At 68.1% G+C, this 44,026-nt stretch carries 31 protein-coding genes and 3 pseudogenes; 16 read left to right on the top strand and 18 right to left on the bottom strand.

The features are described from left to right. Window positions 1-6: 6 nt before the first annotated feature. A pseudogene (locus tag A5697_RS27280) lies at window positions 7-192 on the top strand (hypothetical protein); the annotation flags it as partial. A 15-nt stretch (window positions 193-207) separates the two neighbouring features. Here A5697_RS27280 and A5697_RS16755 read toward each other — a convergent pair. Both A5697_RS16755 and A5697_RS16750 read right to left on the bottom strand, forming a co-directional pair. After that, window positions 208-2,088 (bottom strand): annotated as a pseudogene (locus tag A5697_RS16755) (multifunctional oxoglutarate decarboxylase/oxoglutarate dehydrogenase thiamine pyrophosphate-binding subunit/dihydrolipoyllysine-residue succinyltransferase subunit); the annotation flags it as partial. 184 nt (window positions 2,089-2,272) lie between these two features. Continuing rightward, window positions 2,273-3,049 (bottom strand): hypothetical protein, encoded by a 777-nt coding sequence (locus A5697_RS16750; RefSeq protein ID WP_067946001.1) that lies wholly within the window; start codon window positions 3,047-3,049, stop codon window positions 2,273-2,275. A 223-nt stretch (window positions 3,050-3,272) separates the two neighbouring features. Here A5697_RS16750 and A5697_RS16745 point away from each other — a divergent pair, with 223 nt between their 5' ends. Beyond that, window positions 3,273-5,240, top strand: a complete 1,968-nt coding sequence (locus tag A5697_RS16745; protein ID WP_067945999.1) for an MFS transporter — start codon at window positions 3,273-3,275, stop codon at window positions 5,238-5,240. A gap of 14 nt (window positions 5,241-5,254) precedes the next feature. Here the strand turns inward: A5697_RS16745 and A5697_RS16740 are convergent, their stop codons facing one another. Continuing rightward, window positions 5,255-8,662 carry a TM0106 family RecB-like putative nuclease gene (locus A5697_RS16740; RefSeq protein WP_068011433.1) on the bottom strand — a complete coding sequence of 1,136 codons (3,408 nt, stop codon included), beginning with the start codon at window positions 8,660-8,662 and terminating at the stop codon, window positions 5,255-5,257. Between the two features lie 40 nt (window positions 8,663-8,702). Then, window positions 8,703-9,302 (bottom strand): LppP/LprE family lipoprotein, encoded by a 600-nt coding sequence (locus A5697_RS16735; RefSeq protein ID WP_067949413.1) that lies wholly within the window; start codon window positions 9,300-9,302, stop codon window positions 8,703-8,705. A 97-nt stretch (window positions 9,303-9,399) separates the two neighbouring features. Between A5697_RS16735 and A5697_RS16730 the strand changes: the two genes are divergently transcribed. Together A5697_RS16730 and A5697_RS16725 are read left to right on the top strand one after the other, a co-directional pair. Continuing rightward, window positions 9,400-11,103 carry a DEAD/DEAH box helicase gene (locus A5697_RS16730; RefSeq protein WP_068011432.1) on the top strand — a complete coding sequence of 568 codons (1,704 nt, stop codon included), beginning with the start codon at window positions 9,400-9,402 and terminating at the stop codon, window positions 11,101-11,103. Beyond that, window positions 11,100-12,248 (top strand): acyltransferase, encoded by a 1,149-nt coding sequence (locus tag A5697_RS16725; RefSeq protein WP_067949409.1) that lies wholly within the window; start codon window positions 11,100-11,102, stop codon window positions 12,246-12,248. The genes A5697_RS16730 and A5697_RS16725 overlap by 4 nt, the downstream gene beginning before the upstream one ends. 15 nt (window positions 12,249-12,263) lie before the next feature. On the opposite strand, the gene A5697_RS16720 is transcribed toward A5697_RS16725, so the two are convergent. The 3 genes from A5697_RS16720 to A5697_RS16710 form a co-directional block, all read right to left on the bottom strand. Further along, on the bottom strand, window positions 12,264-12,845 hold the full coding sequence (locus A5697_RS16720) for a TetR/AcrR family transcriptional regulator (RefSeq protein WP_156673335.1): 582 nt from the start codon (window positions 12,843-12,845) through the stop codon (window positions 12,264-12,266). Beyond that, window positions 12,842-14,083 (bottom strand): cytochrome P450, encoded by a 1,242-nt coding sequence (locus tag A5697_RS16715; protein ID WP_197501035.1) that lies wholly within the window; start codon window positions 14,081-14,083, stop codon window positions 12,842-12,844. The genes A5697_RS16720 and A5697_RS16715 overlap by 4 nt, the downstream gene beginning before the upstream one ends. Before the next feature lie 118 nt (window positions 14,084-14,201). Further along, on the bottom strand, window positions 14,202-15,569 hold the full coding sequence (locus A5697_RS16710) for an FAD-binding oxidoreductase (protein WP_068011431.1): 1,368 nt from the start codon (window positions 15,567-15,569) through the stop codon (window positions 14,202-14,204). Window positions 15,570-15,634: 65 nt separating this feature from the next. Here A5697_RS16710 and A5697_RS28105 point away from each other — a divergent pair, with 65 nt between their 5' ends. Continuing rightward, the gene (locus A5697_RS28105; RefSeq protein ID WP_068011430.1) at window positions 15,635-16,231 is read left to right on the top strand and encodes an SHOCT domain-containing protein; all 597 of its coding nucleotides are present in this window, start codon (window positions 15,635-15,637) and stop codon (window positions 16,229-16,231) included. 4 nt (window positions 16,232-16,235) lie between these two features. Here the strand turns inward: A5697_RS28105 and A5697_RS16700 are convergent, their stop codons facing one another. Further along, window positions 16,236-17,483: an MFS transporter gene (locus A5697_RS16700; protein ID WP_068011429.1), complete on the bottom strand. Its 1,248-nt coding sequence runs from the start codon at window positions 17,481-17,483 to the stop codon at window positions 16,236-16,238. A gap of 84 nt (window positions 17,484-17,567) precedes the next feature. Between A5697_RS16700 and A5697_RS16695 the strand changes: the two genes are divergently transcribed. The 3 genes from A5697_RS16695 to A5697_RS16685 are packed head-to-tail and all read left to right on the top strand — an operon-like array spanning window position 17,568 to window position 20,583. Beyond that, window positions 17,568-18,395: a uracil-DNA glycosylase gene (locus tag A5697_RS16695; RefSeq protein ID WP_067949421.1), complete on the top strand. Its 828-nt coding sequence runs from the start codon at window positions 17,568-17,570 to the stop codon at window positions 18,393-18,395. Beyond that, window positions 18,392-19,510 carry an FAD-binding protein gene (locus A5697_RS16690; protein WP_068011428.1) on the top strand — a complete coding sequence of 373 codons (1,119 nt, stop codon included), beginning with the start codon at window positions 18,392-18,394 and terminating at the stop codon, window positions 19,508-19,510. The genes A5697_RS16695 and A5697_RS16690 overlap by 4 nt, the downstream gene beginning before the upstream one ends. A 41-nt stretch (window positions 19,511-19,551) precedes the next feature. After that, window positions 19,552-20,583 carry an LLM class flavin-dependent oxidoreductase gene (locus A5697_RS16685; RefSeq protein ID WP_068011427.1) on the top strand — a complete coding sequence of 344 codons (1,032 nt, stop codon included), beginning with the start codon at window positions 19,552-19,554 and terminating at the stop codon, window positions 20,581-20,583. A gap of 26 nt (window positions 20,584-20,609) precedes the next feature. Here the strand turns inward: A5697_RS16685 and A5697_RS16680 are convergent, their stop codons facing one another. The 3 genes from A5697_RS16680 to A5697_RS16670 form a co-directional block, all read right to left on the bottom strand. Then, complete coding sequence (locus A5697_RS16680; RefSeq protein ID WP_082953440.1) at window positions 20,610-24,503, bottom strand: bifunctional diguanylate cyclase/phosphodiesterase; 3,894 nt, start codon at window positions 24,501-24,503, stop codon at window positions 20,610-20,612. A gap of 91 nt (window positions 24,504-24,594) precedes the next feature. After that, the gene (locus A5697_RS16675) at window positions 24,595-25,041 is read right to left on the bottom strand and encodes a nitroreductase family deazaflavin-dependent oxidoreductase (RefSeq protein ID WP_067949385.1); all 447 of its coding nucleotides are present in this window, start codon (window positions 25,039-25,041) and stop codon (window positions 24,595-24,597) included. A 10-nt stretch (window positions 25,042-25,051) separates the two neighbouring features. After that, window positions 25,052-25,480: an HIT family protein gene (locus A5697_RS16670; RefSeq protein WP_067949382.1), complete on the bottom strand. Its 429-nt coding sequence runs from the start codon at window positions 25,478-25,480 to the stop codon at window positions 25,052-25,054. A gap of 47 nt (window positions 25,481-25,527) precedes the next feature. Here A5697_RS16670 and A5697_RS16665 point away from each other — a divergent pair, with 47 nt between their 5' ends. Further along, window positions 25,528-26,919, top strand: a complete 1,392-nt coding sequence (locus A5697_RS16665; RefSeq protein WP_082953439.1) for an amidase — start codon at window positions 25,528-25,530, stop codon at window positions 26,917-26,919. On the opposite strand, the gene A5697_RS16660 is transcribed toward A5697_RS16665, so the two are convergent. After that, a complete protein-coding gene (locus tag A5697_RS16660) occupies window positions 26,914-27,411 on the bottom strand; it encodes a DNA-deoxyinosine glycosylase (protein ID WP_067949378.1) in 498 nt (165 codons plus the stop codon). The two genes, A5697_RS16665 and A5697_RS16660, sit on opposite strands and share 6 nt — an antisense overlap. A 140-nt stretch (window positions 27,412-27,551) precedes the next feature. On the opposite strand from A5697_RS16660, the gene A5697_RS16655 reads away from it, so the two are divergent. Together A5697_RS16655 and A5697_RS16650 are read left to right on the top strand one after the other, a co-directional pair. Beyond that, window positions 27,552-28,679, top strand: coding sequence for an adenylate/guanylate cyclase domain-containing protein (locus tag A5697_RS16655; protein ID WP_068011426.1), 1,128 nt, complete (start codon window positions 27,552-27,554; stop codon window positions 28,677-28,679). A 278-nt stretch (window positions 28,680-28,957) separates the two neighbouring features. Then, entirely contained in the window at window positions 28,958-29,539 is a 582-nt protein-coding gene (locus A5697_RS16650) for a hypothetical protein (RefSeq protein WP_067949374.1), read from the top strand. A 36-nt stretch (window positions 29,540-29,575) separates the two neighbouring features. On the opposite strand, the gene A5697_RS16645 is transcribed toward A5697_RS16650, so the two are convergent. The 4 genes from A5697_RS16645 to A5697_RS16630 form a co-directional block, all read right to left on the bottom strand. Further along, a complete protein-coding gene (locus A5697_RS16645) occupies window positions 29,576-31,354 on the bottom strand; it encodes a serine/threonine-protein kinase (protein ID WP_068011425.1) in 1,779 nt (592 codons plus the stop codon). A 135-nt stretch (window positions 31,355-31,489) separates the two neighbouring features. Then, on the bottom strand, window positions 31,490-32,641 hold the full coding sequence (gene embR / locus A5697_RS16640) for an ATPase/transcriptional regulator EmbR (RefSeq protein WP_068011424.1): 1,152 nt from the start codon (window positions 32,639-32,641) through the stop codon (window positions 31,490-31,492). Between the two features lie 138 nt (window positions 32,642-32,779). After that, window positions 32,780-34,687 (bottom strand): ABC transporter ATP-binding protein, encoded by a 1,908-nt coding sequence (locus A5697_RS16635; protein ID WP_068011423.1) that lies wholly within the window; start codon window positions 34,685-34,687, stop codon window positions 32,780-32,782. Continuing rightward, window positions 34,684-36,441: an ABC transporter ATP-binding protein gene (locus A5697_RS16630; RefSeq protein WP_067949365.1), complete on the bottom strand. Its 1,758-nt coding sequence runs from the start codon at window positions 36,439-36,441 to the stop codon at window positions 34,684-34,686. The genes A5697_RS16635 and A5697_RS16630 overlap by 4 nt, the downstream gene beginning before the upstream one ends. Window positions 36,442-36,613: 172 nt before the next feature. Between A5697_RS16630 and A5697_RS16625 the strand changes: the two genes are divergently transcribed. Both A5697_RS16625 and A5697_RS16620 read left to right on the top strand, forming a co-directional pair. Further along, entirely contained in the window at window positions 36,614-37,171 is a 558-nt protein-coding gene (locus A5697_RS16625) for a DUF3558 domain-containing protein (protein ID WP_066952984.1), read from the top strand. Beyond that, window positions 37,168-37,710 carry a DUF3558 domain-containing protein gene (locus A5697_RS16620; RefSeq protein WP_068011422.1) on the top strand — a complete coding sequence of 181 codons (543 nt, stop codon included), beginning with the start codon at window positions 37,168-37,170 and terminating at the stop codon, window positions 37,708-37,710. Before A5697_RS16625 ends, A5697_RS16620 begins: the two co-directional genes overlap by 4 nt. Window position 37,711: 1 nt before the next feature. On the opposite strand, the gene A5697_RS16615 is transcribed toward A5697_RS16620, so the two are convergent. After that, window positions 37,712-38,212 (bottom strand): histidine phosphatase family protein, encoded by a 501-nt coding sequence (locus A5697_RS16615; protein ID WP_156673334.1) that lies wholly within the window; start codon window positions 38,210-38,212, stop codon window positions 37,712-37,714. Window positions 38,213-38,496: 284 nt separating this feature from the next. Between A5697_RS16615 and A5697_RS16610 the strand changes: the two genes are divergently transcribed. From A5697_RS16610 to A5697_RS16600, 3 genes are all read left to right on the top strand, one after another. Further along, window positions 38,497-39,648: an exonuclease SbcCD subunit D gene (locus A5697_RS16610; RefSeq protein WP_068011421.1), complete on the top strand. Its 1,152-nt coding sequence runs from the start codon at window positions 38,497-38,499 to the stop codon at window positions 39,646-39,648. Continuing rightward, complete coding sequence (locus A5697_RS16605; RefSeq protein WP_068011420.1) at window positions 39,645-42,266, top strand: ATP-binding protein; 2,622 nt, start codon at window positions 39,645-39,647, stop codon at window positions 42,264-42,266. The genes A5697_RS16610 and A5697_RS16605 overlap by 4 nt, the downstream gene beginning before the upstream one ends. A gap of 98 nt (window positions 42,267-42,364) precedes the next feature. After that, a complete protein-coding gene (locus A5697_RS16600) occupies window positions 42,365-43,606 on the top strand; it encodes an alpha/beta hydrolase (protein ID WP_068011419.1) in 1,242 nt (413 codons plus the stop codon). On the opposite strand, the pseudogene A5697_RS16595 reads toward A5697_RS16600, so the two are convergent. After that, window positions 43,593-44,026, bottom strand: a pseudogene (locus A5697_RS16595) (ABC transporter family substrate-binding protein); the annotation flags it as partial. The gene A5697_RS16600 and the pseudogene A5697_RS16595 sit on opposite strands and share 14 nt — an antisense overlap.

Raw genomic sequence — 44,026 nt, 5'->3', positions numbered from 1 at the left:
CTGCAGATGTTCGGCGACAACGACATTCAGGTCTCGTTGACCGCGAACCCCTCGCACCTGGAGGCCGTCGACCCGGTGCTCGAGGGCCTGGTCCGGGCCAAGCAGGACCTGCTGAATCGCGGCGCCCACGACGACGGTGACGAGAAGGCCTTCTCGGTGGTGCCGATGATGCTGCACGGCGACGCCGCCTTCGCGGGCCAGGGCATCGTCGCCGAGACGCTCAACATGGCGGACCTGCCCGGTTACCGGGTCGACGGCCTCCAGGTGCGAGGGGTTCGCGGTCAACGAGACCTGAATGTCGTTGTCGCCGAACATCTGCAGGTAGACGCCGGTGGCGCCGAGGTGGTACTTGACGTCACCGGAACCGTGCGCCTGCGACGGGTTGAGGTTGCCCTCGAACTCGCTGAAGATCTGCGAGTAGGGCTTGCCGACGATGTTGGCCAGCACGTTGAGCCGGCCGCGGTGCGGCATCCCGATGACCACTTCGTCGAGACCGTGCTCGGCGCACTGGTCGATCGCCGCGTCCATCATCGGGATCACGCTTTCCGCACCTTCTAGCGAAAACCGTTTCTGCCCAACGTACTTTGTCTGCAAGAACGTCTCGAATGCCTCGGCGGCGTTCAGCTTGCTCAGGATGAATTTCTGCTCGGCCACCGTCGGTTTGACGTGTTTGGTCTCGACGCGCTGCTGCAGCCACTCTTGCTGCGAGGGCTCGAGGATGTGGGTGTATTCCACGCCGATGTGGCGGCAGTAGGCGTCGCGCAGCAGGCCAAGCACGTCGCGCAGCTTCTTGTACTCGCAGCCGGCGAAGCCGTTGACCTTGAACACCCGGTCGAGATCCCACAGCGTCAGCCCGTGGTTGAGGATTTCGAGGTCGGGGTGGCTGCGGAAGCGGCTGCCGTCCAGCCGCAGCGGGTCGATGTCGGCCATCAGGTGGCCGCGGTTGCGGTAGGCCGCAATCAACTCCATCACCCGGGCGTTCTTGTCGACGATCGAGTCCGGGTTGTCGGTGCTCCACCGCACCGGCAGGTACGGGTTGCCCAGTTCGCGGAAGATGTCGTCCCAGAACGCGTCCGACAGCAGCATCTCGTGGATGGCGCGCAGGAAGTCGCCGGATTCGGCACCCTGAATGATCCGGTGGTCGTACGTCGAGGTCAGCGTGATCAGCTTGCCGATTCCCAGCTCGGCGATGCGCTCCTCGCTCGCGCCCTGGAATTCGGCGGGGTATTCCATCGCGCCGACGCCGATGATGGCGCCCTGGCCGGCCATCAACCGCGGCACCGAGTGCACGGTTCCGATGGTGCCGGGGTTCGTCAGCGAAATCGTCACGCCCGCAAAGTCTTCGGCGGTCAGCTTGCCGTCGCGGGCCCGGCGCACGATGTCCTCGTAGGCGGAGACGAATTCCGCGAAGCGCATCGTCTCGCAACCCTTGATGCCGGCCACCACCAGCGAACGCTTGCCGTCCTTGCCCTGCAGGTCGATGGCCAGGCCCAGATTGGTATGGGCGGGTGTGACCGCGGTGGGCTTGCCGTCGATCTCGGCGTAGTGCCGATTCATGTTCGGGAACTGCTTGACCGCCTGCACCAGCGCGTAACCCAGCAGGTGGGTGAAGGAGATCTTGCCGCCACGGGTGCGCTTGAGCTGGTTGTTGATGACGATCCGGTTGTCGATCATCAGCTTGGCCGGGACGGCCCGAACGCTGGTGGCGGTCGGCACGTCCAGCGAGGCGGACATGTTCTTGACGACGGCGGCCGCGGCGCCGCGCAGGGTCTGCAGTTCGTCGCCTTCCGCGGGCGGGGGAGTCGGGGCTTTGGCTTTGGCCGGTGCTGCCGCGGGGGCGCTGGCGGCACCGTTGCCCGCGGCGGGCTGGGCCGGCGCCGCGGTCTGGGCGACCGGCTCGGGTTTTGCTTGCGCGGCGGGTTGGCCGTCGCCGGCGCTCGAGGCCGATTCGCCGGTCGGCTCGGGGTTGTAGTCGACGAGGAACTCGTGCCAGCTCGGATCCACCGACGAGGGGTCATCGCGGAACTTGCGGTACATCTCCTCGACCAGCCATTCGTTCTGCCCGAATGGTGAACTTATGTTGCTCACGACCGCTGTTCGCCTCAATTCCTCTGTCCTGCAAGCGCTTACGCAGCTGTTGCACGGCGCCTGTACATTTCTCGGCCCCCGGATTGTGGAGCATGTCACAGCAGTGGCGATGCTCTACGTTTCCCGCCCTATAAAGGCTAACCTTTCGCCAGCAATTCGCCAGGGAGACGGGGGTCGCAGGGCGCTAGCCGGCTTCGTGGAACGGCGGCACCAGGTGCAGGGCGCGCGGCCACCGCACGGGCGGGGCGCCGAATGCCCGATCGGCGTTGCGGACGATCTTCTTGCCGGCGAAGTAGTTGCCCACGGCCCCGACGACGATCCCGATGCCCACCGGGAGCACCTTGCCGAACACCAGGGCGCCGCGCCGCAGCGTGTATCGCTTGACCCACGATTTGAACAGTCGCGAGTTCAGCCGTGACATCGACGACAGCGGCACGGCGGCCACGCTCTCGGAAATCCAGCCACCGTTGGTGCGGCTCGGGCCGAAGAGTTGGGCGACCGCTGCCTTACTGTTGTCGCCGACCAGCACCGACAACACCAGGGCCCGGCGGCGTTCCCGGTGGTCGGCGGGGATGTCGTACACCACCGCGACGGCCAACACGAAGAATGCGGTGGCTTCCAGGAACGTCACCGTTTCGGCCGCGGCGGCAGACAGCGCGCTCAGCGTGCCGATGCCGGGGATCGTCGCGACCGCGCCAACCGCCATGCCGCTGGCCGTCACCATGCCCACGTAGCGCTTCTGCAGCTTGGCGAGGATGTCGGCCGGGCTGCTGCTCGGGTGGGCGTTGCGCAGCCGGGACACATAGGCCTCGGCAGCCGGTCCCTGAATCCGTGAGCTCCGCTCGATGACCTGCGCCAAAGCCCGCGCGGAGGTCTTGGGCCGGCCGTTGGTGGGCGGCGCCTGGTCGTCGTGCGACATGCTGAAAAACCGGTTCGAAGACCGCTTCCGTCGGGCCCGCATCTTGCCTCTCCTGCAAATGGCGTCTTACCAGGCTAACGTGCGCGCTCCGGAACGCCGACCGAACTTGAAACCTCCGCGTGGTGTACCCCGGATCGGGTCCGTCGCTGCCCTCAATTGCGTCAGCGGCCATAATGCAGGCTGGATGTCCGTGACGGTCCGGGGGCCCGTCGACAGACCAGCCCCCGCAGCCGGGCATCCTCGGAAGCTGAAACGAGGTGGGTAGATGACCGCGGCGACGCCTCCGTCGTCCGGGGTAACCCGGCGCGCGGCGCCGAACCCAGCCCACCTCACGAAGCGCTGGAACTTCCTCACCCAGAACTCGCCGCAATCCCAGAGGCCCTGGAACGCGCTCTGGGCGATGATGATCGGCTTCTTCATGATCATGGTCGACTCGACCATCGTCGCCATCGCGAACCCGACGATCATGACCAAGTTGCACATCGGCTACGACACGGTGGTCTGGGTGACCAGCGCCTACCTGCTGGGTTACGCGGTCGTGTTGCTGGTGGCCGGGCGGCTCGGTGACCGGTTCGGCCCCAAGAACCTGTACCTGATCGGCCTGGTGGTGTTCACCGTCGCCTCGGTGTGGTGCGGGCTGTCGGGCAGCGCCGCCATGCTGATCGCCGCCCGGGTGGTGCAGGGTGTCGGCGCCGGGGTGCTCACGCCGCAGACCTTGTCGACGATCACCCGGATCTTCCCGGCGGAGCGGCGCGGCGTCGCGGTCAGCCTGTGGGGGGCCACGGCCGGGGTCGCCAGCCTGGTGGGCCCGCTGGCCGGCGGTGTGCTGGTCGACGGGCTGGGGTGGCAGTGGATCTTCTTCGTCAATGTCCCCATCGGCGTGGCCGGGCTTGCGCTCGCGTACTGGTTGGTCCCGGTGCTGCCCACCCAGTCGCACCGGTTCGACGTGGTCGGCGTCGCGCTGTCCGGTGCGGGGATGTTCCTGATCGTGTTCGGGCTGCAACAGGGCCAGGCCGCGCACTGGCAGCCATGGATCTGGGCGATGCTGGTCGCCGGAGTCGGGTTCATGACGGTGTTCGTGTTCTGGCAGTCGATGAACACCGACGAGCCACTGATTCCTCTGGTGATCTTCCGTGACCGCGACTTCGGCCTGTGCAACGTCGGGGTGGCCATCGTCTCGTTCGCCGCGACCGCGATGATGCTGCCGTTGACGTTCTACGCGCAGGCCGTGTGCGGGTTGTCGCCGACGCGCTCGGCCCTGCTGATCGCGCCGATGGCGATCGCCAACGGAGCGTTCGCCCCCTTCGTCGGCAGGATGGTCGACAAATACCATCCACGCCCGGTCCTCGGGTTCGGCTTCTCGGTGCTGGCGATAGCGCTGACCTGGCTCACCTTCGAGATGTCCCCAACGACACCGGTCTGGCGGCTGGTGTTGCCGTTCTTCGCGTCGGGCGTCGGGATGGCGTTCGTCTGGTCGCCACTGACCGCCACCGCGACGCGCAACCTGCCGCCGCGCCTGGCCGGCGCGGGCTCCGCCGTGTACAACTCGGTCCGCCAGCTCGGCGCGGTGCTCGGAAGCGCGGGCATGGCCGCGTTCATGACCGCACGGATCGGCGCCGAGATGCCGCCGCAGCCGTCCGGCGGTGTCGGCGAGGAGACGCCCGCCACGCTGCAACTGCCCGAGTTCCTGCGCGACCCGTTCGCGGCCGCCATGTCGCAATCGGTGCTGTTGCCCGCGTTCGTCGCGCTGTTCGGGATCGTGGCCGCCTTGTTCTTGATCGGCTATGCGCCGTCGGCCGTGGCCGGCGGCCGGTCGGAGGCGGGCGACCTGCTCGGCGACGACTATGACGACGACGACTACGTCGAATTCATCCTTCTTCGGGAACCCGAGGCCGCCCCGGCATCGCGCGCGGCATACGGGCGCGAAAGCGGTGCCGGGACGCCGGCCGATCGGCCCGCGCGCCCGCGCCCGCCGTCCGCGTGGCACAGTCGGCGCGACAAACCCGCTCCGAACGGTGGCCCAATCGGTTTCGCGCACAACGGCTCCCATGTCGACACCCGCGAGCGCTTCCGTCCGGTAACCGAACTCTCGGCGCGCCCATACCGGTCCACCCCCCGCGATCGGCCCGCGCCGCCGCCACGGCCGCAGAACGGCTCCGCGCGCGGTCACCGGCACCGCCGCGATGCCGACGACGACCCGACCGGCTACGGTCGCCACTCGTCCGGCGACTAAGGCCGGGCCGGTCATCAGGCCGGCTGCGTCAACGCCAGAAAAGCGCCCAGCTCGATCAGCCCCGCGGGCGTGCTGGGCAGGTACTCGGTCAGCGACCCCGAGCGCACGATGACCGCGGCGTACTGGGCCCGGCTGATGGCGACGTTGAGCCGGTTCCTGTTGAGCAGGAACGACATTCCGCGTGGCACCACGTCCGCGGAAGAGGCCGTCATCGAGATGAACACCACCGGCGCCTGCCCACCCTGGAACTTGTCGACCGTGCCGACCCGGATCCCGCCGAGCCCGGCGGCGGTCAACCGCCGGCGCAGCAGCGCCACCTGGGCGTTGTAGGGCGCCAGCACCAACACGTCGGAAGCGGTCAGGGGCCGGGTGCCGTGCTCGTCGGTCCAGGGCATGCCGAGCAGTCGTTCGATTTGGCCGGTGATCGCCTCCGCCTCCTCAAGGCTCTCCGTCGAGTTGCCGTGATGCCCTACGGTGAGCGTCCGCACGCCGGGCGGGTATCCGGCAAGGCGCCGGGCGGCGGTGCACTCGTGGGAATGCAGCCTGCCCTCGTAGGACAGAGCCGACACCGCGGCGCACACCGCCGGGTGCATCCGGTACGAGAGGTCCAGGAAATATCCTCGTTCGTCGGGCAGCGTGCGCTGGCCGTCCACCAGCCAGTCGAGGGCGGACGTGTCGACCGGGTCGGGATGCGTTCCCTGGCTCACCTGCGGCAGCTGCTGGGGGTCGCCGAGCAGCAACAGGTTGGCGGCGGCCGGCGCCACGGCGATGGTGTTGGCCAGACAGAATTGGCCCGCCTCGTCGATCACCAGCAGGTCCAGGCTGTCGCGCGGGACCCGATTGGCGTTGGCGAAATCCCATGCGGTTCCGCCGACTACGCAGCCCGCGGTGTCGGCGATGAAACTGGCGTAGGCGCCGCCGTCGATCTCCTGCCAGCGCGGGGCGCTGTGGTCGTTGCGCTTCTTCGCCACCCGTGCCGGCTCCAGCCCGGCGTCGATGACACAGTCCAGCAGGTTCTCGACCGCGGCATGCGATTGCGCCACCACGCCGACGCGCCAACCATGCTCGGTGACCAGGCGCTGGATCACGCGGGCGGCGGTATGCGTTTTTCCGGTGCCCGGCGGTCCATGCACCGCCAGGTACGACGAGTCCAAATCCATTACCGCGGTAGCGATGTCGGCTACCGTGTCGCCGCAACGCGGCAGCGCGGTCCCGCCGCGTGTGCGGGGCGCGCGGCGCAGCAGAATGTCAACGACGGCGTTGCGGGGTAGCTGCGGCAAGCCGGCCGCGACCGCGGCGGCCGTCGCCTCGATCGACTCGCGCAGTGCGGTCGTCGGAATCGGCGGGCCCGGGGTGAGCGCGAACGGGAGTTGGTGGAATGGCTTGCCGTCGTTGCCTACTCGCTCGACGATGGTTACCTCGGCGGGCAGCGCCGGATCATCGGCCGCGACGACCGTCGCGCGTGCGGCCGCGCGCCGCTCGGGATCGTCGGACATCCCCGGTGGCGCCGGCGGGTTGTAGAGCGCGAAGACGTCGGTCATCAGCTCCCCGCGCGCCAGTTCGCCGTGCAACCGCACCCGTCGCTGCGGCTTGCGCGCGCGGGGCGGCGTGTTCCAGTCGACGCTGACCGACGCGCGCTCGGCGACGAAGACGTCGGTGTTGTCCGCCCACTCCTCGACGGGGAAGTTCAGCCGGTCAAAGTGTGCCCACCAGAACGGCTTGTCCTCGCGCCGGTGGTAGCCGCGCGCCGCGGCCAACAGTGCCACCGCCGTCTGTTCGGGCGTGCGCTCACCGACGGCGGCGTCACCGGTGAACGCCGACAAGGTCGTCGCCAACTGGTCACGGTCCTCGACGGTGTTGCCGTCCCGGACGGGCTGGGCGCCGACCGGTACGACGCCGGATTCGTAGGCGCGCAACATCAGCCAGTTACGCAGCTCCTGGGTCGAGCGGCAGTCGTAGTGGTTGTAATCCTCGATCTCCTTGAGCACCGAGGCGGCCTCGTCGCGGCGGCCGTCGGCCTGCAGTTCGCAGTACCTGGCGTAAGAGGTGATCGAACCGGTGGCCGTGGTGACGTCGCCGGCCCGCAGCTGCGCTCCCATGTAGAGCGGTTCCAGCGCCTTCAGGCTGAACGACTCCGCACCCACGCGAATGCTCTTGCGCACCAACGGATAAAGGTCTACGAGCGTTCCGCTGCGCAGCAGTTCGTCAACCTGGTCCTCGCCCACCCCGTAGCGGCCGGCGAGCCGCAGCAGCGCGGTCTTCTCGTACGGCGCGTAGTGGTAGATGTGCATGTGCGGACGGCGCTTGCGGCGCTTGGCCACCATCGCCAGGAAATCGGTCAGGGCCTTGCGCTCGTCAACCCGGTTGTGCGCCCACAGCGGGCGGAACGCGCCGGCCGGTCCCGCTTCCAGGACGCCGAACAGGTATTCCAGACCCCACTCCCGCCCGTCGACGGTCCACAGCGGGTCGCCCTCGAAGTCGAAGAACAGGTCGCCCGGGTCCGGTTCGGGTAGCAGCGTCAGCGGCTGCGGGTCGACGATCTCGAACAGCGGCGCGCCGGTTTCGCGTTGCCGGACTTGAAGTTTCGCCTGGGCAGTCAGTTTGCCGATGGCACCGGACGACAGTTCCGGCAGCGAGCCGGTGTGCCGGGCGAGATCGGAGACCGTCGTGATTCCGGCGTCGATCAACTTGTCCCGCTGGCCCAGTCGCATGCCGGCGACCAGTAGCAGATCGTCGGTGGCCCGCAATTGCTCGGTGCACAACGGGCAACGCAAACAGGCGCCCACGCCCTCGTCGTCCCAGCGAACCGCGGCGCCCTTGGCATGGTGCTCGTCGAGAAGCCGCTGCAATCGGGCGCGCTCGGAGCGGTAGACAGGAACGAGGTCGCGGACGCGGTAACGCGCCGCCGTCCCGTCGCCCAGGTGCAGCTCGGCCTCGGGAGCCACCGGCACACCCGAGGCGGCCAGCGCGTCGGCGTACGCGGCCAGCTGCAGCAGCGCGGTGACGTTGGCCGAACGGGCCAGCTTGGTGTCGATCACTCGGTAGTGCTCGCCGTCTCGGACCAAGAAGTCGGCGAAACCGAGGAAGCGGCCGTCGAACATGGCGGCCTGGTAGACCGCGGGCGCGCCGCCGGCGATGGCGCGCCGGGTCGCCCCGGCGGCCGCCGCGAGGCCGGCGAGCGTGTAGGCCGGGCGGCCGATGACCGCGACGTTATCGCCGAACTGGTCGCGCAGCCGGTCCAATTCGCGTCGCTCGTGTTCGTTCCCGAGGACGGCGGTCCGCGCGAGCAGGTCATCCTCGACGGTGGCCGCGGGTCCCCGGCCCAGCTTCGCGTCGAAATCCCGCAATAGCGCGTACTCGCAGCGGGCCGCGGCGGCCAGGTCCGACGCGCTGTACACGATGCTGTCGCCGGTGACGAACACAGCAGCAACTGTAGGTGAGGGGACCGACGGAACGGCGGGGTCAGTGACCCGGTGCGTTACCGATCAGCTCGACGCCGTTGCCGTTCCAGTGGAACCGCACATCGGTGTTCAACCCGTTGATGCCGCTGGGGTAGGTCAGCGCCACCGTGTCGCCGGTGGTCTGCGACGCGTCGACGCCGTTGAACCCGTAGGTGTCGGGAACCCCCTGCGGGATGAACTGCCCGAGGTGGAACAGCACCGCTCGGGTGGTGGGGTTGACGGCGTTGGTGTTGGCCTTGATGATCACGGCCGACAGCTGGGCGCACTGGTTGTAGTTGCCGGCCAGGGGCTCCGGGTTCCAGCCTTGCTGGCTGCGCGGGTCGCGCGGGAGCTCGGAGACCACCTTCGCGATCGTGGGGGAGGCGAGGTTGACCGCGCACGGGTCCGCCGGCGCCGCGCTGCTGCCGGGCGGCGCGGCGGCGCCGGAGGGCTGAGCCGGGGCGGTGATGGACGGGGTGTCCGTAGTCGTCGTGGCCTGCGGCGTCTTGGCGACCGTGGAGTCTCCCGAACCACAGCCGGTCAACGTCATGGCGATCAACGCGAGAGCGGCCGAGCCGGTCAGTGGCTCGGTACGGCGGGGTATCGACCACACATCGCGCACCGTACCGTCATCCCGCGCGCCGGTGTGACAGGCATGGCCGGGCCCGGCGCAGCTGTGCTCATGATCACGGGGCCACGACCACTAGACTCCTTGGACGATGACCCTCCCGGACACCTCGCCTGAGGCTGCCTCTCCGACGTTTGCCGACCTGCAGATCCACCCCTCGGTGCTGCGGGCGATCGCCGACGTCGGCTACGAGTCACCCACGGGCATCCAAGCGGCGACGATTCCGGCGCTGATGGAGGGCTCGGACGTGGTCGGTCTCGCCCAGACCGGCACCGGCAAGACCGCGGCATTCGCGATCCCGATCCTGTCCAAGATCGACGCCACCAGCAAGGCGACTCAGGCGCTCGTGCTGGCGCCCACCCGGGAGCTGGCCCTGCAGGTGGCCGAGGCGTTCAGCCGGTATGGGGCCCACCTGCCGAAGATCAACGTGCTGCCGATCTACGGCGGTTCCTCCTACACGGTTCAGCTGGCCGGGCTGCGGCGCGGCGCCCAGGTGGTGGTCGGTACTCCCGGCCGGGTGATCGACCATCTCGAACGCGGGACGCTGGACCTCTCGCACGTCGACTACCTGGTGCTCGACGAGGCCGACGAGATGCTCACCATGGGCTTCGCCGAGGACGTCGAACGCATCCTGGCCGACACCCCCGAGTACAAACAGGTCGCTCTGTTCTCGGCGACCATGCCGGCGGCGATCCGCAAGCTCACCACCAAGTACCTGCACGATCCGCTCGAAGTCACCACCAAAGCGAAAACGGCTACCGCGGAGAACATTTCACAGCGCTACATCCAGGTCGCCGGTCCGCGCAAGATGGACGCGCTGACCCGGGTGCTGGAAGTCGAGCCGTTCGAGGCGATGATCGTCTTCGTGCGCACCAAGCAGGCGACCGAGGAAGTCGCGGAAAAGCTAAGGGCCCGAGGCTTTTCGGCGGCGGCCATCAACGGCGACATCCCCCAGGGGCAGCGGGAGCGGACCGTCGCCGCGCTGAAAGACGGCGGAATCGACATCCTGGTCGCCACCGACGTGGCCGCGCGGGGGCTGGACGTGGAGCGGATATCGCACGTCCTCAACTACGACATCCCGCACGACACCGAGTCCTACGTGCACCGCATCGGACGCACCGGGCGGGCCGGGCGCTCGGGGACGGCGCTGCTGTTCGTCTCCCCGCGGGAGCGCCACCTGCTCAAGGCGATCGAAAAGGCAACGCGCCAAACGCTCACCGAGTCCGAGCTGCCCACCGTCGAGGACGTCAACGCCCAGCGGGTGGCGAAGTTCGCCGATTCCATCACCACCGCGCTGGGCCGTCCGGGAATCGAGCTGTTCCGCAAGCTGGTCGAGGACTACGAACGTGAGCACGACGTCCCGTTGGCCGACATAGCCGCTGCCCTGGCGCTGCAGTCCCGCGACGGCGAAGAGTTCTTGATGTCGCCCGAGCCGCCGCGCGGCGAGCGGCGCGAGCGGCACACCGAACATCGCGAGCGTCCCGAAAAGCCAAGGCAAACAAAGCCCTTCACCACCTACCGCATCGCGGTGGGCAAGCGGCACAAGATCGGCCCCGGCTCGATTGTCGGCGCCATCGCCAACGAGGGCGGCCTGCATCGAAGCGATTTCGGCCACATCGCGATCGGCCCGGACTTCTCGCTGGTGGAGTTGCCGGCCAAGCTGCCCAAGTCGACGCTGAAAAAACTTGAGCACACCCGCATTTCGGGCGTGCTGATCAACCTTCAGCCGGATCGGTCGGCGAACAAGCCCCGCAGCCGGGACGGCGGAAAGCCGCGCAGGAAACACACCGGATGACCCTGTCCGAAGAAGAATCCGAAGAAGACGCCCAGGGCGGACTTGAGCAGACCGCCCACGTCGACCGGGTCGCCTCCCTCACCGGAATCCGTGCCGTCGCCGCGCTTCTCGTCGTCGGCACCCACGCGGCCTATACCACCGGCAAGTACACCCACGGCTATTGGGGCCTGGTCGGCTCCCGGCTGGAGATCGGCGTACCGATCTTCTTCGTGCTGTCCGGCTTCCTGCTGTTCCGGCCGTGGTTGAAATCAGCCGCTACCGGCGCGCCGCCACCGTCGCTGAGTCGCTATGCACGGAACCGGGTTCGGCGCATCATGCCGGCCTACGTCGTCACCGTGCTGTTCGCCTACGTGCTGTACCACTTCCGCGAGGCGGGACCCAACCCCGGACACACTTGGCTCGGCCTGGTGCGCAACCTGACGCTGACGCAGATCTACTGCAACGGCTACCTGGGGAAGTACCTCCATCAGGGCCTGACGCAGATGTGGAGCCTCGCGGTGGAAGCGTCCTTCTACGTGCTACTCCCGCTGCTGGCATACCTGCTGTTGGTGCTCGTCTGCCGGCGGCGGTGGCAGCCGAGGTTACTGCTGTTCGCGCTGTCCGCGCTGACGCTGATCAGCCCGGCCTGGCTGGTTCTCGTACACACCGATCACTGGTTCCCCGACGGCGCGCGGCTGTGGCTGCCCACCTACCTGGCCTGGTTCCTCGCCGGGATGCTGCTGGCCGTGCTGCAGGCGATGGGCGTGCGCGGCTACGCGTTCGTGGCCATACCGCTGGCCGTCGTCTGCTACTTCATCGTGTCCACTCCCATCGCCGGCGCTCCCACCACGTCGCCGGCGACGCTGAGCGAGGCCCTGTTCAAGACCTGTTTCTACGCCGTGATCGCCGCGCTCGCGGTGGCGCCGCTGGCCCTGGGGGACCACGGTTGGTATTGGCGGCTGCTGGCGACGCGGCCGATGGTGTGGCTGGGGGAGATCTCCTACGAAATCTTCCTCATCCACCTGATCACCATGGAATTCGCCATGGTCTACGTCGTCCGCGCCCACGTGTACACGGGTTCGATGCTCGGCCTCTTCGTCGCGACGATGATGCTGACCATCCCCTTGGCCTGGCTGCTGCACCGCTTCACGCGCGTGCGGGCTTGAGCGGTTGGGCGGCGCCTAACCCCGGGCGGATACCGGCGTGACAATCGGGACGACGAATTCTTCGATCATCGCCCGCTCGTCGGCGTCGTCTCGACCGGGGAACTGCAGCAGCGAGGTGATCACTCGCACCATCCATCGCGCCCGGCGCTCGACGACGGCGGGGTCTTCGGGCCCGAGCGAGCCGATGAACGCGGCGGCCAGGGCGGTGATGACCTCGGACTGCCCGGCGACCTCGGCGCCGATCGGTGGCCGGGTGATGGCGAACCATGAGGCCAACGCCGGATTGCCGCGAACCATCCGCAGCGTGGCGGTGATGCTCGCGACCAGTCGTTCCCGGGGATCGTCGATGCCGCCGATCTCCTCCTTGATCGCACGGCTGAGCCGGCGGGTCTCGCGATGCACGTAGGCGGTTTTCAACGCCTCGCGGTTCTCGAAGTACCGGTACAGTGTCGCCCGGGAACAGCCTGCGGCCCTGGCGATTTCGTTCATGCCGATCGAGTCCTGGTCCCGCTCGGTGTAGAGCTGCTCGGCCGCGTCGAGGATCCGGTCGGCGGCCGCCTCGGTACGGTGCGCCCCCAGCCAGTCGTTCGCCATCAGGACCCCGTCCGGATCGGCACGGAGAGCGGGCGCCGCACATAACTGCCGCCCGACCAGACGATCGCGGACTCATCGACCTCGAAATCCGGGCAACGGCTGAGCAGTTCGGTCAGGGCGACCCGCGACTGCATCCGTGCCGCCGCCGCGCCCAGGCAATGGTGTGCGCCGTGGCTGAAGGTCATGATGTTGCGCGGGCAGCGGGTGACGCCAAGCTCACCGGCGTTCGGGCCATATTGGCGCTCATCTCGATTGGCCGACCCGTACAGCAGCATCACCTTGCGGCCGGCGGGGATGGTGGTGTCGCCGATCGTCACGTCGCGGGTGGTGGTGCGGGCCAGCCCCTGCACCGGCGAGGTCAGTCGCAGCAATTCCTCGACGGCGTCGGGGATCAGCCCCAGGTCATCGACGACAAGCCGCCGCTGATCCGGGCGCTCATGTAGCAAAGGCATTGAGCCACCGAGCATTCCGGTGACAGTGTCGTTGCCGCCGGTGACCATTGTGAAGGTGAAGGCCAGCACCGACAGGGTGCCGGCGATATCGCCGTCGGCGCCAACCCCGGCGGCAACCAGGTGCGAGATGGTGTCGTCCTCCGGTTCGGTCCGACGCCGCTCGATCAACTCGGTGAAGTAGGCCATCATCGACCCGACGGCACCGCCGACCGTCTCCAGCGCCGCGCCGATACCTCCGTCCGCCGTATTTCCCGCAACGATGGCCTCAGTCCAGCCATCGAACTGGGCCCGATCTTCTTCGGGCACACCGAGGTAGTGCGCGACCACCATCGACGGCAGCGGTTTGAACAGTTCGGTGACGATGTCGCCGCCGCCGTTCGCGCGCAGCCGCTCGATGCGCTCGACGACGAACTCTCGCACCTTGGGCTCCACCGCCTCCACCTGTCGCGGCGTGAAGCCGCGCGACACCAGTTTCCGAAACTCGGTGTGCACCGGCGGATCCTGCATCACAAATGGTGGATTGTCTTGCAGCCCAATCATGTCCAGGTCGCCGTAGTTGACGGTCAGTCCCTGCGCCGACGAGAACGTCTCGTGGTCGCGGGCGGCGGCCCACACGTCTGCGTGCCGGGACAGCACGTAGTAGTCGTGCTCGGGCCGTCTGGCCGGGACGACGTGGTGCACCGGATCGTGGTCGCGAAGCGCGCGGTACATCGGCCAGGGTTCCGCCCAGGTGTCGGCGGTGGCCAGCTCGAACATGACCGGCGCATTGTGAGACATAACCGGAGTCATGTCTCATTCGTACGACACACAGGCCAGAATGTCAATGCGGTCGTGGCCGAGTGTGCGGCCAGCCGCACGCTGAACACCGCGTGTGCGGCCAGCCGCACACTCGAGTAGAAGCAAAGCCCTAGATCCCCGCGCCCGGGTTGAGGATGCCCTGCGGGTCCAGGGCCTGCTTGATCCGCCGGTTCAGGTCCATCACCTCGGGCCCGAGATAGCCGGCCAGCCACGGGCGCTTCAACCGGCCGACGCCGTGCTCGCCGGTGATCGTCCCGCCGAGCCCCACGGCCAGGTCCATGATCTCGCCGAAGGCGAGGTGAGCCCGCTCGGTCATCGCGGCGTCCGCGGGGTCGTACACGATCAACGGGTGGGTGTTGCCGTCACCGGCGTGGGCGATCACCGAGATGGTCAGGTCACGCTCGGCGGCGATGCGGGCGATGCCGGTGACCAGTCTGCCCAGCGCCGGGAGCGGGACGCCGACGTCCTCGAGCAGTAGCGATCCCTTCGCCTCGACCGCGGGGATGCAGAACCGGCGGGCGGCGACGAACGCTTCGCCCTCGTCGGGGTCGTCGGTCGAAAACACTTCCGTCGCACCGTTTTCGGCGAACACCGCGGCTATTACCTCGGCGTCCTCACTGCCCGCCCCGCCGCGCTCGTCGGACCCGGCCACCAGCATCGCGGCCGCGCCCCGGTCCAAATCCATGCGCAAGGTGTCCTCGACGGCGTTGATGGCCACCGAGTCCATGAACTCCAGCATCGACGGGCGCAACCGCGCGGTGACCCCGAGCACCGCATCGACCGCCGCCTCGACCGTGGCGAAGGCGGCCACCACGATGCTGGACGCGTTCTGCTTGGGCACCAGTCGCAGTGTGACCTCGGTGACGACGCCCAGGGTGCCTTCGCTGCCGACGAAAAGCTTCGTCAGCGACAGCCCGGCGACGTCCTTGAGTCGGGGGCCGCCGAGCCGGACCGCCGTGCCGTCGGCCAGCACCACCTGCATGCCCAGCACGTAGTCGGTGGTGACGCCGTATTTGACGCAACACAGGCCGCCGGCGTTGGTGGCGATGTTGCCGCCGATGCTGCAGATCTCGAACGACGACGGATCCGGGGGATACCACAGGCCGTGCTCGGCGGCGGCCTTCTTGACCTCGGCGTTGAACAGCCCGGGTTGGCACACCGCGGTGCGGGTGACCGGGTCGACCGTGATGTCGCGCATCTTCTCCGTCGACAGGACGATCCCGTTGTCCAGCGCCGTCGCCCCGCCGGACAGGCCGCTGCCGGCGCCCCGGGTCACTACCGGCACCCGGTGGGCGCTGGCCCAGCGCAACACGGTCTGCACGTGTTCGGTGCACCGCGGCCGGACCACGGCCAACGGTTTGCCGGCCGACGGGTCCAAGGCGCGGTCCTGGCGGTAACCCTCGGTCACGGTCGGGTCGGTGACGACCATGCCGTCGGGCAGGCCGGCGATGAGCTCGGCCAGGACATCAGCGGTCACGGACCGATCCTACGGGCCCTTCGGCGCTGTACAGTTGAGCGATTCTGGCGAAAGGTGGGTCAGAGATGTTCGGACGGCGAGATCTCAGCAAAGTCGGTATCCGCGCGTTTGCGGACGTCCTCGCCGCCGAGCAGTCGGCGATCGCCGTCACGATCGGCAACCCGAACCTGGTCAACAACACCGAAGTTCGCTGGAAGCTGCTGCTGCGGGTCACGCCGGACACCGAACCGCCGTTCGAGGCCAGCCTCACCGCGCTGCTACCTCAACTCAGCCCACCGCGTCCGGGCATGAGGGTGCCGGTGCTCTACGACCCCAAGGACCACAGCCGCGTCCAACTGGACCATCAGCCGGCCGAGACGGCCGATGTGGCAATCGACGCCGTGACCTCGGCTCGTCCCGACCTCGCGGGCGCTCAGGTCATGGGTATGCCGATGGCCGACGTCATCCGCCAGGCCATTGCCGATCCGAGCGCATTCCGGGACGAGATGATGCGGCGCGGAGCCGAGATGCAGCAGCAGGCGCTCAACGCCATGCAGGCGGCGCAGGCGCAACCGGGTGCGGACCCGGTCGAGCGGCTCGAGAGGCTGGCCGCGCTGAAAGACCGGGGGCTGCTCACCGATGAGGAATTCGAGCAGCAAAAGCGCAAGATCCTCGCCGGCTGACGTATCACAGCGGCGTTTGCGCCTCGGACTCCGGCGCCCGGTCCAACTCCCGCAGCGACGGCAGCCGCAGGGCCGACAACCCGATCAGCAGAATCGGCACCGCCAGCGCCAGGAAGGTGAGCTTCAACCCGGCGGTGTCGGCGAGCGGACCGGCCACCAGCAGGCCCAGCGGCCCCGCGGCATAGGTCAGCCCCGCCATCACGCCGACCACCCTGCCGCGCAGATGGTGCGGCGCCCGGGTCTGCATGACGTAGTTGTAGATGGGCTGGATCGGCCCATAGACCAGGCCGGTCACCGCGCAGAGCAGCAGAATCACCGGCAGCGGCGGCAGAAATGCGATGCCCGCTGTCGCCGCGCCGAAGGTCAGGGTGGCCGTCAGCACGGCCGTACACCGCCGGGTGTATTTCGAGAGCGCCGCATAACCCAGCGCGCCCGCCACACCGCCGACCGCGAGCGCCATCAGCGCCCAACCCAGCTCCGCGGGCTGGTGCTGTTCGGCGAAATACTTTGGGAACAGCACACTTTCCATCGGCAGGTACAACGCGGTGACGGCCAGGTCGATCAGGCCGAGCGTCCGGAGCACCCGCATACCCCAGACGAACCGCAGGCCTTCGACGATGCCGGAGACCAACCCGTCGGGCCGGGTCGCGTGGTGCGGCTTGCCGGTACCGTCGAGCCGCAGCGCACCAATAGCCAACAGCGACAAGCCGAAACAACCCGCCGTGACCCACATGGTGTTGACGCCGCCGACCGCTGCGATCATCAGGCCGCCGATGCCGGGGCCCACCATGAAACCGAGGTTGAGGATCGCCTCGTAGAGGCTGTTGGTGCGATCCAGCGACCAGCCCGCGCGGGCGGCGGCCTCGGGCAGCATCGACTGGCGCGCGGTAATCCCGGCCGGGTCGAAGGCGGCCGCGCAGAAGGCGACCCCGGCCAGCTCGGCGACGTTGAGCGCCTCGGCGCCGAACAGCCAGGCGGTCACGGGGACGGCGCTCACCGCCACGCCGGAGAGCGAATCGGAAACGAGCGAGATCCGGCGGCGCCCGAAAAAGTCGACCGCGGTGCCGGCGACCAGGGTGGACAGCACCAGTGGCAGCGTCATGGCCGCGGCCACGATCGACGCGTCGCGCGCGCGATCATGATGCTGCAAGGCCAGCCACGGAAACGCGATCACCGAGATGCCGGTACCGGCCGTCGCCATCAGCGTGGCGGACAGGATCAGAAACGCCGGGCCGCGGCTCGTATGGCTCATGAGATGTCCCGGGGAGAACTTAGCCGCCGATTTGCGGCGCGACCATTGAATATTCGGGGCGTTCGGCCGCCGCCTACCGGTTCACTGCAGGATGTTCATGTGCTCGTCCACCCTCGTACCGGCCAGGCGTTCGATTCTCCAGTGGTTCCCGGCACCGGATGGCCGGGTGATCCGGCGACCCCGCAGACCACCGTGGCCGCCGATGCCGCACAGGTCGCCGCGCTCGCTCCGCACGCCGCGTCGATCCCCGAGCTCGACGCCCTGATCAGCGTCTGCCGCGCCTGCCCGCGGCTGGTGGAATGGCGCGAAGACGTGGCCGTCCTCAAGCGCCGCGCCTTTGCCGACCAGCCGTATTGGGGCCGGCCCGTTCCGGGCTGGGGGTCGGAGCGACCGCGGCTGTTGATCGTCGGGTTGGCGCCCGCCGCGCACGGGGCCAACCGGACAGGACGCATGTTCACCGGCGACCGGTCCGGCGATCAGCTTTACGCGGCGTTGCACCGGGCCGGGCTGGTGAACCAACCGACCAGCGTGGATGCCGCGGATGGATTGCGGGCCAACGGGGTTCGCATCGCGGCGCCGGTGCGGTGCGCGCCTCCGGCCAATGCGCCGACGCCGGCGGAGCGCGACACCTGCTGGCCCTGGCTGGAGGCCGAATGGCGGCTGGTGTCCGATCATGTGCGCACGATCGTGGCGTTGGGCGGCTTCGCCTGGCAAATCGCGCTGCGCCTGCCGGGCGCGTCCGCCATGCGCAAACCGCGGTTCGGCCACGGTGTGGTAGCGCAATTCGCCCCTGGTGTGCGGTTACTCGGTTGCTACCACCCAAGCCAGCAAAACATGTTTACCGGTAGGTTGACACCAGCAATGCTCGACGACGTTTTCCGAGACGCGAAAAGGCTGGCAGGGATCAAGTGACTGACGTTCTGATTTCCGGCGCGAGCGTGGCCGGTGCAACGGCGGCTTATTGGCTTGGACGGCACGGCTATTCGGTCACCGTGGTGGAGCGGCACTCCGGGCCGCGGCCGGGCGGTCAGGCGATCGACGTGCGCGGGCCGGCGCTGGGAGTGCTGGAACGCATGGGGCTGCTGGCTGCCGCCCAAAAACGGAAGACGCAAATTCGCGGCGCTTCCGTCGTCGACCGCGACGGCAACGAGCTCTCCCGAGACACGGAGTCCACGCCCACCGGCGGGCCCATCGACAGTCCCGATATCGAGCTCTTGCGTGACGACCTCGTCGAATTGTTGTACGGCGCAAGCCAATGGACGGCCGAATACATCTTCGATGACACCATCACCGGCTTGGACGACGACGGCGCGGCCGTCAACGTGACCTTCGAACGTGCTCCCGGCCGCAGCTTCGACCTGGTCATCGGGGCGGACGGACTGCACTCGAACGTGCGCCGACTGGTGTTCGGCCCCGAGGAGCAATTCATCGAGCGGCTGGGCACTTACGCGGCGATCTTCACCGTGCCCAATTTCCTCGGTTTGGACTATTGGCAGACCTGGCATTACGGGGATTCGACGATGGCCGGGGTCTACAGCGCCCGCAACAACAGCGAGGCCCGCGCCATGCTGGGTTTCATGGACACCGACCTGCGCATCGACTACCGCGATACCGAGGCGCAGTTCGCCGAGCTGGAGCGGCGGATGGCCGACGACGGGTGGGTGCGTCCGCAACTGCTGGAGTACATGCGCGGCGCACCGGATTTCTACTTCGACGAGATGTCCCAGATCAAGATGGATCGCTGGTCGACGGGCCGGGTGGCGCTGGTGGGCGATGCCGGGTATTGCTGTTCGCCGTTGTCGGGCCAGGGAACCAGCGTCGCTCTCCTGGGCGGCTACATCCTGGCCGGCGAACTCACCGCCGCGGGTGACGATTACGAACTCGGCTTCGCCAACTACCACAAAGAGTTCAGTGACTACGTCAAGCGGAACCAATGGCTGGTCGTCGACAACATCCCGGGTGGGGCACCGATCCCGCAGGAGGTCTTCGACCGCATCGTCAGCTCGATCACGCTCAAGGACTACTGACCGCCGGGAACGTTCGCGGGCCCGAAGGCGTTGACGCGAACGTGCGTCTTTCCGTTCTTGATCTCGTCCCGGTGCGCACCGACCAGACGACCAGCGATGCGCTCGCCGCGACCGTGCAGCTGGCACAGGCCGCGGACCGCCTGGGTTTCACGCGCTACTGGGTCGCCGAGCACCACAACATGCCGTCCGTCGGCGCCACCAGCCCGCCGGTCCTGATCGCCTATCTGGCCGCGCAGACCACGCAGCTGCGGCTGGGGTCCGGCGGTGTGATGCTGCCCAATCACGCGCCGCTGGCGGTGGCCGAGCAGTTCGCCCTGCTGGAAGCCGCCGCGCCGGGCCGCATCGACCTGGGCATCGGCCGCGCGCCCGGTTCCGACCCGGTGACCGCCTACGCGCTGCGCGGCGGCCGCGGCGAAGAAGACATCGAGAACTTTCCGGAGTATCTCGACGACGTGGCGGCGCTGATGAGCGCGCGCGGCGTGGTGGTGCCGCTGCGCTCGGGGGACTATCGCCTCAAGGCGACCCCCGCGGCGGCCGGTGAGCCCCGCCTCTGGCTGCTGGGCTCGTCGATGTACTCGGCACACCTGGCCGCCGCCAAGGGGCTGCCGTACGTCTTCGCGCATCACTTCTCCGGCACCGGAACCGAAGAGGCGCTCGAGCTCTATCGATCCCGATTCAAGCCGAGCGCCTTAACGCCCGAGCCGGTGACGTTTTTGACGGTGAACGCCGCCGTGGCCGAAACACGGGAAGAGGCAACGGCATTGATGATGCCCAACCTGCAGATCATGGCCAAGCTTCGCACCGGAGAGCCCCTCGGCCCGGTGCCCCTGGTCGAGGAAGCCCAAGGCGCCGAGCTGACGCCGCAGCAGCAGCACATCGTTGCGAGCGGGCTGCAACGAGCGGTCCTCGGTACACCCGCCGAGGCCGCCGACCAGTTGCGGGCGCTTGCGCAACGGTTCGACGTCGACGAGGTGATGGTGCATCCGGTCTCCTCGGCGTGCCGCGGCACCGACCCGGCCACCGCGCCGGCACGGGTGCTGACCCTGGAATTGCTGGCCAAGGAGTTGTTCTAACCGTTCAGTCCGTCACAGCCGAACGCTTAAGATTCGACGCCCGCGATCGCGCCCCTGCTCGTGATCCAGCGTTGCAGTTCGTCCGGCGGCAACGGCTCGCTGTGCACGAACCCCTGGGTGATGGTGCAGCCGTAACCTCGCAGCGCACTCAGAGTCTCCTCGTCTTCGACCCCCTCGGCGACGAGGTCGGCGCCCAGGTTCTGCGCCAAGTCCACGGTGGACTGCACGATGGCAACCGACCGCGGGTCGTGGGCCAGCCGCGCCACGAATCGCCTATCGAGTTTCAGCTCGTCGACCGAGACATCCTGCAGGCGCGCCAGCGACGACCATCCGGTGCCGTAATCGTCCAGCGAGATGCGAACGCCGAGCAGCTGCAGGGCGGCGACGGTGTTACGGGAGCGCTCCGAGTCGACGAGCGCGCTCTCGGTGATCTCGACGATCAGCGCGTCGGGCGGTAGGCCGTGGACCCGAAGCAGCCGCTCGATGGTGACGGCGAGGTCGAGGTCGAGCAGGTTCGTCGTGGACAGGTTCACCGCAACGGTCAGCGGAATGCCGTCGTCGCGCCAGGACCGGATCTGCTCGAGCGTGAGGTTGATGGTGCGATTGGCGACCGTGCGCATCAGACCGGCGCGCTCCGCGGCCGGAAGGAATTCCTCCGGCAGCAGCAACCCGCGGGTGGGATGCTGCCAGCGCAGCAGCGCCTCGACGCTGTGAACGCTCCCGTCGCCGGCATTCACCTTGGGCTGGTAGTGCACCGTCAACTGGTCGCCATCGATCACCGCGGCCCGCAGCTCCCCGACGAGGTTGGGGTCGTGGTCCCGGTCGATCTCGAAGGCGGACTCGTACACCGCGATCCTGCTGAGGGCGGACCTGGCGTGCGGGATCGCCGCCTCGGCGCGGTTCAACAGCTCTTGCGGATGGTCGCAATGGTCGGGGTAGAGCGCGATGGCGATGGACGCATCGATCTGCACGCTGATGGCATCGAGTTCGAATGGGATGCTGACGCCTTCGAGCAACCGGCCCGCTTGGGCGCGTGCGGCGACGAGATCCGATCCCTCGCCGAGCAGGATGGCGAATTCCTCGTCGCTCACGCGCGCGAGCAGATCATCGCGGCGAACGCTGTGCGCCAGTCGGTTTGCGATGTGCCACACCAGCTCGTCGCCGAAGTGGCGACCGACGGAGTCGTTGATCTCCCGCAGCTTGTGGAGATTCAGCAGGAGCAGCGCACGATTCGACGACGTCCTGACGGATGACGCGGAAGCCGACAGCTCGGTCAGCGCCGTCGCCAGTGATCGCCGATTGGGCAGGGCGGTCAATTCGTCTGTCATGGCCTGCTGGTGGCTTTCGGCCAGCATGCTGATGTCCCGGAAGGTCACCGAGAATCGGGCGGCGACCGCGACGAGGCTCAGTGCGGCGAGCGTCGACGCGAGCCGCGAATCGTGCCCAAGGATGGCGACGCCCAGCGCTATGACGGTGCAGGTCACCGGAACCGCGTAGGAGGCGAGTCCGCGCCGCGGCGTCGGCGCCGCCGACGACCCACGCGCCCAGCTGGCCATCGCCACCAGCAGCGAGGAAGCCGGCCAGAGCGCGTCTAGGGTGGTGCCGACCCGGTATGAGCCGTCCGACGTTTGAATGAGGTAGGCGGTGTCGGCGACCGCGAAGCCAACCAGCCCGACCACCAGGAAACCCCAGCGAAACTCGCTGCGCCAACCGAGGATTGGCAGCATGCCGACTGCCAGCGCCAGCAGTACCAGATCGCCCCACGGATAGATCAGGCCCACCAGCACGGTCGCGGGCGCTTTTGCGGCGGCGGCATGCATGGGCCCGGCCCGCAGCGCCGCGGCCAGTGCGGCGACGGCCAACGCGCACACCAGGGAATCAACGCGGATGGGCATCGGCACCCGCTTCAGGCGCGATCGCATCAGCAGCAGAATCCCGGCATAGACGAACGGATAGAACGCCAGGTATTCGGGATCGGCAACCGAGGGTGACTTGGCGTTCGGGACCCACACGGCATAGACGACGTCACCGAGCGCCGACAATGCCATGCCGGCCGCGATCAAAGACCACGCAAGGCGATCGGCCTTGAGGCGGTATGCGCGAACGGCGATCAACCCGGCCGCCAGCAGGTTCAACGCCGAGTAGAGGGATTTGGCGAAGAAGACGCTGTGGCCGGCATTCGGGTAGATGACACTGGTCGCGGTGAAGGCGATCACGCCAATCATCAAGAGGCCCAGGGCAATCCGGATCGCCATCGGGGGCCACCGGATGCCGTCGATACCTTCCTGGGGTTGCACCGGTCTCGACGCCCCCACGTCGGCGGCGCGCCTGAGCATCGGTGCGGCACTCGGCTCAGCGACCTCCGCTGCCGCCGGGGCGGGCCCTGCTAGTTGCGCGGTCGAGAACGAGAGGGACAGATCCGGCACGAAGCTGCGAACGCATTGGCCGCCTTCGCGTTTGGCGGTGTACATGGCCAGGTCGGCGTGCCTGAGGAGCTGCTCGACGCTGCAGTCCGGCGAGGCGGTGGCCACCGTGTAACCGACGCTCGGCCGGACCGGTATAGGAACGCCGTCGACGACAATCGGGGCGTTGAACGCCTCGAGAACTCGACTCGCCGCCGCCTGTGATTCCTCGATTGACCCCTCGATTAGCACGGCGAACTCGTCACCACCAAGGCGAGCCGTGACGCACTTGTCATCCAAGGCGGCGGTGAGCCGCCCGGCGACCCGGATCAGCAATTCGTCACCGGCGGGGTGGCCGAGGGCGTCGTTGACGGATTTGAAGTTGTCGAGATCGAGGCACAACACCGCAATGGGCGTAATTTCGCAGCATTGCCGGGCGACGGCCTGCTCGAGCCGATCGAGGAAGTAAGCGCGATTGGCCAGGCCCGTCAGGCTGTCACGGAACGCTTCCCGCGCAACCTCGGACAACAACCTCTGGTTTTCCATCAGCATGACGAACTGCCGGACGAGCACCGCGGCCACCAGGATTCCGAGCGCGATCAGCAGGGGTCCGTGCGCCATCAACCTGACCGCGCGGGTCAGCCCGACTGCGGCGGCCACCAGCAGCGGCAGGTACGGCAGCCATAGCCGGGTGCGCGACCGTATTTCGTCGTCACGCGTCCCCGGCGCGGGCGCCTCATAGACGCTCGACAGCGCGGCGAGCGCGATCATGGCGAGCCCACCCACTCTGCCGAGGTCCACGAGATCGCTGACCTGGTAGCTGCCGATCCCGCTCTTGAACACCATCGTGATGTCGGCGATGCTGATGGTCGTCACGCCCCCGGCCAGCAGATTGCGGCTCGGCGGGTCGCCGCGACGAACCCGGGACAGCATCAGGATCGAGGTCGTCAGCAGGAGAACGTCGTTGAAGACTTCGGCGATCGTCGTCGCCTGCGAACCGCTGTCCTCGCGCAGTTGCTTCTCGAGGACGAAGACCCACGACACCACGAACAGCGACGTCGCCACGATGAGGCCGTCGAGCACCAGTCGCCGCGGGCTCTGCCGCGAGAAGCGCGACAACAGCACCAACGATGCGTAGGCGCCGAACGGCCATAGCAACAGCACGATCTCCGCGGCCGCGGGATGGGTGGCGTGGGCCAGTTTCGGACGCACGTCGTATACGGCCCAGATGACCTCGCCCGCCGCCCAGCCCAGCTGGGCCGTCATCATTGCCAGCCATCCGGCCCGGTGCCGGCCGGCCGCCGACCGGGCGGCGTAGCCCGCACACCCCGCCCCGAACAGCAGGCAGACCGCCAGGGCGATTTCGTCGACGGGCCGGGTTGCGTAGGCGCCCTCCCAGCCGCCGATCGAGGACGCCACCACCAGCGCGGCGGCCACACCGTATGCACCGGCGAAGAGCCAGCAGAGCCGCGGGGGCAGCCTGAATCGCCGCCAGGGGTTTCCCGCCCACGGTCTCATACCCGCTCCAGCCGATCCCGCGCCGTTTGATGAACCATCGAGGCGTTCACCGCGCGCTAGTGGAGAATAAACCTCCGCGTCGGCATCAGGGTCAACGTCGCGTGAGTACCACGACGGGAATCGGCCGCGAGGTCTTCTGCTGGTAGGCCGTGTACCGGTCGCCGTTGTTCTTGTTGACGATCTGCCACAGCCGGGGGTAGTCGGGGTCGTCCGGCAGCACCGCGCGGGCGGTCACCGCCAAACGCTTTGGCCCGACGTTGATTTCCACGTCCGGATGCTTGCGCAGGTTGTGATACCAGCCGGGTGCGCGCGGGTCGCCGCCCTTGGAAGCGACGATCAGGTAGTCGTCGCCGTCGCGGGCATAGGTGAGCGCCGCTGTTCGCGCCTGGCCCGTCTTCGCGCCCACGGTATGGAGTAGCAGGCTGGGTATCAGCAGCATGCGATGACCGATCCAGCCGTTCGTCCGGCGATAAACGGTGTCGTGTACGCGCAGAACCTGAGGCAGCAACCGCTGCTCGACCCAGGACGGAAGTGCCATCCGCCCAGTATTACTGGCTGGCGTCAATGCGGGCCAGGGCCGAGCGCAAGATTTGCGCGGTGGCGTCCCGGTCGGGATCGCGCCGCAGCAGCATGCCCTTGGCGACCGACAACTTGTCGCCGTTGCGCCGGGGCAGCACGTGCAGGTGGATGTGGAACACCGTCTGAAAGGCGGCGCTGCCGTCGTTGATCGCGATGTTGGTCGCGTCGGCCAACTCCGTCGCGCGGGCGGCGCGGGCGATCCGTTGGCCGATGGTGACCATCCCCGCCAGCGTCTCCGGCGGCGTGTCGGTGAGATCCACGCTGTGCCCCTTGGGGATCACCAGGGTGTGGCCGCGGGTGAATGGGCGGATGTCGAGGATCGCCAGGTAGTCGTCGTCTTCATAGATCCGGATGGCGGGGGCCTCCCCGGCGACGATCGCACAGAACACGCAGGACATGTCGCCCACGGTACTGGCCGGTCCGGTGCGGGGGATACGCTGCCGCAGTGGACGCTCGCGACGTGGCCTTTGCCGGCGCGGCCGCTCAGGTGAGAATGCTGGCCGACGGCGAACTGACCGCGCCCGAGCTGCTCGAAATCTATCTGGAACGGATCGCGCGGCTGGACAGCCAGTTGCGCTGCTATCGCGTGGTGCTCGCGGACAGCGCGCGCTACGAGGCCGCCGTCGCGCAGGACCGCCTCGACGCCGGCGAGCGGCTCCCGCTCCTCGGGGTGCCGATCGCGATCAAAGACGATGTCGACGTCGCCGGCGAGGTGACGACCTACGGCAGCGGCGGACATCGCCCCGCCGCGACCTCCGACGCGGAGGTGGTGCGGCGGTTACGCGCCGCGGGCGCCGTCATCCTCGGCAAAACCAATGTGCCCGAGCTGATGATGTTCCCCTACACCGAATCGTTGACGTTCGGTGCGACCCGCAACCCCTGGAATCCCCGGCGCACTCCGGGCGGCAGCAGTGGCGGTAGTGCCGCCGCGGTGGCCGCCGGGCTCGCTCCGCTGGCGCTGGGGTCCGACGGTGGCGGGTCGATTCGCATCCCGGCGATCTGGTGCGGCCTGTTCGGTGTCAAACCTCAACGGGATCGGGTGTCGTTGGAGCCGCACGACGATGCGTGGCACGGGTTGAGTGTCAACGGCCCGCTCGCCCGGTCGGTGCTGGACGCGGCGCTGTTCCTCGATGCGACCTCGACCGTTCCGGGACCCGAGGGGGAGTTCGCGGCCGCGGCGACCCGTCACCCCGGCAAGCTGCGAATTGCCTTGAGCACCAAGTCGCCAACCCCGCTGCCCGTCAGGATCGGCAAGCAACAGCTCACGGCGGTCGAACAGGCCGGCGCGTTGCTGCGCGACCTGGGTCATGACGTGATCACCGCCGACCCCGACTATCCGCCGTCGGCCATCATGACCAATTACCTGCCGCGCTATCTGCGCGGTATCAGTGACGACGCCGATTCACTGGCTCACCCCGAACGCCTCGAAGCGCGCACCCGCAACCTGGCGCGCGCCGGCTCGTTTTTCTCGGATCGCCGGATGACCGCCCTTCGCGACGCGGAGCCGGCGGCAGCCGCCCGGATCCAGGCGATCTTCGACGACGTCGATGTCGTCGTCACGCCCGGCAACGCGACGGGCCCCTCCCGCATCGGCGCCTACCAGCGCCGCGGTGCGGTGTGGACGCTGCTGGCGGTGGCGCAGCGGGTGCCCTACCAGCAGGTCTGGAACTTGACCGGACAGCCCGCCGCGGCCGTGCCGTGGGACTTCGACGGTGACGGCCTGCCGATCGCCGTGCAGCTGGTGGGCCGGCCGTACGACGAAGCGACGCTGTTGTCGCTGGCCGCGCAAATCGAATCCGCCAGGCCGTGGGCACACCGGCAACCGCCGGTGTCATAGCTCCGCTGAGATCTCGCGCCACGCGGCCAGCTTGGCGTCCGGCCGGACGGCGTGGGCCGGGCTCGTCGACGGCAGCCGCCGGTACTCGACCCGCTCGTCGACCTCGGCGAGCCTGCGATACAGCTCCGCGGCCTTGGCGCCGTTGAAGTAAACCCGCGCGATCGTCGGGTACCGCGCGAACAGTTCACCGAAGTCGTTGACCACCAAGCTTTTCGGCTCGATTGCCGCATCCGCGCTGCCGGCGCGACGGCATGTGCGCAACGCGTCCCAGAGGGCCACACCCGCCGATTGCAGCGCGGCCAGCCGTGTTTCGTACGGCGCGGCCGCGTCGAACCCGAACAGCTCGCCCATGATCGGCCAGAACGCATTGCGTGGATTGCCGTAGTACTGACCGAGCGCCAGCGATTGCGCACTCGGAAACGACCCCAGGATCAGCACAATCGCGTGCTCATCGACGATCGGCGGGAACCCCCGCAGCAGTGGCGTACTCATCGCTTCCCATCATGGCTCGCGATCGGCGGCGTCCCCTAGCGCCGACCCGCTTCGCCCGGCTTTGCCGAGCTCGCGATCGGCGGCGTCCCCTAGCGCCGACCCGCTTCGCCCGGCTTTGCCGAGCTCGCGATCGGCGCGCGTTGTACGTTGGCGAAGTGGACGAGGACCTGCTCGACGGACTCGAGGGCAGCGCACGCGCCGAACGGGCGGAATTGGTGGAGTGGCTACTCGAGCAGGGCATCACCCCCGAGGAGATCAGGACGACCAACCCGCCACTGCTGCTGGCGACCCGCCACCTCATCGGAGACGACGGCACCTATGTGTCGACCCGAGAGATCAGCCAGGCGCACGGCATCGACCTTGGGCTGTTGCAACAGGTGCAGCGCGCGATCGGTCTCGCCAGAGTCGACGACCCCGATGCCGTCATCCACATGCGCGCCGACGGTGAGGCCGCCGCCTACGCCCAGCGTTTCGTCGAGTTGGGCCTGGATCCCGAGCAAGTGGTGCTGGTCGTCCGGGTGCTCACCGAAGGCCTGTCACGCGCCGCCGAGGTCATGCGCTACACCGCGCTCTCGGCGATCATGCGGCCCGGGGCCACCGAGCTGGAAATCGCCAAGGCGTCAAAGGCATTGGTCAGCAAAATCGCGCCCGAACTCGGTCCGATGCTTCAGCACATGATGTTCATGCAGCTGCGCCACATGATGGAGACCGAGGCGGTCAACGCCGCCGAGCGCGCCGCCGGCCAGCCGCTGCCGGGAGCGCGTCAGATCACGGTGGCCTTCGCCGACCTCGTCGGCTTCACCCGGATCGGCGAAGCGGTATCGGCGGAGGAGCTGGGTCACCTGGCCAACCGGCTGGCGGTCCTCGCCCGAGACATCACCGTCCCGCCCGTCCGGTTCATCAAGACGATCGGCGACGCCGTCATGTTCGTCTGCCCCGACCCGCTGCCGATGCTCGACGTCGTGGTGAAGCTCGTGGACACCATCGACACCGACGCCGACTTCCCGCGGCTGCGAGCGGGCGTGGCCTCTGGCATGGCGGTGAGCCGGGCCGGCGACTGGTTCGGCAGCCCGGTCAACGTCGCGAGCCGGGTCACCAGTGTGGCGCGCCCGGGCACGGTGCTGGCGGCTGACTCGGTCTGGGAGGCGATCGGCGAGACCGGAATATTCGACGGGTCGTTCGCCGGCGCCCGCCGCCTCAAGGGCATCAAGAACGAGGTCAAGCTCTTCCGGATCCGCCGCGGAGACGGGTCTGGCGGCGGCGACTGACTGGGAGACCTGCGGACATGGGCAGGCCCGGACGACTCTAGGGGGCGTTGGGCTCCGTCATGCGCGGGTCCTACGCGGCCGGTTTTCTACCCTGACATCCGGCGCTTGGGAATTGGTCGTTTCCGGGCCTGCTTCGCTACCAAAAATACAACTTTGAACAGCCCATATCAACGGGTTCTCCGCACTTGACGCCCATTCGCGCGCGGCCCGCCGCCGCGCCGCGTTCGCCGGCGGTGAACGCCATTCCATTACGGGTGTAACGGTGTAATCATGTAATTATGAAATCTCACCACACGCACGGCCGGCGCTACGGCCGCCCCGGCGGCTGGCAGCAGGCTCAGCAACCCGACGCGAGCGACGCCGCCGAATGGTTCGCCGGGCGCCTGCCCGAAAGCTGGTTCGACGGCGACCCGACGGTCATCGTCGACCGCGAAGAAATCACGGTCATCGGAAGACTGCCGGAACCGCAGGGCTCGGAGAAAGAGACCGAGGCCCGCGCGGAAGGACGTGCATCGCGGTTCCGCGAGGAAACCCGTTCGGAGCGAATGCGCATCGCCGACGAGGCACAGGATCGCTACGGCCGCAAGGTCTCCTGGGGCGTCGAGGTCGGCTCCAGCACCGGCGCGGAGCGAATCCTCTTCACTCACATCGCAGTACCTGTGATGACGCGCTTGAAGCAGCCGGAACGGCAGGTGCTCGACACATTGGTCGACGCCGGTGTCGCCCGGTCCCGCGCGGACGCGCTCGCGTGGTCGGTCAAGCTCGTCGGCGAACATGCCGAGGAATGGTTGGCCAAGTTGCGTAGCGCCATGTCGGCGGTCGACGACCTGCGCGCCGAGGGCCCCGACCTTCAGTCGTAATTCGAAGCCGCAGTGCGGCAACGAATTTGGATCCACTCAGCCACCGTAATTGGTCCACCAGGTGTGCAGGTCCTCGATGGCCGGGGGATCCCCGTAGACGTCACAGAGCATGAGCTTCGCCTCGTTGGTCCATATCACGTTGGGGTGGTTCTTATAGGTGCCGCACGCGATCATGCCCGCGGTCACCGACGGCGTGCTGTCGTGATGCCAGCCGTCCGGCGATGCCCCGGCTCCGGGGCAATTCATCAGCTGCACGGCGGCCACGTCGTCGTCGAACGCCTTCTTGAGCAGGTCCGCATTCGCGAACAGGCCGTAGACCCCGCGGGACGGGCCGCCCTGATTGGTGTTCTGGTCGCAGTCGACCATGGCCAGCGCGTTCACCCAGATGCTGTTGGACTTCGGGGTCGCGGGCGTGCAGCTGCCACTGGGATACCCGGCAGGCAGCATGCCCAGCAGCTTGCTCTGCGGGTTGGCGGGCCGGGTGGTTGTCGTGGTGGGGACGGTCCTGGTGGTGGTGGTCGTCGTCGACGTGCGGTTGGCCTGCGGGTTGCCGTCGTCGCCTCCCATGAAAATTGCGATGCCCACGGCGGCCAGGACGACGACGATCACCAGCGCGGCGACGGCCGCGACGATGGGCCAGGGGTTGCGTCGCCTCGGTGGGGGCTGGTTCCAGGCGGGCGGGCCGCCGAACTGTTGTGGGGCGCTGCCCCAATTGGCGTTGGCGGCTTGGTAATAGGGGGGCGTGACCGGGGGCTGGGCGGCGGCCGGGATGGGCCCGCTGTCGGGCCGCCAGGGCGGAGCGCCCTGCGCGGGAACAGGAGTCGAGCCGGGCGGCAAATGGGGCGTCGGTGAGTTCTGGCCCGGCGCCGGTGGCGGGGTGTTGGCCGCCGGGTGCGGCGGCGGGGGAGGCGCCATGACGGTGCCCGGCAGGGTGGCTTCTTGGCTGCGGCGCAAGATCGTGTCGGCGTGGTCTTGGTCGGGGTCGCTGAGTGCTTCGTGGGCGGCCAGGGCCAGGTCGCCGGCGCTGGCGTAGCGGTCCTCGGGCTTCTTGGCCATCCCCCGGGTGATGACCGCGTCGAAACCCTTGGGGATGCCCGGGCGCAGCCCGGTGGGCTGGGGGATGGGGTTCATCGTGTGGGCGGTTACCAGTGCGCCCGCGCTGCTGGACGTGTATGGCGGTGAGCCGGTGAGGCATTCGTAGAGCACGCACGCCAGGGCGTAGATGTCCGCGCGGTAGGTGACTTCGGCGTTGGAAAACCGTTCGGGCGCCATGTATTTCCAGGTGCCGACCGCGGTGCCCAACTGGGTGAGCTTCTCATCGGTGGTGGCGCTGGCGATGCCGAAGTCGACCAGATAGGCGAAGTCGTCGCGGGTGACCAGGATGTTCTGCGGTTTGACGTCGCGGTGCATCACCCCGGCGGCGTGGGCGGCATCGAGCGCCGAGGCGATCTGGGTGATGATGGCCACCGCGCGTGGCGGGGCCAGCGGGCCAAAGCGTTTGAGCACACTGTCTAAGTCGGTGCCCTCGATCAGGCGCATCTCCAAAAACATCTGGCCATCGATTTCGCCGTAGTCGTGGATGGGCACCACATGCGGCTCCTGCAAACGACCGGCGGTGCGAGCTTCGCGTTTCATCCGCTCCCGGAACACCGGGTCCTTGCTGAAGGTCTCCGAGAGCAGCTTGACCGCCACCGTCCACTCCTTGACGGTGTGCTCGGCCTCGTAGACCTCCCCCATTCCACCCCGGCCCAGCAGCCGCTTTAGGTGATAAGGCCCAAACTCCGTCCCCGCCCGCGAGGCCTGCTCGTCACTCATCGCCGATCCTTCACACCCAGCCACCACACCATCGAGACCCAACAATTGCCGGGCATACGGGTCAGCCGCAACCCCCTGACCCAGCAACCATGACCGTAAGCCCCCGCCCAGCCCGACGCACGACAATCAACCGATTTAGCCCGGGGCGCTGTCGTCGTCCGCGGCGATTTGAAACGTGAATTCGTGGTCGCAGATGCGGACGTGGTCGCCGTCGCGCAGCGTGGCGGCGGAGCGGATCCGCTCGTGCTGCACATGCACCCCGTTGGACGAGCGGAGGTCGTTGATGATGAAGCTGGTGCCCGTGTCGACGATGACCGCATGGTGGCGGCTGACTTTGGGGCTGTCGAGGACGATGTCGTTGTCGCTTAGCCGCCCGATCCGGGTCGCCGCCGCTCGCAGCGGATAGCTGCGTCCCGAGGCCTCGTGCAGATAAGCGATGGCCTGCTGGCCGGACACCATCGTGTGCTGCTCGAGGACCGTGACCGTGTCGACGGCGGCGGTCTTGGCGGTTCGCTTCACGTCCAGCGGTTCTTGGCGCAGGATCTGCTCGTTGAGCGACCGCAGTGTCGGTCCCGGATCGATCCCCAGGTCGTCGGCGAGAGCGGTCTTGACGCGGCGGTAGGCCGCCAACGCGTCGGATTGTCGGTCGGTCAGGTAGTAGGCCGTGATCAACTGGGCCCACAGCGGCTCGCGGTAGGGATGTTCCGCGGTCAGCGATTCCAGCTCGGTGATCACGGCGAACGCACGCCCGCAGGCGATTTCGGCCTCCGCCTTTGCGCCATGGACCAGAATCTTTTCCTCGACAAGGGAAGTGGCGAAGGTGTCGACGAATCCGAACTCGCGCAGGTCCTCGAGCACCGGCCCGCGCCACTGTGCCAATGCCGCGGTCAAGTGCCGGCTGGCCTCTTCGAATCTGCCGGTGGCGGCGGCGTGCACGCCCGCCGTCTTTTCGGCGATGAACCGCCCCAGATCGCAAGCGTTTTCGGCGATGTTGAGCCGGTATCCGGGAGGCGCCGCCGCCAACGCCGCACGCGGGTCGATGCCGGCACCGCTGAGCAGCTTACGCAGGTTGGACACGTAGGAATGAATGCTGGCCCGCGCCCCCGACGGTGGCTTGTCGTCCCACAGGGCCGTGATGAGCCGGTCCACCCCCACCGGACTGTTCCGGTTCATCAGCAGCATAGCCAGCACCGCCCGCTGCTTGGGGGTGCCCAGGGGCACCAGCGTGCCATCGACGCTCATCTCCAGCGGTCCGAGCAGGCCGAGTTCGAGACGCTTGTCCACCATCGGTCCTTCCGGTCACTACCTTCGCCATTGTGCTGCAACCCTCACTGGGCCGACGCAATGACACTAACTTTTGGCACCGGCAGTGAAATGCGTTCCCCGCGACGCGATTGCGGCCAAGCCGTGCCGTGGGATCTCGCGCTATGCCCGTGTCATCGCGTAGTAGGCGCCTTGACGGGCCAACAGCTCGGCGTGACTGCCTTGTTCAACGATGCGGCCCGCCTCGACCACCACGATGCGGTCGGCATCGCGGATCGTCGAAAGCCGGTGCGCGATAATGAAGCTCGTCCGGTCTCGGCGAAGCTCGGACATGGCCCGGGCGATGAGCGCTTCGGTGCGGGTGTCGACCGAGCTGGTCGCCTCGTCCAGGATCAGTAGCTGTGGCCTGGCCAGAAATGCGCGCGCGATGGTGATGAGTTGCTTCTCGCCGGCGCTGATGTTGCCGCCCCCGCCGCTGATCCGCGTCTCGTAGCCCGCCGGCAGGGTGTGCACAAACCGGTCGACGTAAGCCGCCCTGGCGGCCTGCACCACCTCGTCCGCACTGGCGTCGGGCCGCCCGTATGCGATGTTCTCGGCGATCGTCCCGTCGAAGAGCCAGGTGTCCTGCAAGACCATGCCGATCCGGGACCGCAGCGACTGCCTGTTCACCGTGGTGATGTCGATCCCGTCGACCAGGATCCGGCCGGAGTCGACGTCATAGAACCGCATGAGCAGGTTCACCAACGTGGTCTTGCCAGCACCGGTGGGTCCGACGATCGCCACGGTGGTACCCGGCTCGGCCACCATCGACAGGTCATGGATCACCGGGATATCCGGGCGGTAGCCGAAGTTCACGTGCTGGAACTCGACGCGTCCCGCCGGCCGCGCGGCGTCGCCGTTGGGCGGCGCCAGGGTGGGTGCCGGATCCGGCGGTTCCTCGGGCTCGTCAAGCAGATCGAACACCCGCTCAGCGCTGGCCACCCCGGACTGCAGGGTGTTGTACATCCCGGCCACCTGGCTGATCGGGGCGTTGAACTGCCGGACGTACTGGATGAACGCCTGGATACCACCGAGAGTGATGTGGCCGGTGGCCACCTGCAGGCCGCCTAGCACGGCGACGGCCACGTAGCCGAGGTTGCCGATGAACGCCGTCGCCGGGGCCACCAGGCCGGAGAAGAATTGAGCGCCGAAGCTGGCGTGGTAGACGTCGTCGTTGCAGTCGCGGAAATGCTGGCGCGCCGCGGCCTGGTGGCCGAACGTCTTGACCACCGTGAAGCCGCTGTAGGTCTCCTCGATGTGGGCGTTGAGGCGACCGATGCTGGTCCACTGCGCCACGAACAGGCGCTGCGCGCGCCGCGCTATCGCGCGCGTCGCCATCAACGACAACGGCACCGTCACCACCGCGATCAGCGCCAACAGCGGCGAGATCGACACCATCATCGCCAGTACCGCCACCACGGTCAGGATCGACGTCACCAGCTGGCTGATGGTCATCGACAGCGACGACTGCACGTTGTCGATATCGTTGGTGACCCGGCTCAGCAGCTCGCCGCGCTGGCGCCCATCGAAGTACGACAGCGGCAGCCGGTGGATCTTGTCCTCGACATCGGAACGCAGCGCGACCATGGTGCGTTGCACGGTGACGTTGAGCAGCCGCGCTTGCGCCCAAATCAGCAGCGCCGAAATGAGATACAGGCCCAGCGCCAGGACCAGGGTCCGCACCACCGCGCCGAAGTCCACTCCTTTGCCCGGCACCACATTCATCCCCGACAGCAGGTCTGCGAAGGTGCCCTCGCCCCGGGCCCGGGCCGCGGCGACGGCCTGCGCCTTGGTGATGCCCGCGGGGAGCTGTCGGCCGAGCATGCCGTTGAACAGCAGATCCGTGGCGTGCCCGAGGATTCGGGGGACGACGACCCCGATCACCGTCCCCGTGACGCCCAGCGTGATCACCGCGGCGCTCAGCCGGCGTTGCGGCGCAAGCCGTTTCACCAGCCGGGCGGCCGAACCCCAGAAGTCGCGTGACCGCCCGGCCGGGGCCGGGGTCACCCCTCGGGTGGCCGTGACGGTCATGGGGCGCCCCCGGCCTGGCCTGAGCGCAATGCGCTCACCGACTGCGAGTCGGCGAACTCCGCGTAGGTGGCGCAGTCGGTGACCAGCGATTCGTGCGTGCCGGTGCCCACCAGCTTCCCGCCGTCGACGACGATCACCTGGTCGGCCTGGGCGGCGGTCGAAACCCGTTGGGTGACAACGATGACGGTGGCCTCGCCCGCTACCTGCTTGAGCGACGTCCGCACGCGCGCGTCGGTGTGCACGTCGAGAGCCCCGAACGAGTCGTCGAAGAGGTAGATGGTGGGGCGGCGGATGACCGCGCGCGCGATCGCCAGTCGCTGCCGCTGACCGCCGGAGAAGTTGATTCCGCCCTGGGCGACCCGCATTCGCAGCCCGTCATCGTGTGCGCGGACGAATCCATCGGCGTCGGCCACCCGCAACGCTTCCCACATCTCGTCGTCAGTCGCGTCCGCCTTGCCATAGCGCAGGTTGTCGGCCACGGTCCCGGAGAACAGATAGCCGCGCTGGGGAACCAGCCCGATCGCGGACCAGAGCCGCTCTGTGTGGTAATCGCGGACATCGACGTCGTCGATCAGGACGGCGCCGCCGGTCACGTCGTAGAGCCGGCAGATCAACGACACCAGCGTCGACTTTCCCGAACCGGTGCTGCCGACGATGGCCGTGGTGGTGCCGGGCAATGCCGTCAACGAAATGTCCTGCAGCACCGGGCTGTCGGCGCCCGGGTAGGTGAATCTCGCACCCGCCACGCGCACCACCCCGGTGATCCCGCCGGCCGGGAACACCGGCCGCGGCGGGTCGGTGACCGCGGACCGGGTGGCGAGCACCTCGGTGATTCGTTCGGCGCACACGGACGCTCGCGGGAGCACCACCAGTGTCATGGTCGCCATCAACACCGCCATGAGGATCTGGGTGAAGTAGGCCAAAAAGGCGGTCAGCGAGCCGACCTGCATTTGGCCGCGATCGATGCGCAGTCCACCGAACCAGATCAATGCGACGCTGGACACGTTGACGGTCAGCGTGGTCACCGGCAGCATCACCGCCTGCCAGTTGCCGGCGGCCAGCGCCGTGTTCGACAGGGCGGCGTTGGCGCGGGCGAATCGGTCGCGCTCGTAGCCTTCGCGGGCGAAGGCGCGGACGACCCGGACACCGGAAAGCTGGTCGCGCATCACCCGATTGATGCCGTCGATCAGGCCTTGCATCCTGCGGAACAGGGGCAGCATGTGCGACATCACCCAGTAATTGGCCACGGCCATGATGGGAACGCTCACCAGCAGCAGCCAGGTCAGCGCCGCCTCCTGGTGGATGGCCATCAAGATTCCGCCGATGCACATGATGGGCGCGGTGACCAGCACCGTGCTCGATATCTGAACCAGGTACTGGATCTGGCGGACGTCGTTGGTGCTGCGTGTCAGGAGCGTGGGTGCGCCGAAGCGGGCGGTCTCGTGCTCGGAGAAGGTGGTGATGTGGTCGAACATTGCGGCACGCAGGTCGCGACCGAAACCCATCCCGGTTCGCGAGCCGAAGTAGACCGCCGCGACCGCGCACAACGCCTGCAACCCGGTGACCGAGAGCATCACCATGCCGAGCCGGACGATGGTGGCCGTGTCGCCCTTGGCGACGCCCTCGTCGATGATCGCGGCGTTGACCGTCGGCAGGTAGAGCGAAGCCAGCGTGCTGGTCAGCTGGAGCGCCATCAGCACTGCGACCAGCCGCCGGTACGGCTGGATGTACTGGCGCAGCAGTGCCAGGAGCATTTCGTAAGGGTCGCATACGGCGCGTCCCGCGGTGGCCAGCAGCCACCGGATGGCCCAACCCGCGTGGGGGCGCCTGAAACGCCTGCTCAGGCGCGTCGGTGGTTGACCCGCTGAGCTGCCGCTACAGTGCATCGTGTGGACCGGCAGCAGGCTGAGCAGAAGCAGGGTAGCGGTGCGGCGTAACTCGAGGGCGCTGGCCGGTGCGGCGTTAGCCTTGGCGATCCTGGTCCCCGCGGTTGCGGCGTGCTCCGATTCGGGGGGCAACAAACCGGGCGCGACGTCGTCGACAGCGCCGGGGAATTCGGAGGGCCACCACGGGCCGATGTTTCCCCAGTGCGGCGGCATCAGCGATCAGACGGTGGCCGAGCTGACCAAGGTAACCGGGCTGATCAACACCGCACGAAACTCCGTCGGCTGCCAATGGCTGGCGGGTGGCGGCATCCTCGGTCCGCACTTCTCCTTCTCCTGGTATCGCGGCAGCCCGATCGGACGTGAGCGCAAGACCGAGGAGCTGTCGCGCGCCAGCGTCGATGACATCAACATCAACGGACACGGCGGCTTCATCGCGATTGGAAACGAGCCGAACCTGGGCGACTCGCTCTGCGAGGTGGGCATCCAATTTCAGGACGACTTCATCGAGTGGTCGATCAGCTTCAGCCAAAAGCCGTTCCCCCCGCCGTGCGACATAGCCAAAGAATTGGCGCGTCAGTCGATTGCGAACTCCAAATGACCAGAAGAAGCGTCCGCGCCGTGGTAGCCGTCTTGATCGCGGCCTTACTGGTATTGACCGGATGTTCGAGGTCCATCGCCGGCAACGCCGTGAAGGCGGGCGGCCCCACCCGCAACAACAACTCCCAGCAGCAGTATCCAAACCTGCTCAAGGAGTGTGAGGTGCTGACCAGCGACATCCTGGCCAAGACCGTGGGTGCCGACCCCCTCGACATCCAGAGCACGTTCGTCGGCGCGATCTGCCGGTGGCAGGCCGCCAACCCGGCCGGGCTGATCGACATCACCCGGTTCTGGTTCGAGCAGGGCAGCCTGAGCAACGAGCGCAAGGTCGCCGACTTCCTGAAGTACAAGGTCGAGACGCGCAACATCGCGGGAATCGATTCGATCGTGATGCGCCCGGATGACCCGAACGGCGCGTGCGGAGTGGCCAGCGACGCGGCCGGAGTGGTCGGCTGGTGGGTCAACCCCCAGGCGCCCGGCATCGACGCCTGCGGTCAGGCCCTCAAGCTGATGGAACTCACGCTGGCCACGAACTCGTAGCTCAGCGCGGCACCTCGAACCCGGTCAACTGCGCGTTACCGAGTTCGAGGTCTCCCCATCCGGACGTGACCGTGAGCACGGCGATCGCGGACGTCGGGAACTTGACCGAAATTCGTTCGGCCGCAGCGGTATCGGTGCCACTGCCAGCCAGGCCGAGGGCCACCGCGGACATCGTCGGTTCGTGACCGACGACGAGCAGAGTTTCGACTTCCTCGCCGACCGTGTTGATCTCCTCGATCATGGTCCCGGGCGTGGCGCCGTAGAGCCGCTCGCTGTACCGCACCGGGGCACCGATGCGCGTGTTGGCCAACGTCTGTCGGGTACGTGTCGCGGTGGAGCACAGCACGGCGTCGATCGCCGGCACGTTGGCGCGCAGCCAATCACCGGCGAGTCCGGCTTCTCGGATCCCGCGGGGCGCCAGCGGCCGGTCGTGGTCCGCGACCCCCGGTGGGTAGTCGGATTTCGCGTGGCGCATCAACAGCAACGTGCGCTGGTCTTTCACGGAAGCCACGCTAACCCCTATGCCGCGTCGTCGTCATCGTCGCCGTCAGGCAAAAGCTTTTCTCCGGTGGTGGAAGTTGTTGGTGCGGGGCCCCTGAAACCGCCACAGACGCACACTCGCGCTAGACCTTTCGCCCGTGCTCGCGAAACTCGCAATCGCGGCGCCCAAAGAATCGCAAAGCACCCGCTCGGAGACCTGCCGGGCGAGGTCCCGCGTCTTGTCGGTGCGCGGACTTAAGCTCGCAATGCCCTGGTAACCACGCAGTTCGAAAGGGGGCCACCGCCATGCGATTCCTGCACACCGCGGACTGGCAGCTCGGCATGACCCGGCACTTCCTCGCCGGCGACGCCCAGCCGCGATACTCCGCGGCCCGGCGGGATGCGGTGGCCGGTTTGGGGGCGCTGGCGGCGGAGGTGGGTGCCGAGTTCGTCGTGGTGAGCGGTGATGTCTTCGAACACAACCAGCTTCCCCCGCGGGTTGTCGGGCAGTCCCTGGAAGCCATGCGCGCGATCGGGATTCCCGTCTACCTGCTGCCGGGCAACCACGACCCGCTGGACGCGTCCTCGGTCTACACCAGCGCACTCTTCACCGCCGAACGCCCCGACAACGTGGTTGTGCTCGACCGGGCCGGCGTGCACCAGGTCAGGCCCGGGCTCGAGATCGTGGCCGCGCCTTGGCGATCCAAGGCCCCGACCACCGACCTGGTCGCGGAAGTCCTTGACGACCTGACGCCGGAACCGGTCACCCGAATCCTGGTCGCCCACGGCGGGGTCGACGTGCTGGACCCCGATCGCGACAAGCCTTCCCTGATCCGGCTCGCCGCGCTCGACGATGCCCTGGCGAACGGCACGGTGCACTATGTGGCACTGGGCGACAAGCATTCCCGCACGCACGTCGGCAACAGCGGCCGGGTTTGGTACTCCGGTGCGCCCGAGGTCACCAACTTCGACGATGTGGAATCCGACCCGGGGCATGTCCTCATCGTCGAGATCGACGAAGCCGATCCGCGCCGCGCCGTCACGGTGGACTCGCGGCATGTCGGCCGCTGGCGGTTCGTCACCATGCACCGACAGGTCGACACTCGCCGCGACATCGCCGACCTCGACGTCAACTTGGACTTGATGGCCGAAAAGGACCGCACCGTGGTGCGGTTGGCGCTCACCGGATCGCTGACGGTCACCGACCGCGCGGCGCTGGATGCCTGCCTGGACAAGTACGCGCGGTTGTACGCCTGGCTCGGCCTGTGGGAACGCCGCACCGACCTGGCGGTCATCCCGGCCGACGGCGAATTCAGCGACCTCGGTATCGGGGGATTCGCCGCCGCGGCGGTGGACGAGCTGGTGGCTACCGCGCGCGAGGGTGACTGCGACACCGCCGTCGACGCGCAGGCCGCGCTGGCGCTGTTACTGCGCCTCACCGATCGGGGCGCCGCGTGAAGTTGCACCGCCTGACCCTGACGAATTACCGCGGTATCACGCATCGGGAGATCGAGTTCCCCGACCATGGCGTCGTCGTGGTGTGTGGCGCCAACGAGATCGGCAAGTCGTCGATGGTCGAGGCCCTGGACCTACTGCTGGAGTCCAGGGACCGCTCGACGAAAAAGGAAGTCAAGCAGGTCAAACCCACCAACAGTGATGTCGGCTCCGAGGTGAGCGCCGAATTGAGCTGTGGCCCTTATCGATTCATCTACCGGAAGCGGTTCCACAAGAAATGTGAAACCGAGCTGACGATTCAGGCCCCGCACCGCGAGCAGCTCACCGGCGACGAGGCGCACGAACGCGTCCGCGCGATGCTGGCCGAGACGGTGGACAGCGACCTGTGGCATGCCCAGCGGGTGCTGCAGTCCGCGTCGACCGCGGCGGTGGATCTGTCGGGCTGCGACGCGCTCTCGCGCGCGCTCGATGTCGCGGCAGGCGACTCCGGGGCCCTGTCGGGCACCGAGCCACTGCTCATCGAGCGGATCGACGCCGAATACGCACGCTATTTCACCGCCACCGGGCGTCCGACGGGCGAATGGGCCGCCGCGATCACGCGACTGGCCGACGCAGAAGCCGCGGTCGCCGAGTACGCGGCGGCGGTCGCCGAGGTCGACGAGCGGGTGTGTCGCCATGCCGTCCTCACCGAACGCGTCGCGGAGTTGTCGCAGCAGCGCATCGCCGCCCGCCCCCGGCTCGCCGCGGCGCAAGAGGCCGCGGAAAAGATCGACGAACTGACCAGTCAGGCGCGCGAGGCCGAGTTGATCGCGGCCGCAGCGGCGGCGACGAGCGCCGCCGCGACAACCGCCCACCACTCACGGCTGCAACTCCTCGCCGAAATCAGCACCCGCACAACCGTTGTCGCTACCGCCGAAGCCGAAGCGCAGGCCGCCGCCGACGCGTGCGACGCGGCGCGCGCCGGGGCCGAGGCCGCCGACGCCGCGGCCGAGAAGGCCGCCGCGGCGCTTGCCGACCTGCAGTCCCGCGTCGAATCCGCCCGGCGCGCCGTCGCTCAGCAAGCCGACCGCGAAGAAGCCGACCGGTTGAGCGCCCGAGTGGCCAAGATCGAGGCCATCCTGCGGGACCGCGATCAAGTGTGTGCGGCACTCAGCGAGATCGCCATCACCGAGCAGTTGCTGCGGCGAATCGAGAACGCCGCCGCCGCAACCGATCGCATCGGCGACCAGTTGGCGTCGACGTCCGCCGCGGTCGAGTTCGCCGCCGCCGCGGACATCGAGCTCACCATCGGTGAGCAACGAGTGTCTTTGGCCGCGGGTCAAACCTGGTCCATCACGACCACCGGACCCACCTCGGTCCAGGTCCCCGGCGTGCTGACCGCGCGGATCAGTCCGGGCGCGACAGCGCTCGATGTCCAAGCGAAACACACTGCCGCACAAGAAGAATTGGCCGCCGCATTATCCGCTGCCCGAGTGGCCGACCTCGCCACCGCTCGATCCGCCGATCAGCATCGCCGCGAACTGCAGGGCAGCCGCGACCAGCTGAGCGCAACGCTGGCCGGCCTGTGCGGTGACCAGGAGATCGACCAGCTACGCACGCGACTCGCAGGGCTGCGCGCCGGGCAGCCGGCCCAGGCCGGCCTCCCCCCGGCGGACATCGGCGCGGCCCGGGACGAACTCGATGCACTCGAGAAGGCTCACCTGGTCGCGATGGCGGAGTGCGACGACCACCGTCGGACCGCCACCGCCGAATCCGCTCGGCTCACCGAGTTGGCGACCCGCGCAACGGTTCTCCGCAACAACTTGGAGACGCAACGCGGCGAGCTCGACGCCGCCACCGACAGGCTGGCCCGGGAGCGGGCGTCGGCCGGCGATGACGAACTCGCGGCCTCGGCGGACGCGGCGCTGCAAGCGGCGCGGGCCGCCGAACATCGACACGCCGAGCTCGCCGCCGGGCTCGCGGCGGCGAATCCGGATGCGGTGCACAGCGAATTAGCCTCTGCTACAAAGGAAGCCGAGGAACTGCGCGAACGCTACGAAGAGGCGGCGCGCGCATTGCGCGAGATCACCATCGAACTCTCGGTGTTCGGTAGCGAGGGGCGCCAGGGCAAGCTCGACGCCGCGGAAACCGAACGGGAACACGCCGCCAGCGAGCACATCCGGGTCGGCGGCCGGGCCCGTGCGGCGCGGCTGTTGCGATCGGTCATGACACGCCACCGCGACACCACTCGGCAGCGGTACGTCGAGCCCTACCGGGCGGAACTGGAGCGGCTCGGCCGGCCGGTGTTCGGGCCCACGTTCGAGGTCGACATCGACAGCGACCTGTGCATCCGTAGCCGCACGCTCGACGGCGTCACGGTGCCCTACGAATCCCTCTCGGGCGGTGCCAAGGAGCAGCTCGGCATCCTGGCGCGACTGGCCGGCGCCGCCCTGGTCGCCAAGGAAGACGCCGTTCCGGTGGTGGTCGACGACGCGCTGGGGTTCACCGATCCCGACCGGCTGGCGAAGATGGGCGAGGTCTTCGACACGGTGGGCACGCACGGTCAGGTGATCGTGCTCACCTGCAGTCCCGACCGGTATGACGGCGTCAAGGGCGCGCACCGCATCGATCTCAGCGCCTAGCGCCAACCCGCTGAGCTGCCTCGAACGCCGGCTGTGGACCGCTGCGACGGTGCCCGCCGGCCGTCCCGGCAGAATGGGACCATGGCGGGCCGACACCGATGACGATGAATGCCAAACGGCGCCGGGTTCAGGAGAAGCTCGCGGCGTTACCGGGTGTGCGACCCGTGCGTCGGCCGATCTCGCCGGAGACCAGCGAAGAGTTCGATCTGTACTACGTGCGCACCGGCCGGAAGTCGGCGCACCCGCTGGTCATCATTCCGGGCGGTCCCGGTGTGGCGTCGGTGCAGATGTACAAGGGCCTGCGGCGCCGCGCGGCCGCGGCCGGCCTGGACGTCATCATGATCGAACACCGCGGGGTGGGTATGTCGCGCCACGACGATTTGGGCGCGGACCTGCCCCCCGAAGCGATCACCGTGAACCAGGTCGTCGACGACATCGCCGCCGTGCTCGACGACGCCCACGTCGAATCGGCCGTCATCTACGGCGCGTCGTATGGCACCTACATCGCCTCCGGGTTCGGTGTGCGCCATCCCGGCCGGGTGCGGGCGATGATCCTCGACTCTCCGCTGCTGTCGCGGCATGACATCGTGATCGTGCGCCGCGCGATCCGTCGGCTGCTGCTCAGGGGCGATAGCCCTGAAACCGCGGCGCTGGCGCCCAAGATGCGCAAACTCGTCGACGCCGGAGTGATGACCGCGGCGAATACCCAAGTCGTGGCGACGATCTACGGCTATGGCGGCGCCGACCTGCTCGAGCGTGAACTCGACCTGCTGCTGAATGGCCGAAAGCTGTTGTGGTGGGTCATGTCCCGGTTCACCACCCTGAGCAACCTGCCGTATCGCTACGAGGAAGACCTGGTGAGCCGCATCGCGTTCCGCGAACTCAACTACGCCGCCGAACCCGACGGGCTTCCGCTGGACCCGGCCGTGGCGGAACGCGAGGCGCGCACGCAGACGGCGACTTTCGAGGACGAGCCCTATGACCTGGTGGCCGAGATGCCCCACTTCGGGTGGCCCACCGCGGTGGTTTCCGGGGGCCGCGACCTCATCACGCCGCCGGCGGTCGCCGAGCGCGTCGCCGCACTGCTGCCTCACGCGGTGCTGTTGAAGCTGCCCACCATGGCGCACAGCGCGCTGGACTTCCGCGAGCCCGCCGCGATCGCGATCGCCCAGGCGGTGTCGCGCGGCGAATTCGACGGGCTCGCCGCGAAAGCCCAGGCGCTCGACGCGCTTCCGCCGCGCCCCGAGCTGCGCCTGCTGTGGAAGGCGATCGGGGTGGCGGCCGCGGTGGAGGGCCTCCTGCCGATCCCGGCGCCGCTGCGGCGGGTCAGCGGCGCATGAACCCGATGGCGGTGTAGCGCAGGTCGCCGAGCCCGGCGGCACCGAAATTGGCCAGAGTGCTGCGCACCGCGACGTCGCCCGGCGATTGCGTCAGCGGCAGGCTGAACCCCTCGGCCCAAATGAGTTTGTCGAGATCGTTGGCCAACTCCTGCGCCTTGCCGGGGTCGAGCTCTTCGAGGGTCCGCTCGATCGCCGCGTCGATTTGCGGGCTGCCGATCTTGCCGAAGTTGCTCTCGCCGCCGGATAGGTAGATCTGGGTCAGCGCCGACAGCGGGAACGCATCGCCGAGCCAACTGAATTGGGCGATGTCGAAATCCCCGACGTTGATGTAGTTGGTGAAGAACCCGCTGCCGGCCCTGGCGACGAGGTTTAGCTTGACGCCGATCTGGGCGAGACTGTGCTGCGCGATCTGGGCGAACT

The organism is Mycobacterium sp. E3251 (genome assembly GCF_001666835.1).
Lineage (GTDB): Bacteria > Actinomycetota > Actinomycetes > Mycobacteriales > Mycobacteriaceae > Mycobacterium.
The sequence above is the reverse complement of the archived record's forward strand: the minus strand, read 5'-3'. Positions and strand labels throughout refer to the sequence as shown.

Coding starts and splice junctions, on each gene's coding strand:
- A5697_RS16750 (WP_067946001.1), bottom strand. CDS start 3,049: ATGCGGGCCCGACGGAAGCGGTCTTCGAACCGGTTTTTCAGCATGTCG.
- A5697_RS16730 (WP_068011432.1), top strand. CDS start 9,400: ATGACCCTCCCGGACACCTCGCCTGAGGCTGCCTCTCCGACGTTTGCC.
- A5697_RS16670 (WP_067949382.1), bottom strand. CDS start 25,480: ATGTCCTGCGTGTTCTGTGCGATCGTCGCCGGGGAGGCCCCCGCCATC.
- A5697_RS16610 (WP_068011421.1), top strand. CDS start 38,497: ATGCGATTCCTGCACACCGCGGACTGGCAGCTCGGCATGACCCGGCAC.
- A5697_RS16700 (WP_068011429.1), bottom strand. CDS start 17,483: ATGAGCCATACGAGCCGCGGCCCGGCGTTTCTGATCCTGTCCGCCACG.
- A5697_RS16745 (WP_067945999.1), top strand. CDS start 3,273: ATGACCGCGGCGACGCCTCCGTCGTCCGGGGTAACCCGGCGCGCGGCG.
- A5697_RS16650 (WP_067949374.1), top strand. CDS start 28,958: ATGAAATCTCACCACACGCACGGCCGGCGCTACGGCCGCCCCGGCGGC.
- embR (WP_068011424.1), bottom strand. CDS start 32,641: ATGGTGGACAAGCGTCTCGAACTCGGCCTGCTCGGACCGCTGGAGATG.
- A5697_RS16630 (WP_067949365.1), bottom strand. CDS start 36,441: ATGCTCCTGGCACTGCTGCGCCAGTACATCCAGCCGTACCGGCGGCTG.
- A5697_RS16675 (WP_067949385.1), bottom strand. CDS start 25,041: ATGGCACTTCCGTCCTGGGTCGAGCAGCGGTTGCTGCCTCAGGTTCTG.
- A5697_RS16600 (WP_068011419.1), top strand. CDS start 42,365: ATGACGATGAATGCCAAACGGCGCCGGGTTCAGGAGAAGCTCGCGGCG.
- A5697_RS16715 (WP_197501035.1), bottom strand. CDS start 14,083: ATGACTCCGGTTATGTCTCACAATGCGCCGGTCATGTTCGAGCTGGCC.
- A5697_RS16635 (WP_068011423.1), bottom strand. CDS start 34,687: ATGACCGTCACGGCCACCCGAGGGGTGACCCCGGCCCCGGCCGGGCGG.
- A5697_RS16660 (WP_067949378.1), bottom strand. CDS start 27,411: ATGAGTACGCCACTGCTGCGGGGGTTCCCGCCGATCGTCGATGAGCAC.
- A5697_RS16620 (WP_068011422.1), top strand. CDS start 37,168: ATGACCAGAAGAAGCGTCCGCGCCGTGGTAGCCGTCTTGATCGCGGCC.
- A5697_RS16680 (WP_082953440.1), bottom strand. CDS start 24,503: ATGAGACCGTGGGCGGGAAACCCCTGGCGGCGATTCAGGCTGCCCCCG.
- A5697_RS16645 (WP_068011425.1), bottom strand. CDS start 31,354: ATGAGTGACGAGCAGGCCTCGCGGGCGGGGACGGAGTTTGGGCCTTAT.
- A5697_RS16725 (WP_067949409.1), top strand. CDS start 11,100: ATGACCCTGTCCGAAGAAGAATCCGAAGAAGACGCCCAGGGCGGACTT.
- A5697_RS28105 (WP_068011430.1), top strand. CDS start 15,635: ATGTTCGGACGGCGAGATCTCAGCAAAGTCGGTATCCGCGCGTTTGCG.